Annotated in this window: 55 protein-coding genes (1 of these 55 only partly in view); 25 read left to right on the top strand and 30 right to left on the bottom strand. The window is 73.8% G+C overall.

Annotated elements, in window-relative coordinates:
• Together ACH499_RS32310 and ACH499_RS32305 are read left to right on the top strand one after the other, a co-directional pair.
• Positions 1-199, top strand: the 3' portion of a protein-coding gene (locus ACH499_RS32310; protein WP_356204644.1) for a S1 family peptidase. Its footprint begins 713 nt before the window's first position; 199 of the gene's 912 nt are visible here — the last part of the coding sequence; the start codon falls outside the window, past its left edge; its stop codon occupies positions 197-199.
• A 289-nt stretch (positions 200-488) separates the two neighbouring features.
• Complete coding sequence (locus ACH499_RS32305) at positions 489-1571, top strand: S1 family peptidase (RefSeq protein ID WP_399020362.1); 1083 nt, start codon at positions 489-491, stop codon at positions 1569-1571.
• Between the two features lie 70 nt (positions 1572-1641).
• Here the strand turns inward: ACH499_RS32305 and ACH499_RS32300 are convergent, their stop codons facing one another.
• On the bottom strand, positions 1642-2700 hold the full coding sequence (locus ACH499_RS32300; RefSeq protein ID WP_399020360.1) for a DUF3533 domain-containing protein: 1059 nt from the start codon (positions 2698-2700) through the stop codon (positions 1642-1644).
• A 152-nt stretch (positions 2701-2852) separates the two neighbouring features.
• Here ACH499_RS32300 and ACH499_RS32295 point away from each other — a divergent pair, with 152 nt between their 5' ends.
• The 3 genes from ACH499_RS32295 to ACH499_RS32285 all read left to right on the top strand — a co-directional run bounded on the left by ACH499_RS32295 (position 2853) and on the right by ACH499_RS32285 (position 7883).
• Positions 2853-6377 carry a DNA polymerase III subunit alpha gene (locus ACH499_RS32295; protein ID WP_399020358.1) on the top strand — a complete coding sequence of 1175 codons (3525 nt, stop codon included), beginning with the start codon at positions 2853-2855 and terminating at the stop codon, positions 6375-6377.
• Positions 6374-7342, top strand: a complete 969-nt coding sequence (locus tag ACH499_RS32290) for a DNA polymerase thumb domain-containing protein (RefSeq protein WP_399020356.1) — start codon at positions 6374-6376, stop codon at positions 7340-7342. The genes ACH499_RS32295 and ACH499_RS32290 overlap by 4 nt, the downstream gene beginning before the upstream one ends.
• An 82-nt stretch (positions 7343-7424) precedes the next feature.
• Positions 7425-7883: a GNAT family N-acetyltransferase gene (locus ACH499_RS32285; RefSeq protein WP_356204652.1), complete on the top strand. Its 459-nt coding sequence runs from the start codon at positions 7425-7427 to the stop codon at positions 7881-7883.
• 25 nt (positions 7884-7908) lie between these two features.
• On the opposite strand, the gene ACH499_RS32280 is transcribed toward ACH499_RS32285, so the two are convergent.
• The 3 genes from ACH499_RS32280 to ACH499_RS32270 all read right to left on the bottom strand — a co-directional run bounded on the left by ACH499_RS32280 (position 7909) and on the right by ACH499_RS32270 (position 9703).
• Positions 7909-8043, bottom strand: coding sequence for a hypothetical protein (locus ACH499_RS32280; protein WP_356204654.1), 135 nt, complete (start codon positions 8041-8043; stop codon positions 7909-7911).
• Between the two features lie 249 nt (positions 8044-8292).
• A complete protein-coding gene (locus ACH499_RS32275) occupies positions 8293-8793 on the bottom strand; it encodes a DUF402 domain-containing protein (RefSeq protein WP_365602756.1) in 501 nt (166 codons plus the stop codon).
• On the bottom strand, positions 8774-9703 hold the full coding sequence (locus ACH499_RS32270) for a GNAT family N-acetyltransferase (protein ID WP_399020353.1): 930 nt from the start codon (positions 9701-9703) through the stop codon (positions 8774-8776). Before ACH499_RS32270 ends, ACH499_RS32275 begins: the two co-directional genes overlap by 20 nt.
• Before the next feature lie 72 nt (positions 9704-9775).
• Here ACH499_RS32270 and ACH499_RS32265 point away from each other — a divergent pair, with 72 nt between their 5' ends.
• A complete protein-coding gene (locus ACH499_RS32265) occupies positions 9776-10144 on the top strand; it encodes a GntR family transcriptional regulator (RefSeq protein WP_356204659.1) in 369 nt (122 codons plus the stop codon).
• Between the two features lie 85 nt (positions 10145-10229).
• On the opposite strand, the gene ACH499_RS32260 is transcribed toward ACH499_RS32265, so the two are convergent.
• From ACH499_RS32260 to ACH499_RS32240, 5 genes are all read right to left on the bottom strand, one after another.
• Positions 10230-10982, bottom strand: coding sequence for a DUF72 domain-containing protein (locus tag ACH499_RS32260; RefSeq protein ID WP_356204661.1), 753 nt, complete (start codon positions 10980-10982; stop codon positions 10230-10232).
• A 16-nt stretch (positions 10983-10998) separates the two neighbouring features.
• Positions 10999-12093: a DUF5925 domain-containing protein gene (locus ACH499_RS32255; protein WP_399020351.1), complete on the bottom strand. Its 1095-nt coding sequence runs from the start codon at positions 12091-12093 to the stop codon at positions 10999-11001.
• A gap of 84 nt (positions 12094-12177) precedes the next feature.
• Positions 12178-12993 (bottom strand): polysaccharide deacetylase family protein, encoded by an 816-nt coding sequence (locus ACH499_RS32250; protein WP_399020349.1) that lies wholly within the window; start codon positions 12991-12993, stop codon positions 12178-12180.
• On the bottom strand, positions 12986-13987 hold the full coding sequence (locus ACH499_RS32245; protein WP_399020347.1) for a glycosyltransferase family 2 protein: 1002 nt from the start codon (positions 13985-13987) through the stop codon (positions 12986-12988). Before ACH499_RS32245 ends, ACH499_RS32250 begins: the two co-directional genes overlap by 8 nt.
• Entirely contained in the window at positions 13984-14811 is an 828-nt protein-coding gene (locus tag ACH499_RS32240; protein WP_356204668.1) for a glycosyltransferase family 2 protein, read from the bottom strand. The genes ACH499_RS32245 and ACH499_RS32240 overlap by 4 nt, the downstream gene beginning before the upstream one ends.
• A gap of 616 nt (positions 14812-15427) precedes the next feature.
• Between ACH499_RS32240 and ACH499_RS32235 the strand changes: the two genes are divergently transcribed.
• Positions 15428-16231 carry an SGNH/GDSL hydrolase family protein gene (locus ACH499_RS32235; RefSeq protein ID WP_356204670.1) on the top strand — a complete coding sequence of 268 codons (804 nt, stop codon included), beginning with the start codon at positions 15428-15430 and terminating at the stop codon, positions 16229-16231.
• Between the two features lie 693 nt (positions 16232-16924).
• The gene (locus ACH499_RS32230) at positions 16925-17194 is read left to right on the top strand and encodes a hypothetical protein (RefSeq protein ID WP_356204672.1); all 270 of its coding nucleotides are present in this window, start codon (positions 16925-16927) and stop codon (positions 17192-17194) included.
• 161 nt (positions 17195-17355) lie between these two features.
• On the opposite strand, the gene ACH499_RS32225 is transcribed toward ACH499_RS32230, so the two are convergent.
• On the bottom strand, positions 17356-18165 hold the full coding sequence (locus tag ACH499_RS32225; protein WP_399020344.1) for an ABC transporter permease: 810 nt from the start codon (positions 18163-18165) through the stop codon (positions 17356-17358).
• A complete protein-coding gene (locus tag ACH499_RS32220) occupies positions 18162-19106 on the bottom strand; it encodes an ATP-binding cassette domain-containing protein (protein ID WP_399020342.1) in 945 nt (314 codons plus the stop codon). Before ACH499_RS32220 ends, ACH499_RS32225 begins: the two co-directional genes overlap by 4 nt.
• A 63-nt stretch (positions 19107-19169) precedes the next feature.
• Between ACH499_RS32220 and ACH499_RS32215 the strand changes: the two genes are divergently transcribed.
• Positions 19170-19874 (top strand): TetR/AcrR family transcriptional regulator, encoded by a 705-nt coding sequence (locus tag ACH499_RS32215; protein WP_365602725.1) that lies wholly within the window; start codon positions 19170-19172, stop codon positions 19872-19874.
• Between the two features lie 23 nt (positions 19875-19897).
• Here the strand turns inward: ACH499_RS32215 and ACH499_RS32210 are convergent, their stop codons facing one another.
• Genes ACH499_RS32210 through hmgA form a run of 3 tightly spaced genes read right to left on the bottom strand, consistent with a single transcriptional unit; the run spans position 19898 to position 23173 of the window.
• Positions 19898-21058 carry a type ISP restriction/modification enzyme gene (locus ACH499_RS32210; RefSeq protein ID WP_399020340.1) on the bottom strand — a complete coding sequence of 387 codons (1161 nt, stop codon included), beginning with the start codon at positions 21056-21058 and terminating at the stop codon, positions 19898-19900.
• Between the two features lie 22 nt (positions 21059-21080).
• Positions 21081-21830 carry a GntR family transcriptional regulator gene (locus ACH499_RS32205; protein WP_356204678.1) on the bottom strand — a complete coding sequence of 250 codons (750 nt, stop codon included), beginning with the start codon at positions 21828-21830 and terminating at the stop codon, positions 21081-21083.
• Positions 21831-21856: 26 nt separating this feature from the next.
• Positions 21857-23173 (bottom strand): homogentisate 1,2-dioxygenase, encoded by a 1317-nt coding sequence (gene hmgA, locus ACH499_RS32200; protein ID WP_399020338.1) that lies wholly within the window; start codon positions 23171-23173, stop codon positions 21857-21859.
• Positions 23174-23333: 160 nt separating this feature from the next.
• Here hmgA and ACH499_RS32195 point away from each other — a divergent pair, with 160 nt between their 5' ends.
• From ACH499_RS32195 to ACH499_RS32175, 5 genes are all read left to right on the top strand, one after another.
• Positions 23334-23969 (top strand): hypothetical protein, encoded by a 636-nt coding sequence (locus tag ACH499_RS32195; protein ID WP_399020336.1) that lies wholly within the window; start codon positions 23334-23336, stop codon positions 23967-23969.
• Complete coding sequence (locus ACH499_RS32190; RefSeq protein ID WP_356204683.1) at positions 23966-24583, top strand: TetR/AcrR family transcriptional regulator; 618 nt, start codon at positions 23966-23968, stop codon at positions 24581-24583. Before ACH499_RS32195 ends, ACH499_RS32190 begins: the two co-directional genes overlap by 4 nt.
• Positions 24584-24767: 184 nt before the next feature.
• The gene (locus tag ACH499_RS32185) at positions 24768-26207 is read left to right on the top strand and encodes a CitMHS family transporter (RefSeq protein WP_399020334.1); all 1440 of its coding nucleotides are present in this window, start codon (positions 24768-24770) and stop codon (positions 26205-26207) included.
• A gap of 76 nt (positions 26208-26283) precedes the next feature.
• Positions 26284-27519, top strand: coding sequence for an MFS transporter (locus tag ACH499_RS32180; protein WP_399020332.1), 1236 nt, complete (start codon positions 26284-26286; stop codon positions 27517-27519).
• A gap of 129 nt (positions 27520-27648) precedes the next feature.
• The gene (locus ACH499_RS32175; RefSeq protein WP_356204689.1) at positions 27649-27846 is read left to right on the top strand and encodes a hypothetical protein; all 198 of its coding nucleotides are present in this window, start codon (positions 27649-27651) and stop codon (positions 27844-27846) included.
• A gap of 27 nt (positions 27847-27873) precedes the next feature.
• On the opposite strand, the gene ACH499_RS32170 is transcribed toward ACH499_RS32175, so the two are convergent.
• The 4 genes from ACH499_RS32170 to ACH499_RS32155 form a co-directional block, all read right to left on the bottom strand.
• Positions 27874-28290 (bottom strand): acyl-CoA thioesterase, encoded by a 417-nt coding sequence (locus ACH499_RS32170; protein ID WP_399020329.1) that lies wholly within the window; start codon positions 28288-28290, stop codon positions 27874-27876.
• A gap of 59 nt (positions 28291-28349) precedes the next feature.
• Complete coding sequence (locus ACH499_RS32165; protein WP_399020327.1) at positions 28350-28898, bottom strand: hypothetical protein; 549 nt, start codon at positions 28896-28898, stop codon at positions 28350-28352.
• Between the two features lie 69 nt (positions 28899-28967).
• Entirely contained in the window at positions 28968-29363 is a 396-nt protein-coding gene (locus tag ACH499_RS32160) for a DUF6463 family protein (protein ID WP_356204693.1), read from the bottom strand.
• The gene (locus ACH499_RS32155; RefSeq protein ID WP_399020325.1) at positions 29360-29932 is read right to left on the bottom strand and encodes a TetR/AcrR family transcriptional regulator; all 573 of its coding nucleotides are present in this window, start codon (positions 29930-29932) and stop codon (positions 29360-29362) included. The genes ACH499_RS32160 and ACH499_RS32155 overlap by 4 nt, the downstream gene beginning before the upstream one ends.
• Before the next feature lie 188 nt (positions 29933-30120).
• Between ACH499_RS32155 and ACH499_RS32150 the strand changes: the two genes are divergently transcribed.
• Positions 30121-31509, top strand: coding sequence for an aldehyde dehydrogenase family protein (locus ACH499_RS32150; protein WP_399020323.1), 1389 nt, complete (start codon positions 30121-30123; stop codon positions 31507-31509).
• A 19-nt stretch (positions 31510-31528) separates the two neighbouring features.
• Entirely contained in the window at positions 31529-32626 is a 1098-nt protein-coding gene (locus tag ACH499_RS32145; protein WP_399020321.1) for a Zn-dependent alcohol dehydrogenase, read from the top strand.
• A 494-nt stretch (positions 32627-33120) separates the two neighbouring features.
• Here the strand turns inward: ACH499_RS32145 and ACH499_RS32140 are convergent, their stop codons facing one another.
• The 3 genes from ACH499_RS32140 to ACH499_RS32130 all read right to left on the bottom strand — a co-directional run bounded on the left by ACH499_RS32140 (position 33121) and on the right by ACH499_RS32130 (position 35555).
• The gene (locus tag ACH499_RS32140; protein ID WP_399020424.1) at positions 33121-34086 is read right to left on the bottom strand and encodes a DMT family transporter; all 966 of its coding nucleotides are present in this window, start codon (positions 34084-34086) and stop codon (positions 33121-33123) included.
• A 67-nt stretch (positions 34087-34153) separates the two neighbouring features.
• Positions 34154-34867, bottom strand: coding sequence for an ArsR/SmtB family transcription factor (locus tag ACH499_RS32135; protein ID WP_399020319.1), 714 nt, complete (start codon positions 34865-34867; stop codon positions 34154-34156).
• 46 nt (positions 34868-34913) lie between these two features.
• On the bottom strand, positions 34914-35555 hold the full coding sequence (locus ACH499_RS32130) for a TetR/AcrR family transcriptional regulator (protein ID WP_356204700.1): 642 nt from the start codon (positions 35553-35555) through the stop codon (positions 34914-34916).
• Positions 35556-35616: 61 nt separating this feature from the next.
• Here ACH499_RS32130 and ACH499_RS32125 point away from each other — a divergent pair, with 61 nt between their 5' ends.
• The 3 genes from ACH499_RS32125 (at position 35617) to ACH499_RS32115 (ending at position 37872) form a co-directional block, all read left to right on the top strand.
• Positions 35617-36768, top strand: a complete 1152-nt coding sequence (locus ACH499_RS32125) for an acyl-CoA dehydrogenase family protein (protein ID WP_399020317.1) — start codon at positions 35617-35619, stop codon at positions 36766-36768.
• Between the two features lie 87 nt (positions 36769-36855).
• Positions 36856-37146, top strand: a complete 291-nt coding sequence (locus ACH499_RS32120) for a YiaA/YiaB family inner membrane protein (protein WP_356204703.1) — start codon at positions 36856-36858, stop codon at positions 37144-37146.
• Between the two features lie 81 nt (positions 37147-37227).
• Complete coding sequence (locus tag ACH499_RS32115; RefSeq protein WP_356204705.1) at positions 37228-37872, top strand: TetR/AcrR family transcriptional regulator; 645 nt, start codon at positions 37228-37230, stop codon at positions 37870-37872.
• A gap of 21 nt (positions 37873-37893) precedes the next feature.
• On the opposite strand, the gene ACH499_RS32110 is transcribed toward ACH499_RS32115, so the two are convergent.
• Positions 37894-38355, bottom strand: coding sequence for a MaoC family dehydratase (locus tag ACH499_RS32110; protein WP_356204706.1), 462 nt, complete (start codon positions 38353-38355; stop codon positions 37894-37896).
• Between the two features lie 119 nt (positions 38356-38474).
• On the opposite strand from ACH499_RS32110, the gene soxR reads away from it, so the two are divergent.
• Complete coding sequence (gene soxR / locus ACH499_RS32105) at positions 38475-38987, top strand: redox-sensitive transcriptional activator SoxR (protein ID WP_356204708.1); 513 nt, start codon at positions 38475-38477, stop codon at positions 38985-38987.
• Positions 38988-39279: 292 nt separating this feature from the next.
• On the opposite strand, the gene ACH499_RS32100 is transcribed toward soxR, so the two are convergent.
• Entirely contained in the window at positions 39280-40074 is a 795-nt protein-coding gene (locus ACH499_RS32100) for a 3-keto-5-aminohexanoate cleavage protein (protein WP_399020314.1), read from the bottom strand.
• A 164-nt stretch (positions 40075-40238) separates the two neighbouring features.
• Positions 40239-40841, bottom strand: coding sequence for a hypothetical protein (locus ACH499_RS32095; RefSeq protein WP_356204712.1), 603 nt, complete (start codon positions 40839-40841; stop codon positions 40239-40241).
• Between the two features lie 235 nt (positions 40842-41076).
• Here ACH499_RS32095 and ACH499_RS32090 point away from each other — a divergent pair, with 235 nt between their 5' ends.
• Positions 41077-43914 (top strand): penicillin acylase family protein, encoded by a 2838-nt coding sequence (locus tag ACH499_RS32090; RefSeq protein ID WP_399020312.1) that lies wholly within the window; start codon positions 41077-41079, stop codon positions 43912-43914.
• A 15-nt stretch (positions 43915-43929) separates the two neighbouring features.
• On the opposite strand, the gene ACH499_RS32085 is transcribed toward ACH499_RS32090, so the two are convergent.
• Positions 43930-45180, bottom strand: a complete 1251-nt coding sequence (locus ACH499_RS32085; protein ID WP_399020310.1) for an exo-beta-N-acetylmuramidase NamZ domain-containing protein — start codon at positions 45178-45180, stop codon at positions 43930-43932.
• Positions 45181-45340: 160 nt separating this feature from the next.
• Here ACH499_RS32085 and ACH499_RS32080 point away from each other — a divergent pair, with 160 nt between their 5' ends.
• Genes ACH499_RS32080 through ACH499_RS32070 form a run of 3 tightly spaced genes read left to right on the top strand, consistent with a single transcriptional unit; the run spans position 45341 to position 48391 of the window.
• Complete coding sequence (locus ACH499_RS32080; protein WP_399020308.1) at positions 45341-46108, top strand: SDR family oxidoreductase; 768 nt, start codon at positions 45341-45343, stop codon at positions 46106-46108.
• Positions 46105-47775, top strand: a complete 1671-nt coding sequence (locus ACH499_RS32075) for a class I adenylate-forming enzyme family protein (protein WP_399020306.1) — start codon at positions 46105-46107, stop codon at positions 47773-47775. The genes ACH499_RS32080 and ACH499_RS32075 overlap by 4 nt, the downstream gene beginning before the upstream one ends.
• A gap of 22 nt (positions 47776-47797) precedes the next feature.
• A complete protein-coding gene (locus ACH499_RS32070) occupies positions 47798-48391 on the top strand; it encodes a TetR/AcrR family transcriptional regulator (protein ID WP_399020304.1) in 594 nt (197 codons plus the stop codon).
• On the opposite strand, the gene ACH499_RS32065 is transcribed toward ACH499_RS32070, so the two are convergent.
• The 3 genes from ACH499_RS32065 to ACH499_RS32055 all read right to left on the bottom strand — a co-directional run bounded on the left by ACH499_RS32065 (position 48330) and on the right by ACH499_RS32055 (position 51693).
• Entirely contained in the window at positions 48330-49250 is a 921-nt protein-coding gene (locus ACH499_RS32065; RefSeq protein WP_356204723.1) for a LysR family transcriptional regulator, read from the bottom strand. The two genes, ACH499_RS32070 and ACH499_RS32065, sit on opposite strands and share 62 nt — an antisense overlap.
• A gap of 188 nt (positions 49251-49438) precedes the next feature.
• Positions 49439-50662 carry an acyl-CoA dehydrogenase family protein gene (locus tag ACH499_RS32060; RefSeq protein WP_356204725.1) on the bottom strand — a complete coding sequence of 408 codons (1224 nt, stop codon included), beginning with the start codon at positions 50660-50662 and terminating at the stop codon, positions 49439-49441.
• A gap of 5 nt (positions 50663-50667) precedes the next feature.
• Positions 50668-51693 (bottom strand): phosphotransferase family protein, encoded by a 1026-nt coding sequence (locus ACH499_RS32055; RefSeq protein ID WP_399020302.1) that lies wholly within the window; start codon positions 51691-51693, stop codon positions 50668-50670.
• Positions 51694-51859: 166 nt separating this feature from the next.
• Between ACH499_RS32055 and ACH499_RS32050 the strand changes: the two genes are divergently transcribed.
• Positions 51860-52798, top strand: coding sequence for an NADP-dependent oxidoreductase (locus ACH499_RS32050; RefSeq protein WP_399020300.1), 939 nt, complete (start codon positions 51860-51862; stop codon positions 52796-52798).
• A 3-nt stretch (positions 52799-52801) separates the two neighbouring features.
• Here the strand turns inward: ACH499_RS32050 and ACH499_RS32045 are convergent, their stop codons facing one another.
• Both ACH499_RS32045 and ACH499_RS32040 read right to left on the bottom strand, forming a co-directional pair.
• On the bottom strand, positions 52802-53158 hold the full coding sequence (locus tag ACH499_RS32045; RefSeq protein ID WP_399020298.1) for a DUF202 domain-containing protein: 357 nt from the start codon (positions 53156-53158) through the stop codon (positions 52802-52804).
• Positions 53155-53547 (bottom strand): DUF202 domain-containing protein, encoded by a 393-nt coding sequence (locus ACH499_RS32040; RefSeq protein ID WP_356204731.1) that lies wholly within the window; start codon positions 53545-53547, stop codon positions 53155-53157. Before ACH499_RS32040 ends, ACH499_RS32045 begins: the two co-directional genes overlap by 4 nt.
• Between the last annotated feature and the right edge of the window lie 309 nt (positions 53548-53856).

Genomic DNA, 53856 nt, shown 5'->3' with positions numbered 1-53856 from the left:
TGGCGGCGACATCGTCTACGGCATGATCCAGACCACGGTCTGCGCCGAGCCCGGCGACTCCGGCGGCCCGCTCTACGGCAGCAACGGCACCGCGTACGGTCTGACCTCCGGCGGCAGCGGCAACTGCTCCTCCGGCGGTACGACGTTCTTCCAGCCGGTCACGGAGGCCCTGAGCGCCTACGGCGTCAGCGTCTACTGATCCCCCCACGGCGCATCCGGCAGCGCGTCGGGCCCCCGCACGCAACCAGCGTGCGGGGGCCCGCTCATGAGGCGGTCCCGCGACGCGGTCGCAGGGGCTGCGCGAATCCTCCTGGAAGGGACATGAATGGTGAAGGACGTGTGACCGCGCTGAAGTTGTCGTGCGCACGTCCTCAACTCGGTCTTGTGTGCGTCCTGTCGGGTTCGGAAGAGTGACGCCCGTCAACCAGCCTTCCGGTTCGTGGGATCCCCACAATCCCCCGGACCGACCCCCCACAGGAGGACATGAGTTGAAGCACCGACGCATACCCAAGCGGCGGGCAGCCGTGGCAGGTGCGGGCATCACCGCACTGGTGGCCGCGGGAGTCACGTTCCAGAGCGCGAACGCCAGCGAGGCGCCGAAGGCCCCCGCACCCGGGACCCTGTCGGTCACGGCGGCCGGAAACCTCGCTTCCACGCTGCTCGGCGACCTCGGCGCCGACGCGGCCGGCACGTATTACGACGCCCAGGCCCGGACCCTGGTCGTCAACGTGCTCGACGAGGACGCCGCCCGGACCGTCGAGAAGGCGGGCGCCGAGGCGAGAATCGTCGAGAACTCGCTCGCCGAACTGAAGAGCGCGCGCGCCACCCTCGCCGAGGACGCGGCCGTCCCGGGCACCTCCTGGGTGACCGACCCGACCGCCAACAAGGTCGTCGTCACCGCCGACCGCACGGTCTCGAAGGCCGAGTGGGCCAAGCTGTCCAAGGTCGTCGAAGGACTCGGCGCCAAGGCCGAACTGAAGCGGACCAAGGGCGAGTACAAGGCGTTCGTCGCGGGCGGCGACGCCATCACCGGAGGCGGCGGGCGCTGCTCGCTCGGCTTCAACGTGACCAAGGGCGGGGAGCCGTACTTCCTCACCGCCGGGCACTGCACCGAGTCCATCTCGAGCTGGTCGGACTCCTCCGGCACCGTGATCGGCCAGAACGAGGCCTCCAGCTTCCCGGACAACGACTACGGCCTGGTCAAGTACACCGCCGACGTGGACCACCCGAGCGAGGTGAACCTCTACAACGGCTCCGCCCAGGCCATCTCGGGCGCCGCCGAGGCCACCGTCGGCATGGAGGTGACCCGCAGCGGCTCCACGACCCAGGTGCACGACGGCACGGTCACCGGCCTGGACGCCACCGTGAACTACGGCAACGGCGACATCGTCAACGGCCTGATCCAGACCGACGTGTGCGCCGAGCCCGGCGACAGCGGCGGCTCGCTGTTCTCGGGGGACAAGGCCGTCGGCCTCACCTCCGGCGGCAGCGGCGACTGCACCTCCGGCGGGGAGACCTTCTTCCAGCCGGTGACGGAGGCCCTGTCGGCCACCGGAACGCAGATCGGCTGAGCCGCACACCGCTCCGAAGAGGTCCCGTCCCGCGCGCGAGGGGCGGGACCTCCGCGCGTCCCGGGGCGCGTCAGCCGGCCCGCGCGGGCGGTTCCGGCTCGCGCCGCCGGTGGCGCAGCGCCGCCGCCAGCATCGTGACGACGATCCCGGCGAGCGCCCACCCGGCCAGCGTCAGCAGCGCGTCGGTCATGGCGTTGCCCTCGAAGTAGGCGAGGGAGCGTGCCGCCCAGGTGCCCGCGCCCGGTGGCAGCGCGGGGCCGATCGCCTTCCAGAACGGCGGCAGCATCGACAGCGGGAACGCACCGCCGGCACTCGGATTGCCCGCGATCACCACGAGCAGGATCGCCAGCCCGATGCCGACGATCCCGAAGAGGCCCTGGAGGGCGAGCGTGGCCGCGCCGACCGCGAAGGTGATCAGTGCCCCGAGCCCCCACAGCCCCGCAACGCTGCCGGGCAGGGCGCCCAGGACCGGCCCGACGATCACCGCGCCGCCGAGTCCGCCGACGGCCGACACCAGCGCCATCACGAGCAGCCGGATGGCCGCGCGGCGGGTGTTGGCCGGACGGGCGCCGGTGCTGATCGCCAGGATCGAGGCGCACAGATAGCCGCCGACGCACCAGCCCACGACCACGTAGAAGGACGACAGCCCGTCGAAGTCCTGGGCGGAGGCCGGGGCCACGTCGACGGTCCGCACGGTGCGGCCCTCGGCCCGCTCGATCCCGGCGACGAGGCTCTCCAGGGTCCCGGCGAGGACGGTGCCGCCGCCGGAGGCGACCAGCAGGGTGTCCGGGCCGCCGGCGGGGTCCACGATCAGGGCGCCGTCGATCTCCCGGTCCCCGATCAGGTCCCGGGCGCTTCGCGCGTCGGCCACCGTGCGCGGGTCCAGCGGCGATCCGGGCAGTCCCTCCAGCCGGTCCGCCGTCTGTGCGGCGGCGGCGCCGGGGGCTACCACGCCGAAGGGCACGTCCTTCGGCTTCGGGTCGTGCAGCGCTCCCACGTAGGAGGCGATGAACAGGAGCTGGAGCGCGATCACGCCGAGGACGAGCAGGGTGGCGCGCGGGGTGACGGCGTCCTTCACCTCCCCGAGGAAGGAGCCGCTCCGCGTGCCGGTGCCCGGTGTGTGCGACATGTCCCCACGGTCCGGGGCGCCGGGTGTTTGCGCAGGTGGGAAGGGGCCGAACGGATGTCGCACACGCATTCGAGAATTGGTCTATGGTGGGGGTGAGTGGCTGGGAACAGACGTTCGATAAGAGGGTCCGTTCATGAGATCGGGAGGTGCGTGTGCCGGGTTTCACGCATCTGCACACCGTCTCCGGGTTCTCCCTGCGGTACGGCGCCTCCCACCCGGAGCGGCTGGCCGAGCGCGCCGTCGAGCGGGGCATGGACGCCCTCGCCCTCACCGACCGCGACACCCTCGCGGGCACGGTCCGCTTCGCCAAGGCCTGCGCGAGGGCGGGTGTCCGCCCGCTGTTCGGCGCGGACCTGGCGGTGGCCGCCCCCGGACCCGATGCCGGACGCGCGGACACCTCCGTACGCCGGGACCGGCGCCGCACCCCCGTGCGCGGCGGCGCCTTCGTCGACGAGTCGGCCCCGCGGGTGACCTTCCTCGCCCGCGACGGTGCCCGTGGCTGGGCCGACCTGTGCCGCCTCGTCTCCGCCGCCCACACGGCGGAGGACACCCCCCTGCTGCCCTGGACCGAGAACCACGCCGACGGCCTGACCGTCCTGCTCGGCCCCGGCTCCGACGTCGGCCGCGCCCTCGCCGCCGGCCGCCCCGACCGCGCGGCGCGGCTCCTCGCCCCCTGGCGGGAGGTCTACGGCGACGCCCTGCGCCTGGAGGCCGTCTGGCACGGCCGCGAGGGGACCGGCCCCGGCTCCCTGCGCCTGGCCGCCCGCACCGTGGGCTTCGCCGCCGAACAGGACGTCCGCCCGGTGCTCACCAACGCCGTCCGGTACGCCGACCCCGGCCAGGGCCCCGTCGCCGACGTCCTGGACGCCGCCCGCCGCCTCGTCCCGATCGGCGCCGCCGGGGAACCGGACTCCGGCGAGGCCTGGCTCAAGGGCGCGGAGGCCATGCGGCACGCCGCCGAGCGGATCGTCGAGGCCGCGGGCTTCCGGCGCGAGGCCGCCCACCGCCTGCTGGAGCAGACCCGGGCCACGGCCGCCGAGTGCCTGGTCGACCCCGAGGACGACCTCGGCATGGGCGCCGTCCACTTCCCCGAGCCGCACCTCGTCGGCGCCGGCCGCCGCACCGCCCAGCGGGCGCTCGCCTCCCGGGCGGCGGCGGGCATGGTGCTGCGGGGTTACACCGGCCGCCGGGAGTACTGGGAGCGGATGCACCACGAGCTGGACATCATCGCCCACCACGGCTTCGCCTCCTACTTCCTCACGGTCGCCCAGGTCGTGGACGACGTACGGCACATGGGGATCCGGGTCGCGGCGCGCGGCTCCGGCGCGGGCTCCCTCGTCAACCACCTGCTCGGCATCGCCCACGCCGACCCCGTCGAACACGGGCTGCTGATGGAGCGGTTCCTGTCCAAGGAGCGGGTGGTGCTGCCCGATATCGACATCGACGTGGAGTCCGCGCGCCGGCTGGAGGTCTACCGCGCGATCATCGGCCGCTTCGGCACCGAGCGGGTCGCCACGGTCGCCATGCCGGAGACGTACCGGGTGCGCCACGCCATCCGCGACGTGGGCGCCGCCCTGTCCATGGACCCGGCCGAGATCGACCGCGTCGCCAAGTCCTTCCCGCACATCCGCGCCCGCGACGCCCGCGCGGCGCTGGAGGAGCTGCCCGAACTGAGGGAACTGGCGGGGGAGAAGGAGCGGTACGGCAGGCTCTGGGAGCTGGTCGAGGCCCTCGACGCCCTCCCGCGCGGCGTCGCCATGCACCCCTGCGGCGTCCTGCTGTCCGACGCCTCGCTGCTCTCCCGCACGCCGGTCATGCCGACCAGCGGCGAGGGGTTCCCGATGGCGCAGTTCGACAAGGACGACGTCGAGGACCTCGGGCTGCTCAAGCTGGACGTACTCGGCGTGCGGATGCAGTCGGCGATGGCGCACGCGGTCGCCGAGGTGAAGCGGGCCACGGGCGCCGAGGTCGACCTGGACGCCGTACCGGAGGGGGACCCGGAGACGTACCGGCTGATCCGCTCCACCGAGACGCTGGGCTGCTTCCAGATCGAGTCGCCGGGCCAGCGGGACCTGGTGGGACGGCTCCAGCCGGCCGGCTTCCACGACCTGGTGGTCGACATCTCGCTCTTCCGCCCCGGCCCGGTCGCCGCCGACATGGTGCGGCCGTTCATCGAGGCCCGGCACGGACGGGCGCCGGTGCGCTTCCCGCACGAGGACCTGGCGGAGCCGCTGAAGGGGACCTACGGGGTCGTCGTCTTCCACGAGCAGGTCATCGACATCGTGGCGATCATGACCGGCTGCGGGCGCGGCGAGGCGGACCGGGTGCGGCGCGGGCTGTCCGACCCGGAGTCGCAGGGGCGGATCAAGGTGTGGTTCGCCCAGCACGCGGCGGCGAACGGGTACGACGCGGAGACGATCCGGCGGACCTGGGAGATCGTCGAGGCGTTCGGCTCGTACGGCTTCTGCAAGGCGCACGCCGTCGCCTTCGCGGTGCCCACCTACCAGTCCGCGTGGCTGAAGGCCCACCACCCGGCCGCCTTCTACGCCGGACTGCTCACGCACGACCCCGGCATGTACCCCAAGCGGCTGCTGCTGGCGGACGCGCGGCGGCGCGGGGTGCCGATCCTGCCGCTGGACGTGAACAAGTCGGGGGTCGCACACAGGATCGAACTGGTGTCCGAGTCATCGCGCCGGGCGAAGACCTGGGGCCTGCGCCTCGCCCTCTCGGACGTGCACGGCATCAGCGAGGCCGAGGCGAAGCGGATCGCCGAGGGACAGCCCTACGCCTCCCTGCTCGACTTCTGGGAACGCGCCCGCCCCAGCAGGCCGCTGGCCGGGCGGCTCGCCCAGGTCGGCGCGCTGGACGCGTTCGGCGCCAACCGCCGCGACCTGCAACTGCACCTGACCGAACTGCACCGCGGCGCCCGGGGCGGACGCGGTGACCAGCTCCCGCTGCCCGGCGGCCGCCGGACCGCCTCCGCCGGACTGCCCGACCTCACCTCGGCGGAGAAGCTCAGCGCCGAACTGGGCGTGCTCTCCATGGACGCCTCGCGCCACCTGATGGACGACCACCGCACCTTCCTGCGCGAGCTGGGCGTGGTGTCCGCCAAGCGGCTGCGCGAGGCACGGCACGGGGAGACGGTGCTGGTCGCGGGCGCCAAGGCGGCCACCCAGACACCGCCGGTCCGCTCCGGGCGGCGGGTCATCTTCTCCACCCTGGACGACGGCACCGGCCTGGTCGACCTCGCCTTCTTCGACGACTCCCACGACACCTGCGCCCACACCGTCTTCCACTCCTGGCTGCTGCTGGTGCGCGGCGTGGTGCAACGGCGCGGCCCGCGCAGCCTCAGCGTGGTCGGCTCCGCCGCCTGGAACCTCGCCGACCTGCTGGAAGTGCGCCGGGAGGAGGGGCTGGAGGGCGTCGCGGCCCGACTCGCCGGGACGGGCGGAAGCCGGGGCGACGCCCCCGAGGACGGCCCGGCGCGCCGGCGCCTCGCCGGCGCGGACGGACAGCCCGCGCCGGCCGGCTCCGCGGCCCGGGACGCGGGGGAGCGGCGGAAGATCCGCATGTCCACCGGGTACGAGATGCACCCCTGGGCCGATCTGCGTCCCGCGGGCGAAGGGCCCGCGGTGGGAAGGAAGTTGTGGCACCAGAGCCCGGGGAGCGCGGGATGACCGTCCTCTGCGTACGTTTCCGGCTACCGCCGATGTACGAGGCGGCCCTGCCCGAACTGCTCGGCCTCCTGGAGGAGTTCACGCCGGTCGTCGAGGCGCTGCCGCCCGACGGGGCGCTGGCCGACCTGCGGGGCGCCGAACGGTACTTCGGACGCGACGCCGTGGAACTGGCCTCGGTGATCCGCGTCCGCGCCCTCGCGCGGTACGGCGTCGACTGCGTGATCGGCGCCGGCCCGGGACCGATGCTGGCCCGCATGGCCCTGCGCGACGCCCGGCCGGGACTGACCCGCGCGGTGCCCGGGGACGCGGTGCGCGACTTCCTCGCCCCCAGGCCCGTCGCCGCGCTCCCCGGCGTCGGCACCGCGACCGCCCGCACCCTGTGCGAGTACGGCCTCGACACCCTCGGCCGGGTCGCCGCCGCGCCCCTGTCCACGCTCCAGCGCCTGGTCGGCGCGAAGGCCGGCCGCGAGCTGCGCGAGAAGGCGGCCGGCATCGACCGGGGCCGGGTCGTCCCCGACGGGATCTCCCGCTCGCTGTCCGCGGACCGCCCCTTCGACCGCGACGAACTCGACCCCGCCCGGCACCGCCGCGCCCTGCTGTCGGCCGCCGGGGAACTGGGCGCCCGGCTGCGCGCCGTGGACACGGTGTGCCGCACCCTCACCCTCACCGTCCGCTACGCCGACCGCTCGGCCACCACCCGCAGCCGCACCCTGCCGGAGCCCACCGCGCACTCGCCGGCCCTGACCCGGACCGCGTACGCCCTCCACGAGGCGCTCGGTCTCCAGCGCGCCCGGGTCCGCTCGGTCACCCTGCGCGCCGAGGGCCTCACCCCCGCCGAGCAGGCCTCCCACCAGCTCACCTTCGACCCCGTGGACGAGAGGGTCCGCCGTATCGAGGAGGTCGCGGACCGCGCGCGGGCGAAGTTCGGGCCCCGGGCGGTGATGCCGGGGACCCTGGCGGCGTGAGGTCCCCGCCGGCCGGCCCGGACCGCGCCGAGGCGCCCGGTGCGGCCACTCGCGCGGCGCCGGGACAACTACTGTTCGCGGTATGGCGAACGAGGAGACCAGGGCGGCGACCGCCGCCGACGTGCCCGCGGTCGGGGCCGTCACCGACGCGGCGTACCGCCCCTACATCGCGCGCATCGGCGTGGTGCCGCAGCCCATGGAGGCGGACCACGCGGCGGACGTGGCCGCGGGAAAGGTGTTCGTCACGGGCACCCCGGACCGTCCCGTCGCGGGACTGGTGGTGCTGGAGGCGTTCGAGGACCATCTCTTCCTCGACAGCATCGCCGTCCACCCCGACGTGCACGGCACGGGAGTGGGGCGGCGGCTGCTGCGGTTCGTGGACGCGCACGCGCGTGCGCTCGGCCTGCCCGAGGTCAGGCTCTACACGAACGCGTTGATGTGGGAGAACCAGGAGATCTACCCGAAGTACGGGTACGAGGTCGTGGAGCGCCGGGTGGACGGCCCCTACGACCGGATCCACTACCGCAAGCGGCTGCTCTGACGCGTCTCATGGCCGCGCGTCCCGGTCAGTTGTCCGGCCACCAGGTGCGTGCGATGTCCTTGCGGACCTCCGGGCGCCCCGCGGGGCGCTCCTCGGCCTCCTCGCGGACTCGGCGGGCATCGGTCTTCTTCAGGGGCTTCTGCACGGTCAGACGGCGCATGGCTGCCTCCTTACGGATCCACCGGGTTCCGCGTTCTCACGGAGGTAGACCCTTTCCCCGAGACTTCCTCATCGATGCGCGTCTGTCAGTGGCGATTGTCACCATCCTGTGCTGGGGACCCGTCGCCCCAGGTCACGGCCGTTCGCGGGCCCGCGGGGCGCACGGAGGCACGGCCGCACACACCGCGGGACGAACGGCGGTGACGGGACGACCACACCGAGTCGTGACGGCGCGCCGCACGCCCCCCGCCTACGCCAGCAGGTCCGTGAAACCCTCCCCGCGGGCCAGCCGCTCCAGCTCGTCCAGCGCGGCCACGGCGGCCTCCGCGGCCCCCGGATCCCGCTCCGCGAGTCCGCTCTCGGCGAACTCGTCCTCGTCCAGCCGCCGCACGTCCGTGCCGTCCGCGGAGCGCCAGAGGTCCAGGTCGAGGTCCTCCACGACCAGTTCCGTGCCCGTGCGCACGGCGGGGCGCGTGATGTCGCAGTACCAGCCCTTCACCGCGCCCGTGGCGGACCGGACCTCCTTGACGGAGAACCACCGGTCGCGCCAGTAGTACTCGGTGAAGACGTCACCCGCCTCGAAGCGCACGAAGCCGAAGTCGCGCACGCCGGCACCGGCCCAGGGCGCGCGGACCGCGATCCGGGTGCCGTCGTCGTGCAGCAGCTCACCCGGGTAACGGATCTTCGTACGGCCCGCCTTGACGAGGACGACCTCCACCGTGGCCGGTGTCTCAGCCGAGTTCGCGGACATACCGCACCTCCGTCGCGCAGACCTCGTAACCGAGGCCCTTGTTGATGGCGAGCATCGGCCCGTTGCCGGTGTCGTTGCCCGTGAACGCCTCCGTGCACCCGGCGGCGCGGGCGCGGTGCAGGGAGGCCGTCTTGGCGAGCTTGGCCAGTCCCCGGCCGCGGTACGCCCGGGCGGTGCCGGTCATCGCCGTGGAGTACCGCCCGGCCCCGTCGGTGTACGCCACACTGAACGCGACGGGCCGGCCGTCCGCGACCGCGACCGTGGTCAGTTCGCGGTTCAGCAGCGGATGCCGCCAGGACTCCGCGAGCCACGCCTCGTAGTCGGCCAACTCGTAGCCGACGTCGCTCGGTTCGTCCTCCACCGTCTCGGCGTCCAGCTCGAACAGCGGTCGCGGATCGTCCGCGAAGTCGGCGGCCGTGCGCAGTTCCACACCCGGGGGAGGGGACCACGGCGGCGGCAGCGTGCCGCCGGTCAGGTCCAGCCGGAGGAAGTGCGCGCAGCGGCGTCTCTCGTAGCCGTGCCGCTCCGCGAACGCCAGGTTGCCCGGCTCGTCCAGCACCCAGGAGAACAGCTTCTTCGCCCCCACCGCGGCCAGGTACTCCTCGGCCGTGCGCACCAGGAGCCCCCCGGCGCCGTGCCGGACCCGGTCCGGGCGGACGTAGACGTTGAGGAACGCCACCCCCGGCTCCTGGCTGTCGTGGACCAGCCCGACCTGGGCCGTCCCCGTGATCTCCCCGTCCTCCTCCGCGACCAGCGACCGGAAGCGGGCCTCGGCGGGGGTGCGGGTGAGGAGGTGGAGGATCGCCTCGGGGGTCAGGAGGATGTACGGCAGGGCCGCGTGCCGGACCCGGGCGAAGCCCTCCAGGTCGGCCCGGTTTCCGGGGTTCAGATCGCGCACGATGACGGTCATGGGGCCGCACGCTACGCGGCGGGCACGACGGGATGCCTCCGATTTTCCGGCGGGGTGCGGGACAATCACCGGGTGACCCTGAAGATCCACATCGACGACGGCGCCCCGCCCTACGAGCAGGTGCGCGCGCAGATCTCCGAACAGGCCCGGTCGGGCGCGCTGCCGGTGGGCCACCGCCTGCCGACGGTACGGGGACTGGCCGAGTCCCTGGGCCTCGCCGCCAACACGGTCGCCAAGGCGTACCGGGCACTGGAGGCGGACGGGGTGATCGAGACGCGGGGCCGCAACGGCACGTTCGTCGCCGCCGCGGGCTCCGCGGCGGAGCGGGAGCTGGCCTCCGCCGCGCAGGTCTACGCGTCGCGGGCGCGCAGGCTCGGGATCGCCAAGGGGGAAGCGGAGGCCGCCGTGCGGGATGCGCTGCGGGCCGCCTACGGGGCGTGAGCGCCGCTGCGGCGGGCCCCGCGGGTGTCCGCGGGTGCGCCGCGGCTGCCCGCCCGGCCGTGGAACGTCCCGCTCCTCCGCGGCGCTAGCCGGGGGTCCGGGTGGCCGGGAGGCCCGCCCTGCGGGCCAGGTGGGCGAAGGCCGTCGCGTCACGGACGGCCGCCGCGTTCGGGTCGTTGTTGAAGTACGCGTAGACGTCCTCCCGGGGCCAAGCGGCCTCGATGCGGCGGACCCAGGTGGCCAGGGAGCGGCGGCCGTAGTGCGGCCAGGCGGCGGCCCTGCCCTGGTGGAAGCGGACGTAGCCCCAGTCGGCGGTGCGCCACAGCGGGGTGACCGGGCGGGCCAGGACGTCCGCCCAGCACAGCGCCGCGCCCCGCGCCTCCAGCACGGCGCGCACCTCGGGTGTCCACCAGGACTCGTGCCGGGGCTCCACCGCGATCCGGGTGCCGGGCGGGAAGCAGGCCAGACAGGCGTCCAGCAGGGCCGCGTCGGCCCGCAGGGTCGGGGGGAGCTGCAGCAGCACCGGCCCCAGGCGGTCACCCAGGCCGGCCGCGTGGCTCATCAGGCGCTCGACCGGCTCCCGCGGCTCCCGCAGCCGCTTGATGTGGGTGAGGTAGCGGCTCGCCTTGACCGCGACGACGAAGTCCGACGGCACCCGCTCCCGCCATCCCTCGAACGTCTCGCGCGAGGGCAGCCGGTAGAACGCGTTGTTGATCTCGACCGTGGCGAAACCGGCCGCGTACCGCTCCAGCCACAGACGGACCGGCAGGCCGGGCGGGTACAGGACCTCCCGCCAGTCCCGGTACTGCCAGCCCGACGTGCCGACGAACAGGGTCATACCCCCATGGAAGCAGCTACAGGTACAGCCCCGCCTCCGCGCCGTCCCGCGGTTCCGGCAGCGCGGTGGGCGAGGTCCCCCGGCGCAGCGCGAACAGCTCCGCCAGCGTCGCGCCCTCGCGGCCCACGCCCTCCTCGGTGCCGAGCCAGTCCACCGCCTCCCGGCGGGTCAGCGGGCCGACCTCGACGCGGGCCAGGCAGCGGCCCGGGCGGACGACGGCGGGGTGCAGCCGCTCCAGGTCCTCGTTGGTCGTCACCCCGACCAGGACGTTGCGGCCCTGGCCGAGCAGGCCGTCCGTGAGGTTCAGCAGCCGCGACAGGGCCTGTCCGGCCGTGTGCTTCGCCTCGCCGCGGATCAGCTCGTCGCAGTCCTCCAGGAGCAGCAGCCGCCAGCGGCCCTTGCCCGCCGCGTCCTCCTCGCCGATGGCGATGTCCATCAGATAGCCCACGTCGGAGAAGAGCCGCTCGGGATCCAGTACGCAGTCCACCTGGCACCAGTCCCGCCAGGACCGGGCGAGCGTGCGCAGCGCCGACGTCTTGCCGGTGCCGGGCGGCCCGTGCAGGAGCAGCAGCCGGCCCGCGATGTCCTCGGGGGTGGTCCTCATCAGGCGGTCCATCGCCCGGGCGACCGGCGCCGTGTAGTTGGCCCGGACCTCCTCCCACGTGCCGGCGGAGATCTGCCGGGTGGTGCGGTGCGGGCCGCGCCGAGGGGAGACGTACCAGAAGCCCATGGTGACGTTCTCCGGCTGCGGCTCGGGCTCGTCCGCCGCGCCGTCCGTCGTGTCGCCGAGCACCTTCTCGGCCAGGTCGGCGCTGGTCGCCGTCACCGTGACGTCGGCGCCCCGGCTCCAGCGGGAGACCAGCAGCGTCCAGCCGTCGCCCTCGGCCAGGGTCGCGCTGCGGTCGTCGTCGCGGGCGACGCGCAGCACGCGCGCGCCGGGCGGCAGCAGGCCGGCCCCGGGCCGTACGCGGTCGATGTTCACCGCGTGCGAGAAGGGTTGCTCGCCGGTGGCGAAACGGCCGAGGAACAGCGCGTCGACCACGTCGGAGGGGGAGTCGCTGTCGTCGACGTTGAGCCGGATCGGCAGGGCGTCGTGCGGGTTCACGGACATGCCGCCATGATCGGGCCCGCGCCCGCCGTGCGCACCCGGTTTCCCGGACGCGCACGGCGTGCGCGGCACGCGGCGGCCGGCGGTTCAGGCACCGGCCGCCGCCGTTCCCCGCCGCACCTGGCGCGCCCTGCGGAGCACGGCGTACCCCTTGGTGAGAGCGCGGTCCCCGGCGAACGCGCGGCCGATCGCGCGCCCCTCGACGAGCCGGGCGAACTCCTCGGGGCCCGTGCTGCGGCGCACGGTCACCCGCCGCAGGGCGTACGGCCCCTGCCGCCGGTGCGCCAGGCCGTTGCCGACGGCGAGCGCCTGGGCGTACCCCGTCTCGCGCACCGCCCGCCGCACCCGGCGGTCCGAGTAGCCGTACGGGTAGGCGAACGAGGCCGGGGCCGCGCCCAGTCGGTCGGCGATGATCTCCTTGCAGTGGATCAGCTCGAACCGCAGCCGCTCCTCGCCGAGCTGGTCGAGCTGCGGATGCGTATGGCTGTGCCCGCCGATCTCCACGCCGGCCGCGGCCAGTTCGCGGGTCTGCTCCCAGTCGAGCATGGTGTCCGGGGCGCCCCCGGTGTCGTACGGGCCGCGCAGCCAGCCGGTCGTGACGAAGACGGTGGCCGGGAAGCCGTGCTCGGCGAGCACCGGCAGCGCGTACCGGTGCACGCCCTCGTAGCCGTCGTCGAAGGTGATCAGGACGGGCCGGTCCGGCAGCGGGCGGCCGAAGCGCCAGGCGGCGGCCAGGTGCGCGGTGCTCACCGGGGTGAGGCCCCGCTCGGCGATCGCCGCCATCTGCCCGGCGAAGGCCCGCGGCGTCACGGACAGCGCGCGGGTCGCCCTGCCCGGATCGGCCGCGACCGCGTGGTACATGAGCACCGGCACCCGCGCGTCGGCCACGGACACGTCAGCCATGCCCGCCCCCCTCGACGGGCGCCACCGCGAACGCGGCCCCGCCCCGCCGGGCCCGTACGCTGCCCACCACGTAGCCGCCCGCCGCCGTCAGCACCCCGGCGACGATCGCGCCCGCCCGGCCCGCGCCGCCCGGCCGGGCCAGCACGGCGTCGCGCAGCCCGCGCACCACACCGGCCGGCAGGACACGGGTGGCGTACCGGCGTTCGGACTCCAGGCCCTTGCCGGCGCCCACGCTGCGCGCCACGAGGGCCTTGGACAGGCCCTCGGCGTAGGCGCGGGTGCGGAAGTAGCCGAAGTGCTCGCGCGGTTCGGGCACCCGGTGGTGGATCACCGCCCGGTCGTCGATCAGCAGCACCGCGTCGGGCCGGGCGCGGGCCAGCCGGATGCACAGCTCCGTCTCCTCGCAGCCCAGCGGGCGCTTGTCGCCGTCGCGTCCGATGCCGGTGGCGAAGCCGCCCGCCGCGTCGAACGCCTCCCGCCGGAAGGAGGCGTTGCCGCCGAGCACGTTGCGCACCCGCACCCGGCCGGGCGGCAGGCCGCGGTAGGTGCAGCCCACCACCCAGTCGAACTCCTCGGGGAACCAGGCGGGCCGCCGCCCCGACGCCCACACCGGCTCGGTGCGCCCGCCGACGGCCATGACCGCCGGGTCGGCGTAGCCCGCGGCGAAGTGCGCCAGCCAGTCGCGTTCGGCCACGGCGTCGTCGTCGAGGAAGGCGACGACCTCACCGCGCGAGGCGGCGATGCCGGTGTTGCGGCCGGCGGACAGCCCGCGGGGGCCCGGGTTCGCGGACACCCGCACGTCCGGGAGTTCCTCGTACTCCTTCAGCAGCCGGTCCAGGAGCGCCTCGTTGTGGTCGACGACCAGCAGGGTCTCCAGGGCCGGGCGGGACTGTGCCCGCACCGAGGCGACCGCCGCGAGGATGTCCTCCCAGCGGTCCTCGGTGTAGACGCAGATCACCACGGAGATCGTGGGGGAGGGGACGGCAGTGCTCAAGACGCCTTCCTTTGGGCCGGGCCGGCCGACACGAGCGTCGGGGAGTGCGTACGGCTGCGCAGCGCACGCCGGTTGGAGCGCTCCTCGAGGATCACTCTGAGCACCCGCAGCCCGTCCCGCACGGCGCGCAGATTGCTCACGCCGTGGATGCGCAGGTACTCGTGGCTCGGTATCTCCTGCACCTTCAGCCCGGCCTTGACGACCCGGATGTTCATGAGGGTCTCCACCTCGAATCCGGTGCAGTCGAGGTCGATCTTGTCCAGGCAGTGCCGCCAGAACGCGTTGTAGCCGTAGCACAGGTCGGTGTAGCGGGCGCCGAACTTGCGGTTGACGACGGCGCACAGGGCGCGGTTGCCGAGCTTGCGGACGAAGGTCATGTCGTCGGTGCCGCCGCCGTTGGCGAAGCGGGAGCCCTTGGCGAAGTCGGCGCCGGAGACGAGCGCGGAGACGTACGACACGATCTCCTGGCCGTCGGCCGAGCCGTCGGCGTCGACCATGACGATGATGTCACCGGTGCACGCCTGGAAGCCGCTGATCAGCGCGTCTCCCTTGCCCTTGCCGCGCTGTTCGACGACCTTGACGTCCGGCCACAGCTCCCGGGCGACCGCGACGGTGTCGTCGGTGGAGTTGCCGTCCACGAGGACGACCTCGTGGATCCAGTCGGGCAGCGTCTTGAAGACGTAGGGAAGGTTCTCGGCCTCGTTCATCGCGGGGATGACCACGCTCACCGGTGGCGCGATGGCCAGGTGCGAGGAGACGGGCCGGTACGTGCCGGCGGGTGACGGGTCGTTCTCCGTCGCCGCCGGCTGCAGAACTGAGCTCATGAGTCAGGTCCCTCTCGTCCGGCGGACCGCCCGCCCCAGTGGGCGGTCCGGCTCTGTATCCGGTTCGAAAGGGGGGTTCTCACCCGTGGCACGACGGCACGGACCCCCGTGCGTGCCAGGTGAGCTGGCAAAGCCTGTCGACGCCGGGAAGAAAGAAACGGCAGCCGACCGCGCGGCACGGCCCGGCAACCGACGTGGTCACCGAGCACGGCACCCCCCTACCGCGCCCCGCGTGGTCCGCCGCGGCCTCGAGCCCTCCCCTGGGCCGTGTGCCGGCGTACCGGTGCGGGAGATGTCTGACGGTATTGACGTTTGAACCCGTATGGCAAGACCTGGACAGGTTTCGCGTTTGTGTTGTTTTGCCCTCATCTGGACTTCGTGCGGGCGCTCTCGCGCGGTGATGGGTCCCCAGACCGTTCCGCTTTGCCCCCCGAAGCCCAAGATGCCGGGCCTCAATCTGACGCAGTCCGTCGGGGAGCGCAAGACCGCACTGACGTTCCCCCGGTTTTCGTCCGGTTCTGAATGACCGTCAGCCAATTCTTGGCATGGACACTTCCTGTCAACGCGCGTAGCTGATACCACGGTTGGTGCAGAGATCCTGCTAAACGGAGGTGCCATGAGACGTCCTCGTGTTATCGGCTTCCTGACTTCGGTACTCCTCGCCGCCGGCGCCGCCCTCACCGGGGCCGCGACCGCCGAGGCCTCCCAGACCGCCGCCGGCGGCTATGTGGCGCTCGGCGACTCCTACTCCTCCGGGGTCGGAGCCGGCAGCTACATCAGCTCCAGCGGCGACTGCAAGCGCAGCACGAAGGCCCACCCGTACCTGTGGGCGGCCTCGCACTCACCCTCGTCCTTCGACTTCACCGCCTGCTCCGGTGCCCGTACGGGTGATGTTCTCGGCGGACAGCTCGGCCCGCTCAGCTCCTCCACCGGTCTCGTCTCGATCAGCATCGGCGGCAACGACGCCGGGTTCGCCGACGTCATGACGACCTGTGTGCTCCAGTCCGACAGCTCGTGCCTCTCGCGGGTCGACACCGCTCGGGCGTACGTGCAGTCGACCCTCCCCGGCAACCTCGACAGCGTTTACAACGCGATTCGGAGCAAGGCGCCCAACGCCCGCGTCGTCGTGATCGGTTACCCGCGCTTCTACAAGCTCGGCACCTCCTGCGTCGGCCTCTCGGAGACCAAGCGGAAGGCGATCAACGACGCCTCCGACCTGCTCAACGCCACCATCGCCAAGCGGGCCGCCGACCACGGCTTCACCTTCGGCGACGTCCGCTCCACCTTCACCGGGCACGAGATCTGCTCCGGCAGTTCCTGGCTGCACAGCGTGAACTGGCTCAACATCGGCGAGTCGTACCACCCGACGGCCACCGGCCAGTCGAGCGGCTACCTGCCGGTGCTCAACAACGTGGCCTGACCGGAAGCGGAAGGATTTCCGGAAGAGCCGGAGGGGGAGGCTCCGCCCCTTGGGGTCTTCGTCTCCGGCTCACGGGTCACGGAGAACGCCATCAGGTTCGAGGCGGCCGCGGCCGGCTCCCGCACCTCCCCGCGGGCCGTGCACCTCGGCCGCCTCCGCGTGAACGTCGCCGCGACGGCGGTAGGTGCCCCCCGCCCCGCGCGGCGGGGGGCAGCCGTACTTCGTCGGCGGCCGCCTCACGGCGCAGCACGGGGGTGTCCCCTCCGAACGTCCCCGCGGCTCCTCCCGGCGTCCGGTCCCGGTGATTCCTCCCGGAAGCAGCTCAGCCCCGCGCGGATGCCGCCCCCTGGACGTGAAGGGTCCCCCGGAACGTGGGCGCGTGAACCCGCCCGCGCCCCACCGCCCGGGACTCCCGCGTCCCGGCGGCGACACGCCCCGACCGCGCCGGAACCCGGCCGGTCCGAGCGGTCACCGACCGTGACCGCGGCCCCCGCGAGGCCCTCCGCCGGGCCGGAGAACAACCCGGTTGTCCAACTCGCCCTGAAATCGGCCGGATTCGAAGAGTGATCGAAGAGTGATCGTCAACACCCTTACGGGGAAGGTGAATCCTGCGACCGCGATACACGGCTGCCCCACCGGGGAGATAGGGTTACCCTGCCCGGGCCGGGTGGATTCGTACGGGTGGGGAGTGACATGGAACAGATAACAGTACGCACCAGGGCGAGGGTGCCCGCGATCACCTGCGGGAGCAGCGCGACGAGTTCGCGCCTCGACCGCCATCTCGCGGTGCTCGGAGGGCCGGCCCTCCCGCAGCGGGAGACGGTGGAGGCGACGTCGCTGATGCGTGAGCTGACCGCGCGTGCGCCCGCGCACCAGCACAGCAGCAGGGGTGCCCGGGTCCGCCGGGTCTCGCTCTTCGCACCGCTGCGCCGACTGCGCCGCTCGCTCTTCGGCAGCAACTGAGGCCCGCGCCAAGGCGGTTCACACCGCGTCGGCGCGGCGCCGCACACCCGGCCGTCATCCCCACGGCACGCGGCAGCGCCCCGGTGTGACCGCTCGCCGCGGGCAGGATCCCGTCCCGCCGTCTCCCCGCCCGAGGCGTCACGGGCCCACCCCCGGCCCGCTCAGCCCTCCCCGCGTGCGTACCGGCGCACGGCGAGCGGCACGAACACCGCGAGCAGTACCGCACACCAGGCCAGCGACCCCGCGACCGGATGCGCCACCGGCCACGCCGCATCCTCCGGCGCGGGAGCGTTGCCGAACAGATCCCGCAACGCCGTGGTCACCGCACTGATCGGGTTCCACTCGGCGACCGTGCGCAGCCACCCCGGCAGCCCCTCGGTCGGGATGTAGGCGTTGGACAGCAGCGGCAGCACGAACGTCGCCCCGCCGAGCTGACCGGCGGCCTCCTCGCTGCGGGAGAGCAGTCCGAGGTGGATCCCGATCCACGTCGTGGCGAACCGGAACAGCAGCAACAGCCCCACGGCCCCCGCCGCCCGCGCCGCGCCGCCCTCCACCCGCCAGCCCACCGCGAGCCCGACCAGCAGGAACGGCACCGTCCCGACGGCCGTGACCAGCACGTCCGCGACCGACTGCCCGAGCGGCACCGCCGCCCTGCTCACCGGGAGCGTGCGCAGCCGGTCCGTCACCCCCCGGTGCGTGTCCTGGGCGGCCTGGAACATGCCCGTCATGATCCCGTTCGCGGCCGTCGCCACCAGCAGGCCCGGCACCAGGAACGACCGGTACTCCGCGCCCGGCATCGCCAGCGCGCTGCCGAAGACGTAGCCGAAGAACAGCAGCATCGTCACCGGCATCGACTGGGTGAGGATCAGCAGCCCAGGGTTGTTCCGGATCCGCCGGAGCTGGCGGCCCAGCATGGCGGCGCCGTCGTAGGCGGCGCCGTACACCGCGGCCGTTCCCGTCGTCGTGCTCATGCTGCGCGCTCCTTGCTGCCGGTCAGGCGGAGGAAGACGTCGTCGAGGGTCGGCGGGCGCAGGCTCGCGTCCACCAGGGGCACGCCCGCCGCGTCGAGCGCGCGCACCAGACCCGGGAGCGTCAGCGCCGGATCCCTGCTCACCGCGCCGACCGCCCGGCGCTCCCGGTCGAGCACCGGTTCCGCCCCGGTGAGCCGGTCCAGGACCGCCGCGGCCGACGCCATGGCGTCGGCGTCCGCGACCACGGCCTCCGCGTAGGTCCCGACCAGCACCTTGAGCCGGTCCGGTGAGCCCGTGTGCCGCACCCGGCCCCGGTCCACCAGGGCGATGTCGTCGGCGAGCCGGTCGGCCTCCTCCAGGTACTGCGTGGTCAGCAGCACGGTCGTGCCGTCCCGGCGCAGGGCGCGCACCGCGTCCCAGATCTGGTTCCGGCCCGCCGGGTCCAGCCCGGTCGTCGGCTCGTCCAGGAACAGCACCTCGGGACGGCGCACCAGGCTCGCCGCCAGGTCGAGGCGCCGCCGCATACCGCCCGAGAGCGTGGACGCGGGCCGGTCGGCGGCCCCGGTCAGACCGAACCGTTCGAGCAGTTCGTCGACCCGCGCCGAGGCGTTCCGCACCCGGTGCAGCCGGGCGAACAACCGCAGGTTCTGGCGGCCCGTGAGGTCCCCGTCGACCGACGCGTACTGCCCGGTGACACCGATCCGGCGCCGCACGGCCGCCGGCTCCCGCACGAGGTCGTGCCCGGCGATCCGCGCCGAGCCGGCGTCCGGGCGCAGCAGCGTCGTCAGCAGCCGGACCGCCGTCGTCTTGCCCGCCCCGTTCGGCCCCAGCAGTCCACACACCGAGCCCTCGGCCACCGCGAGATCCAGTCCCCGCAGCGCGCGCACGTCGCCGAAGCGCTTCTCCAGACCTTCACTAAGTACAGCGTACGTAGTAGTCATGGGTCGACCATAGCGCACTACGTACGCTGTACGTAACTAGGATGGTGGCCGAGGTGATGAACGATGGCGGGCCGAGCGGCCGTACCCGAAGTGATCTGGGCGCGCCCCGAGCGCACCGGCCGGGGGCCGAAACCGGCGTACACCCGCGCCGACATCGCCGCCGCCGCGGTGCGGATCGCGGACGCCGAGGGCCTCGACGCGGTCTCGATGCGCCGCGTCGCCGCCGAACTGGGCTGCGGCACCATGTCGCTCTACAACTACGTCCCCCGCAAGGAGGACCTGCACGAGCTGATGATGGACGCCGCCGGCGGCGAGCACGAACTGTGGGAGCCGAGCGGCGACTGGCGCGCCGACATGCTCCGGGTCGCCCACCAGACCCGCGCGCTGATGCACCGGCACCCCTGGCTGCCGCGGCTGATGTCCCCGGTCTACGGCTTCAGCCCCAACGCCCTGCGCTACCTGGAGCACTGTCTGGCCTGCCTCGACACCTTCCCGGCGCCCTACGGCACGAAGATGGAACTGGTGGCGATGGTCAACGGCGTCGTGACGACCTACGTCACCAACGAACTCGCCACCGCCGAACGCACCCGCTCCCTGCCCTGGTCCGAGGAGCAGGAGAACGCGGTGCGGATCGCCTACCTGGGCCGGCAGCTCGCGAGCGGCGCCTATCCGCGGCTCGCCGCCTCCTTCGCGGAGGACGCCGGACCGATCGACCTCGAGGCGGTCTTCGTACGGGCCCTGGAACGGGTGCTGGACGGCTTCGCCTAGGCGCGCCCGGCCCGCGGGGCCGGCTACAGCAGTGCCAACTGCCCCTCCGGGCCCTCCTCCCGGGCGTCCAGGACCGAGGCGGGCCGACGGGCCGCGGCGGGGACCGGCAGCACGCCCGCGGCGCGCAGTTCCGAGGCCGTGATCCGCTCCGTCACCGTCAACCCGGCGGCGCGCGGGCGTACTTCGGCCAGCAGGGCGAGGACCGTGATCAGCTCCAGCAGCTCGGAGGTCCAGGTCTGCGGCCAGCCGGACGGGCGGATCGCCGCCAGCGTGCCGGGCGCGCCCTCGGCGGTACGGGCCGCGAACCACCGCTCCAGCACCCGCACCCCGCCCACCTCGAAGTCCCAGGCATCCGGCGGCACGGGGGAGACGCGGCCCTCGTCGAGGTACAGGGCCTCCTCGTCCCGGTCGTAGCGCAGGGCCAGGGGGCGCGGCGGCAGCGGGGCGCGGACGTACGGGCGGCGGCCGCCGGGCAGCCTGGGGCGCTCCCCGTCGCGCCGCATCAGCCACAGCGCGCGCCGGCCCAGGGCCACGCCGTGCTCCCACAGCGCCCGGTCGGCGGTGAGCGGGACCACGGAGCCGGGGCGGAGGGCCGTCACGGCCCACGCCAGCACGTCAAGCGGCTCGGGACGCACGCCGAGCCGGCCGGCCAGGTGGTCCAGCAGCCCGGGGGCGAGATTCGGCTCGCCTCCGCCGGGGCGCCGGTGCAGGGGGCGGACACGGGACGGGCCGAGCAGGGGCAGGTGCGAGGTCGCCAGCAGCAGCGGGCCGGCGGCGTCGGACGCCTCCACCACGAAGACCTGCCGCGCGTCGGCCACCCGCCACAGCTCGGGACGGGCCGCGTCGATCAGCCGGTGGTCGGGGATCAGCCACTGCTCGTCGAAGGGCGCGCGCAGCACCCGTACCGGCTCCGGGCAGGGGCCCGGGGCGCGTGACAGCCGCTCGGTGGTGCCGGACGTGCCCGGCAGCCGTCCGACCGCCGTGTGCGGGGTGCGTGCGCGGGAGGGCTCGAACAGCGCTTCCCGGTCGGGGCCCTCGGCCCGCACCAGGGTGTCCCAGCGGGCCTTCAGGGACGCCGTGTCGGGGGCCGCCGGCCACCCCCGGCCGAGCCGCGGCGGTGCGACGGACCACGGCATGAGGTCCGCCAGCGGCGGGGCGTCCTCGTGCTGCGTCACGCCCGGCATCGTACGACGGGGCGCCGCGCCCTCAGGTGGCATCCAGGGTGACCGTGAAGGAGAAGCGGTCCCCCCGGTAGTGGATGACGGCCACGTCCAGCACCCGGCCCTCGGTGTCGTACGTGATGCCCGTGTAGTGCAGGATCGGGCTGAGCAGCGGGACTTCGAGCAGCCGTGCCGTCTCCGGGTCCGCGAGCCGGGCCTCCACCGTGTCCGTGATCCGGCTGATGTCCATGCCCACCACGTCCCGCAGCACCTTGGTCATCGGCCAGCGGGCCAGGTCGTCCGGGTCGATGCGGGCGGCCAGTTCGGGACGGATCCAGTTGCGGGCGTGGTTGGTGGGCTCACCGGTCTTCTCGTCGCAGCGCAGCCGGTGGTACGTCGCCGCCTCGGCCAGCTCCGGGAAGTACTCGGCGAGTTCGGGCGGGACGGGGGCGGTGCCGTGGTCCAGCAGCTCGGCCTTCATGCCGGACTGCTGGGCCACGATGGCGTCCACCGAGCCCAGCAGCCGCACCGGGGCGCCCCGCCTCGCGTGCGGCTCGATGAACGTCCCCCGCCGGCGGTGGCGCGTGATCAGCCCCTCGTCCTCCAGCTCCTTGAGGGCCTGCCGCATCGTCAGCACGCTCACCCCGTAGTGCCCGGCGAGCTGCTCCTCGGTGGGCAGGCGCAGCGGGTCCCGGGGCGAGCGGCCGAGTATCGAGGCGCGCAGCGACTGCGACACCTGGTACCAGAGCGGCAGCTTGCGGTTCAGGACGATGGAGTCCGGGGCGAAGGAGGTCACGGGCCATCCGTACCGGTAGGGAAACGTCAGTGCAAGGGGCGGAAGTGACGCTCGAGGCCGCGCCAGACGGCGTCGTAGCCCTGCTGGAGGTGTTCGGCGCGGGCCGCCTGGGGCGTGAGGCTCACCGGCCACCGGGTCTCGAACATGAACGCCAGCCCGTCGTCGATCTTCTGCGGCTTCAGCTCGGCCGCGCTCGCCCGGTCGAACGTCTCCCGGTCCGGGCCGTGCGCCGACATCATGTTGTGCAGCGAGCCGCCGCCCGGCACGAAACCCTCGGCCTTCGCGTCGTAGGCGCCCTCGATCAGGCCCATGTACTCGCTCATCACGTTCCGGTGGAAGTACGGCGGCCGGAAGGTGTCCTCGCCCACCAGCCAGCGCGGCGCGAAGACCACGAAGTCGACGCCCGCGAGACCCGGCGTGTCCGACGGGGAGGTGAGCACCGTGAAGATCGACGGGTCCGGGTGGTCGTACGAGATGGTGCCGATGACGTTGAAGCGGCGCAGGTCGTAGACGTACGGCACGTGGTTGCCGTGCCAGGCGACCACGTCGAGGGGGGAGTGGCCGTAGGTCGCGGACCACAGGTTGCCGCAGAACTTGTTGACCACCTCCACCGGGCCCTCCACGTCCTCGTACGCGGCGACCGGGGCCTGGAAGTCCCGCGCGTTGGCGAGGCCGTTGGCGCCGATCGGGCCCAGGTCGGGCAGGGTGAAGGGGGCGCCGTAGTTCTCGCAGACGTAGCCGCGGGCGTCCGCGTCCAGCAGCTCCACCCGGAAGCGCACCCCGCGCGGGATCAGCGCCACATGGCCGGGCTCGGCGTGCAGCAGCCCGAACTCGGTGCGCAGCAGCAGCCCCCCGCGCTCGGGGACGACGAGCAGCTCGCCGTCGGCGTCGCTGAAGACGCGCTCCATGGAGGCGTTGGCGTGGTACAGGTGCACGGCCATGCCGGTGCGCTGGGTGACGTCGCCGTTGCCGCCGAGGGTCCACAGGCCCGCCAGGAAGTCCGTCCCGGCGGCGGGGCCGGGCAGCGGGTTCCAGCGCAGCCGGTTCGGGTCCGGTACGCACTGGGTGAACGGGGCCGTGCGGAGCGCGCCGTTGCCCGTCCGGGTGAACGCGGGGTGCGCGGCCGAGGGGCGGATGCGGTACAGCCACGAGCGCCGGTTGTGCGCCCGCGGCTCGGTGAACGCCGTGCCGCTGAGCTGCTCCGCGTACAGCCCGAGGGGCGCCCGCTGCGGCGAGTTCCGGCCCTCGGGAAGTGCGCCGGGCACGGCCTCGGAACTGTGTTCGTTGCCGAAGCCGGACAGGTAGGTCAGGCCCTCCGCGGTCTTCCGCGCGTCCCCGCTCATCGATCGCTCCCTCGCCAGTGATTCCTATGGCACACCGTAGGATTGCGGTTTCCCGGGCGCAAGAGGGCGTGCGGACCTTCGTCCTCCTCCCCGCGGACGATGACCGGAACCCGTCCCCGGGGGGATACGCGGTGTCGGACCCGTGTTCTACTCTCCCGGCATGTCGTGGACGCGGGGTGCATCCGCCGCGCTCGCGGTCTGTGTCCTGCTGCTGACCGGATCCGCGGGCTGCGGCTCCAGGGGGAGGGAAGAGCCGGTCACCGGGACGACGCCCACGTCGGCGGGCAGGCTCCTCGACCGCACCGACGAGGACGGCCGGCGCTACCGGGAGGCGCACGCCGGGCGCCCGCCCGAGGTCGGCATCGAGGTGGAACCCGCCGCCGGCGACGGCTGGGACGTCCGGCTGACCGTCCGCGCCTTCCGCTTCTCCCCTCGGGGAACACCGGCGCGTGCCGTGCCCGGCCGAGGGGTGGCACACCTCTTCGTCGACGGCGACCTCGTCACCCGCCTGCGCGGACCGCGCCACCGCCTCGCCGCCGGGCTCGTGCCGCGCGGCACCCACCGGGTCACCGCGCGCCTGTACGCGGACGACGGCACCGTCTGGGCCGTCGGCGGGGAGCCGGTGGAGAGCACGGCGGACGTCACCGCCTCGCATGCGCGGCCCGCCGGCGCCACCGAGCCCGCCCCCGGCGGCGCAGAGGGGGAGAAGGCAGACGCGACCCGGCCGAACTCCGCCTGCGCCTCGATCGGTACCGGAAGTAACCGTTCACCCGAGCGTGCCGGAGGGGCATCATGAGGCACGTGCCCCACGCGACCCAGCTCCGCCGCGCCCCCGTGCAGCGGCGCAGCGCCGAACGGCTGACCCGGATCCTCGACGCGTGCGCCGCCCTCCTCGACGAGGCCGGCTACGACGCCCTGAGCACCCGGGCCGTGGCCCAGCGCGCCGGCGTCCCCATCGGCTCCGTGTACCGCTTCTTCGGCAACAAGCGGCAGATGGCCGACGCGCTGGCCCAGCGCAACCTCGAGCGCTACGCCGAACGCGTCACCGAGCGGCTGGCGCGGACGGGCGACCGAGGCTGGCGCGGCGCCCTCGACGCCGTGCTCGACGAGTACCTGGCGATGAAGCGGACCGCGCCCGGTTTCTCCCTCGTCGACTTCGGCAACCAGATCCCCGTCGGCGACCGCCAGGCCGAGCCCAACCACCGCGTCGCCGACCAGCTCACCGAACTGCTCGCCGGCCACCTCGGCCGCACCCCCGACGAGGACCTGCGCCGCGCCTTCCTGGTCGCCGTGGAGACCGCCGACACCCTCGTCCAGCTCGCCTTCCGGATGGCCCCGGACGGGGACGAGGCGATCATCGCGGAGGCGCGGGAGTTGCTGACGGCGTACCTGGAGCGGGTGCTGGGCTGAGGCACGGGAGCCCACCCCCGTGACCGGATCTTGACCACGCCTGACCTGAGCAGAGCCGTGACCTGGAGTTTTGCGCTTATTGCTCGCATGTCAACGTCTTGTTAACGCTGCTCGACGGCCCCTAACGTCGCTCGCACCGCCTGCCCCGGTGGGATGTTCAAGGGCGAACGTTAGGTACTCATTCATGCTGACCATCCTCGGCTTCGCCATGATCGCGACCTTCCTGGTCCTGATCATGATGAAGAAGATGTCGCCGATCGCGGCGCTCGTACTGATCCCCTCGCTGTTCTGCGTGTTCGTCGGCAAGGGCGCCCAGCTCGGCGACTACGTCATCGACGGCGTGTCCAGCCTCGCCCCCACCGCGGCGATGCTCATGTTCGCGATCGTCTACTTCGGTGTGATGATCGATGTCGGGCTGTTCGACCCGGTCGTCCGCGCGATCCTGAAATTCTGCAAGGCCGACCCGATGCGGATCGTCGTCGGCACCGCGCTGCTCGCCGCGATCGTCTCCCTCGACGGCGACGGCTCCACCACCTTCATGATCACCGTCTCGGCGATGTACCCGCTCTACAAGCGCCTCAAGATGAGCCTGGTCGTGATGACGGGCGTCGCCGCCATGGCGAACGGCGTGATGAACACCCTGCCGTGGGGCGGCCCCACCGCCCGCGCCGCCACCGCGCTGAAGGTCGACGCCTCCGACATCTTCGTGCCCATGATCCCGGCCCTGGCCGTCGGCCTGGCCGCCGTCGTCGCCCTGGCCTACGTCCTCGGTCTGCGCGAGCGCCGGCGGCTCGGCACCCTGACGCTGGACGAGGCGCTGGTGCGCGAGGACGAGACCGAGACGGTGCTGGTCGGCGCCGGCGCGGGCACGGCGGTCGCCGAGGGCCCCGGCACGGCTTCCCGGGGCGGGTCCGGTGCGGGCGCCGGAGCCGGTGCCGGCAAGGCGTCCGGCCACGGCGGCGAGGGAACGACGGGCGACGACTTCCAGGGCCTCGACCCCCACCGGGCCACGCTGCGGCCCAAGCTGTACTGGTTCAACGCGCTGCTCACGGTCGTCCTGCTGACCGCCATGATCATGGAGTGGCTGCCGATCCCGGTGCTGTTCCTGATCGGCGCCGCGCTCGCGCTCACCGTCAACTTCCCGCACATCCCCGACCAGAAGGCCCGCATCGCGGCCCACGCCGACAACGTCCTCAACGTCTCCGGCATGGTCTTCGCCGCCGCCGTCTTCACCGGCGTCCTCACCGGCACCGGCATGGTCGACCACATGGCCAGGTGGCTGGTCGACACCATCCCCGACGGCATGGGCCCGCACATGGGCCTGGTCACCGGCCTGCTGAGCCTGCCGCTCACCTACTTCATGTCCAACGACGGCTTCTACTTCGGTGTCCTGCCGGTGCTCGCCGAGGCCGGGCAGGCGCACGGGGTCTCCGCCCTGGAGATCGCCCGCGCCTCCATCGTCGGCCAGCCGCTGCACATGTCCAGCCCGCTCGTCCCCGCCGTGTACGTCCTGGTCGGCATGGCCAAGGTCGAGTTCGGCGACCACACCCGGTTCGTGGTGAAGTGGGCGGTCCTCACCAGCCTGGTGATCCTCGCGGCGGGCATCCTGTTCGGCATCATCTGACGATCGCCCCCGGCATCACCCGACGATCGGCCCGGCGCCGCTCAGGTGCCGGGCCCGTACCCGGAAGGACACGACCATGGGGCCCGGTGGGAACCGGGGCTGGCTGCTCCGCCTCGTCATCGCCTTCGGCTTCGCGCAGGGGGCGGTGTCGATGGCCCGGCCCGCCGTCTCCTACCGGGCCCTCGCCCTGGGCGCGGACGAGACGGCGGTCGGCGTCATCGCCGGCGTCTACGCGCTGCTGCCGCTGTTCGCCGCCGTACCGCTCGGCCGCCGCACCGACCACGGCCGCTGCGCCCCGCTGCTGCCCGCCGGCGTCGTCCTGATCGCCGGCGGCTGCGCGCTGAGCGGCCTCGCCGGGTCGCTGTGGGCGATGGCGCTGTGGAGCGGCGTCATGGGCCTCGGGCACCTCTGCTTCGTCATCGGCGCCCAGTCGCTGGTCGCCCGCCAGTCCGCGCCGCACGAACAGGACCGCAACTTCGGCCACTTCACCATCGGGGCCTCGCTCGGCCAGCTCATCGGCCCCGTCGCGGCGGGCGCCCTGATCGGCGGCCGGGACATGGCGGGCAGCAGCGCCCTCGCCCTGGTCGTCGCCGGAGCGGGCGCGGCGGTCGCCCTCACGTCCCTGTGGCGGATCGAGCACCCGGCGGCGCCCGGGGCCCGCACCGGGCGGGGCGAGCGCGTCCCCGTGCTCGGCATCCTGCGCGCCCGGGGGGTGCCCGCGGGCATCCTGATCAGCCTCTCCGTGCTGTCCGCGACCGACATCCTCACCGCCTACCTGCCGGTGGTCGGCGAGCACCGCGGCATCGCCCCCGCCGTGATCGGCGTCCTCCTCAGCCTGCGGGCCGCCGCCACGATCGCCTGCCGGCTCGTGCTGACGCCCCTGCTGCGGTGGCTCGGCCGCACCGCCCTGCTCACGGTCACCTGCCTGCTGGCGGCGGTGCTGTGCGCCGGGGTCGCGCTGCCGGTGCCGGTGTGGGTGCTGGGGCTGATGCTCGTCGCCCTCGGCTTCTGCCTGGGCGTCGGCCAGCCGCTGTCCATGACGACCGTCGTCCAGGCGGCCCCCGCCGAGGCCCGCTCCACCGCCCTCGCCCTGCGCCTGACCGGCAACCGCCTCGGCCAGGTCGCCGCGCCCGCGGCGGCCGGTCTGATCGCCGGTGCCGCGGGCGTGGCCGCGCCGTTCGTGATGCTCGGGGCGCTGCTCCTGCTCTCCTCGGGCACGGCCCTGCGTTCCCGGTCCGCCCGCCCGCACGGTGACGCCGCCCCCGCCGAGGGCACCCGGCGCACCCGCCCGCCGCGCCGTTCGCCGCGTTGACCGCCGCGCCGCTGTCGCCGGGGAGCGGGTGAACGGGGCGCGGCGGGGGCTGGCAGGATGTCGCCCGTGGGTTCGGCGTTCTGCGCGAACTCCGCCCGTGGGCAACGGCGTCGGCAAGCAAGGGGTGGCATGGGCCTGATCGTTCTGTCGGGGATTCTCGTCCTGGCCGTGGGCGGCTGCGTCTGCGTGGTGTGGGCGGCCCGGGGCGGCCCGCCCTGGACGCGGGCGGTGGCGAAGACCACCGTGCTGGCCGGGGAACTGGTGCGCGCCGCCGGCCGTTCCGGCGGGAAGCCGAACAGGGGTGGCGCCGGCAGCACGGACGAATGAGACGCCGTCGAACGGCGCCCGCCGTCCTCAGAGGTTCAGGACCTCCGGGTGGGCGGCCAGCGCCCGCCAGCGCTCCCCGGGGTCGGACACCAGCCGGCGCTCCGCGAGGTCCAGCAGCCCGCCGGTCCCGGTGACCTCGGCGACGAGCGTGCCGTCGGGGCGGAGGAAGCGCTGCACCACCCGGGAGGTCTTGCCGTCCCCCCAGACGAAGTCGCAGGTGACGTCGACCGTGTCACCGGCGCGCAGTTCGTGGTGGTAGCGGACGGTGTTCTCCAGGGTCACCGGCCCGACCCCGGTGGCCAGCAGGTCGCGGAGCGAGACGCCGGCGGCACGCAGGCACTCGGCGCGCGCGTGATCCGCGTACTGGTGGTAGACGGCGCCGTTCACATGGCCCTGGGTGTCGATCTCGTAGGACCGCACGGTGAGCCGGACGCTGAAGGGCATGACTGTCTCCTCGGGCGTGAGCGTGGGTGTGAACAGGTGCTTGCGTGAAGGGGCTCGTCTCAGGCCGGCTGCGAGGCGGTCGCCCCGCCGGCCGGCCGGCCCGACGTCCGGCGGGCGTAGTCCCGGGCCACGGCGAGCACGAGGAACCCCCAGGCGGCGGCGGGCAGGTACAGGTAGCCGACCCAGGCCTCGGGCTTGTCGTACTCCTTCGCCTGGCCGATGAGCCTCGGTGCTTCGTCGACGAAGCCGAAGAGGCTGTTGAGGACGCCGTACAGGGTGATGAGGACGAGGACGGCGCCGCCGGTGCGCGCGACGCGGACGACGGTGCGGGCCGGTACCGGGCGCCCGGCGAGCCCGGGGACCCAGCGGGGGAAGACCTCGCCCCAGCTCCGCACCAGGCCGACGGTGAGGAACGCCAGCCCCACCGTGAGGACGCTCAGCACCGTCATGTAGGCGATCTCCCCGGGCCGGTGCCCGTCGGTGAAGGCGACCGCGGTGCGCCAGACGGCGGACGGCAGGACGCCCAGCGGAGCGGCCCAGGCCGCCCATGCCGCCCAGCGGGCCGGCGGCGGCACGGCGGAGGGCGGGCAGGTGGTCGACGTCGTCATGCGTGCCCTGCTTTCTTCGCGTGAGTCGTGCGGGGAGGGCGTACGTGAACGATCGGGTGACCCGGTGGGTCAGTCCGGGCCGGCGGACGGGGTCTCGCGGGCGGCGGCCAGGGCGAGCAGGCCGATGACGGGCAGCGCCCAGCTCCCGGTGCCGGGGAAGTAGATGACGCACAGCGGCACGCCGAGCGCCAGCAGGTACCAGCCGACCTGTGCGGGCAGGCGGCCGGTCGTGCGCAGGACGTGCCGGGAGAGCGTCCCCAGCGCGAGGAGCGCGATGCCGGAGGCCATGAACCAGACGGTGGCCTCGCGTTCGAAGTACTCGGGTGCGCCGGAGTCCGCGGCGGTGCGCCACAGACCGTCCCCGGCCATGTCCGCCCAGGCGTTGGGCTGGGCGAAGGCCCAGCAGAAGTGCAGCACCGCGGTCGCGATGACGAGCCGCGGTATCCAGCGTGCCAGTGCGCTCACGAGCTCCGTCCTCTCCGCCGGGATCCCTCGTCCCGCTCGACCGACCGCAGTGCGAGCAGGTAGATCTCCCGCAGTTCCTCGGCGGGCATCGGCGGGACGAGCTGCTGGGCGCCGACCCACAGCAGGTACAGCAGGCGGGCCGCCGGCCCCGGATCGCGCTCCGCGGGGGCGAGGCCCCGCACCAGCGACTCCAGGTAGTCGACGCGTACCCGGTCCACGCGCTCCTGGAGGGCTCGGGCCTCGGCGTCCTGCAACGCCCAGGCGCGCATGGCGATCTCCAGGCCGTCGCTCGCGGCCTTGTCCTCCAGGACCAGCTCCAGCAGGCGGCCCACCTTGGCCCCCGCCGCCTCCCCGGCGCGCTCCGCGTCCGCGATGTAGCGGTTGGTGTGCTCGTCCTCGTAGTGCGCGAGCAGGTCGGTCCGGAACCCGGCCATGCCCTTGAAGTGGTGGTAGAAGGACCCCTTGGTCAGGCCGAGACGGGTGCTCAGCCGCTCGATGGTCAGCGCGGGTGCGCCGTCCTCGCTCAGGATCCTGAGCCCTTCCTCCAGCCAGTCGCGCTTGCTCGCCATGTCTCCGCCCGTGTTCGTCGGTCGCCCTGACCGTACCATACGGAATGGTATGGAGGCTGGTCCGGGTGAAGCGGTGGCCTGCCGGCCGTGCGGGAGGGTGAGCCGCGCCACCATGGTGGCCGCCCCTGGTGCCGTAAAACTATCGGCGCTAGTTTGGGGCCGAGGACGAGCCGCCCGGAGGGAACGCGATGAAGGCACACGACGGCATGTACATCGACGGCGCCTGGCGGCCCGCCGACGGCCCCGACACGATCGACGTCGTGAACCCCGCCGACGAGCAGGTGATCGGCGCGGTCCCCGCCGGTACGGCCGTGGACGTCGACACGGCCGTACGGGCCGCCCGCGCCGCCCTGCCGGGCTGGGCCGCCACCCCGCCCGCCGAACGCGCCGCGCGCCTGGCCACCCTGCGGGACGTGCTCGCGGCCCGCAAGGACGAGATCGCCGCGACCGTCACCGCCGAGCTGGGCTCACCGCTGCCGTTCTCGCAGGCCGTGCACGCCGCCGTCCCCATCGCGGTCGCCGGCTCCTACGCCGAACTGGCCGCGACGTACGCCTTCGAGGAGAAGGTGGGCAACTCCGTCGTCCACCACGAGCCCGTCGGCGTGGTGGGCGCCATCACCCCCTGGAACTACCCCCTCCACCAGATCGTCGCCAAGGCCGCCCCGGCCCTCGCCGCAGGCTGCACGGTCGTGCTCAAGCCCGCCGAGGACACCCCGCTCACCGCACGGCTCTTCGCCGGGGCGGTGCACGAGGCGGGCGTCCCGGCGGGCGTCTTCAACCTCGTCACCGGACTCGGCCCGGTCGCCGGCCAGGCCCTCGCCGAGCACGCGGACGTCGACATGGTCTCCTTCACCGGCTCCACGGCGGTGGGCCGCCGGATCGGCGCCCTCGCCGGCGCGGCCGTCAAACGCGTCGCCCTCGAACTCGGCGGCAAGTCCGCCAACGTCATCCTCCCGAGCGCCGACCTGGCCAGGGCCGTGAACGTCGGCGTCGCCAACGTCATGTCCAACTCCGGCCAGACGTGCAGCGCCTGGACCCGGATGCTGGTCCACCGCGACCGGTACGACGAAGCCGTGGCGCTCGCGGCCGAGGCCGCCGCGAAGTACGGGGACCGGATCGGCCCGGTCGTGAACGCCAGGCAGCGGGACCGGGTGCGGGGCTACATCGAGCAGGGCGTCGCCGAGGGCGCGCGCCTCGTCGCCGGAGGCCCCGAAGCCCCGCGCGAGCGGGGATACTTCGTGAGCCCGACCGTCCTCGCCGACGTGACCGAGGACATGACCGTCGCCCAGGAGGAGATCTTCGGCCCCGTCCTGTCCGTCCTGCGCTACGACGACGAGGAGGACGCCCTGCGGATCGCCAACGGCACGGTCTACGGGCTCGCCGGCGCCGTCTGGGCCGGGGACGAGGCGGAGGCGGTCGCCTTCGCCCGCCGCATGGACACCGGACAGGTCGACATCAACGGCGGCCGGTTCAACCCGCTGGCGCCGTTCGGCGGCTACAAGCAGTCCGGCGTCGGCCGCGAACTCGGCCGGCACGGACTCGCCGAGTACCTCCAGACCAAGTCCTTCCAGTTCTAGCCCGGGAGTTGCCCACGCCATGGCCGTACGTGATGTCGTCCGCGCCGCCGTCGTCCCCGCCGTCGGCGCACCGCTGGAGATCACCGGGATAGAGCTGCCGGAACCGGGCCCCGGCCAGGTCCGGGTGCGGCTCGCCGCCGCCGGGGTCTGCCACTCCGACCTGTCCCTGTCCAACGGCACCATGCGCGTGCCGCTGCCCGCCGTCCTCGGTCACGAGGGCGCCGGCACGGTCCTCGCCGTCGGAGAGGGCGTCACCCATGTCGCTCCCGGCGACGGGGTCGTCCTCAACTGGGCCCCGTCCTGCGGCTCCTGCCACCCCTGCTCGCTGGGCGAGGTGTGGCTGTGCGCCGACGCCCTGACCGGCGCCGCGAACACGCACGCCCGCCGCGCCGACGACGGCACCGGTCTGCACCCCGGCCTGAACGTCGCCGCGTTCGCCGAGGAGACGGTGGTGCCCGCGTCCTGCGTCCTGCCCTGCCCCGACGGCATCCCGCTCACCGACGCCGCCCTGCTCGGCTGCGCCGTCCTCACCGGCTACGGCGCCGTCCACCACGCGGCCCAGGTCCGCGAGGGCGAGACGGTCGCCGTGTTCGGCGCCGGAGGAGTGGGCCTGGCCACCCTCCAGGCGGCCCGCATCGCGGGCGCCTCGAAGATCGTCGCGGTCGACGTCTCGCCGGAGAAGGAGGAACTGGCGCGCGCCGCCGGCGCCACCGACTACCTCGTCGCCTCCGACACCACCGCCCGCGAGATCCGGGCCCTCACCGGCAAGCAGGGCGTCGACGTGGCCGTCGAGTGCGTCGGCCGCGCGGTCACCATCCGCACGGCCTGGGACTCCACCCGGCGCGGCGGACGCACCACGGTCGTCGGCATCGGCGGCAAGGACCAGCAGGTCACCTTCAACGCCCTGGAGATCTTCCACTGGGGCCGCACCCTGACCGGCTGCGTCTACGGGAACGCCGACCCCGCCCGAGACCTGCCCGTACTGGCCGAACACGTCCGCACCGGCCGGCTGGACCTGGCCGCCCTGGTGACGGAACGCATCCCCCTCGACGGCATCCCGGCGGCCTTCGGGAACATGCTGGCGGGCAAGGGGGGCCGGTCGCTGGTGGTCTTCTGACGCGAGGCGCGCCGGCTCGGGCCGCCGTTCGACGGACCGTAGGGGTTGGGCGGCGACGCCGGCGGGCGGGGCTGCGGCGCGGTTCCGCGTCTCCCGGTGCGGGGCCGCGCCGGGTTCCGGCGGTTCCCGTCGGTGGCCTGGCAGGGGCCACCGTCCCCCGGCGGACGACGGTGGCGTCGGTGTCCGGGGAGGGTGGCCCGCTCCCGCCCGGGGACGCCTCGGCACCGTCGGTGAGGGGGGCCGCGCGCCGCGACAGGCCGACCGGGGTTCTCGCGGTTCCCGTCGGTGCCCCGGGAAGGTGGCCTGCGACGGCGGTCCGTGGCCGGGGCGCCGGGCGGGCGCCCCCCCGGCGCCGGTCGGACGCCGTCAGCAGGGGCCTCGCGGCGGGGCTCCCGGCCCGCCCGCTCGCGGGCCCGGCCCGGTACCGCGCCCCCCGCGAGCGGGTGGGCGACGGAACCCGTACCGCGCCGGTCCCCGGGCCCCCGCCCCCGAGTTCATGCCTGCTCGCGGGCGTCCTCACGCCCCCGCGCCCCATTCGTCGCCGGAGCCCCGTCCCGCTCCGGTGCCGGTCCCGTCGCCCGCCTTCGCGACCGGGACACCGCCACGCCCGCCAGGCACAGCGCTCCGCCCGCCAGGGTGAGGGGGCCCGGCACCTCGCCGAGGGTGAGCCAGGACAGCAGCACGACGAGGGCCGGCACCGCGTACGTCGTCGCGCCCATCCGGCCCGCCGTCGTCCGGGCGAGGGCGTACGCCCAGGTCGTGAACGCCAGCGCGGTCGGGAACACGCCCAGGTACACCATGTTGAGCGTCGCGGAGGCGGGCGCGTCGGCCGCCTCGCGCACCAGCTCCCCGGCGAACGGCAGGCACACCACCGCCCCCACCACGCACCCCCACGTCGTCGCCTGCAGCGCGCTCGCCCGCCCCAGCACCGGCTTCTGGGCGACCACCCCGCCCGCGTACGCCACGGCGGCCAGCAGACACAGCACCACCCCGAACAGCGAGGACCCGCCCTCCCCGGACATCGACAGTCCCACCGTCACCGCACCGGCGAACGACACCGCCATCCCCGCCACCAGCCGCGGCGGCAGCGCGTCCCCGAGCAGCCGTGCGCCGAGCAGGGCGATGAGGATCGGGCCGATGTTCACCACCAGCGCGGCCGTACCGGCGTCCACCTGCTGCTCGCCCCAGTTCAGGACCACCATGTAGAAGCCGAACCACAGCAGCCCGGACAGCGCGATCCCCCGCCACGCCGACCGGGGCGGCAGCCCCTCGCGGCGCAGCAGGCAGATCACCCCCAGGGTCAGCGCGCCCGAGAGCAGCCGGCCGAGGGCCAGCGCGCCGGGGGAGTAGGCCTCGCCCGCGCTGCGGATCGAGACGAAGGCGGAGGCCCACAGCACGACGGTGACCGTGGCGGCACCGGCCGCGAGCAGCCGCGGACGACGGGACGGGGCGTTGCTCATCATGCTCCTGAGGCTAGGAAGGGGAGAGGCCGGGCGACCGGCGGGTTCCGGACGGCGTCCGGCGCGTTCAGCGCAGCGACACCGGATCGATGCCGAGCAGTTCGGACAGCGCGTCCTCGCCCGCGGCCGTCACCTTCACCGCCCGCTCCGAGCCGATGCGCACGCACCAGCCGACGTCCAGCGCGTGCCGGCACAGGGCCGCGCCCGCGACCCCCGCGAGGTGCGGGCGGCGCTCGGTCCAGTCCAGACACGCCCGGGCCAGCGGGCGGCGCCCCGTGCGTTCGAGACGGATCCCGGCGGCGTCGAACCAGCCGATGCCCGCGTCCGTGAGTGCGAACCCGGTGTCCTGGCGCAGCAGCCCGCGCCCGGTCAGCGCGTCGGTGACCGTGATCCCGAGCCGCCCGGCGAGATGGTCGTAGCAGGTGCGCCCGCGGGCCATCGCCGATCCGGTGCTCGACGCCCGCAGGGTGCGCGGACGCCGGGCCGCGGCCTCGGGCGCGACCTGCGCGGCCAGGTCCTCCACCAGGTGTGCGATCCGCTCGTCGGCCAGCCGCACGTAGCGGTGCCGTCCCTGCCGTTCCTCGGTGAGCAGCCCGCCGGCGACGAGCTTGCCCAGGTGCTCGCTCAGCGTGGACGCGGCGACGCCCGCGTGCCGGGCCAGCTCGCCCGCGGTCCAGGCCCGTCCGTCGAGCAGCGCCAGCAGGCAGGCCGCCCTGGTCTCGTCGGCGATCAGCGCGGCCAGCCGTGCGAGCCCCGGCGCCGTCCCGTCCTTGTCGGTCATGGGTCCAGGATGGTGCACGGATGTTTCGGTGGCCGCCGAAGCGTGCTCACGCCCGCCGCGCCACCTGCGCGTACTGCAGCGCGAGCCCGTCCAGCAGTGCGGCCAGCCCGGTCTCGAAGGCCCGCTGGTCGATCTTGTCCTGCTGCTCGGCCAGCAGATGGGCCTGCCCGAGGTGCGGGTAGTCGGCGGGGTCGTAGGCACCGGCGTCGTCCGGGAACCCCCGCGCGAAGGAGCCGAGCGCGGAGCCCATGACGAAGTACCGCATCAGCGCGCCGATGGACGTGGCCTGAGCCGGCGGCCAGCCCGCGTCGACCATCGCGCCGTAGACGGCGTCCGCGAGGCGCAGCGCGGCCGGACGGCGGCCCGGGCCGTGGGCCAGTACCGGGACGATGTTGGGGTGTTCGCGCAGCGCCGCCCGGTAGGAGACGGCCCAGTCGTGCAGCGCGGTCCGCCACTCCCGGCCGTCCTCGAACATCGACAGGTCCACCTGGGCGCTCACCGAGTCGGCGACGGCCTCCAGGATCTCGTCCTTGGTGCGGAAGTGGTTGTAGAGCGAGGGCCCGCTGACCCCCAGTTCCGCCGCGAGCCGGCGGGTGGAGACGGCCGCGAGGCCCTCCGCGTCCACCAGCGCGCGAGCCGTCTCGACGATCCGGTCGGTGCTCAGCAGGGGCTTGCGCGGTCGGGCCATGGCGCACATAGTAAGGCTGCGACAGTAAACTAGCAGTGCTAATTTCAGTGGGTGAATCGGCATGAACCTGGAGCTCAGCGAGGAGCAGGCCGCCGTGCAGCGGCTCGCCCGGGACTTCGTGGAGCGCGAGGTCGCCCCCCGTGCCGCCGCCTGGGACCGTGCCGAGGAGGTGGACCGCTCCCTCGTGAAGAAGCTCGGCGAGGTCGGTTTCCTCGGGCTCACCGTCGACGAGGAGTACGGGGGCAGCGGCGGCGACCACCTCGCGTACTGCCTGGTGACGGAGGAGCTGGGCCGGGGTGACAGCTCCGTGCGCGGCATCGTCTCCGTCTCCCTCGGTCTGGTTGCCAAGACGATCGCCGCCTGGGGCGGCGAGGAGCAGAAGCGGCGCTGGCTGCCCGGCCTCACCTCCGGCGAGGACGTCGGCTGCTTCGGCCTGACCGAGCCCGGCACCGGGTCGGACGCCGGGAACCTGTCCACCCGCGCGGTCCGCGACGGCGACCACTACGTCCTCAACGGCACCAAGACGTTCATCACCAACGGCACCTGGGCCGACGTGGTGCTGCTCTTCGCCCGCTCCACGGACGCCCCCGGCCACAGGGGCGTCACCGCCTTCCTCGTGCCCGCCGACACTCCGGGCCTGACTCGCCGCGCCATCCACGGAAAGCTCGGGCTGCGCGGCCAGGCCACCGCCGAACTGGTCCTGGAGGACGTCCGCGTGCCCGCCTCCGCGATGCTGGCCCCCGAGGGCAAGGGCTTCTCCGTCGCCATGTCCGCCCTGGCCAAGGGGCGGATGTCCGTCGCGGCGGGCTGCGTCGGCATAGCCCAGGCGGCCCTGGACGCGGCCGTGCGGTACGCGGGCGAGCGCGAGCAGTTCGGGAAGACCATCGCCCACCACCAGCTTGTACAGGAGCTGATCAGCGACATCGCCCTCGACGTGGACGCCGCCCGGCTGCTGACCTGGCGCGTCGCCGACCTGATCGACCGCGGGCGGCCCTTCGCCGTGGAGTCCTCCAAGGCCAAGCTGTTCGCCTCGGAGGCCGCCGTCCGCGCCGCCAACAACGCCCTTCAGGTCTTCGGGGGTTACGGCTACATCGACGAGTACCCGGTCGGCAAGCTGCTGCGCGACGCCCGCGTGATGACCCTCTACGAGGGCACCAGCCAGATCCAGAAGCTGGTCATCGGGCGCGCGCTGACGGGGGTCTCGGCCTTCTGAGGGCCCGTCTCCCGACGGCGGTCTGAGTACGCGAACTGAGTACGGCGGCGGATGTGGCGGGGCCCACATCCGCCGACCCTTGTCCCCATGAGTGACACACCGGTCAAGCAGCAGAGCACCGCCGCCTTCTACGGGCAGGCCGTCGCCTCGTTCGCGGTCGCCATGGTCGCCACCGCCGTCGGCATCTACCAGCTCCAGGCCGACGCCTGGGTGCGGGCCTTCCTCGCCATCGCCGTCCTGTACCTCGTCACGTCCGCCTTCACGCTGGCCAAGATCATCCGGGACCGGCAGGAGGCCGGGCAGCTCGTCAGCCGCGTCGACCAGGCCCGGCTGGAGAAGCTCCTCGCCGAGCACGACCCCTTCGAGAAGCTGGGGTGACGGGCCACCGGCCGTCCCTAAGCGCCCGCTCAGCTTCGGCGGTATGGTGGAGTTCCTGTCACCGAGAGGGGCGAACAAGCGATGAGTACGGCGGCCGAGACGGCGGGCGGCGACATCGAGCCGTGGGACGAGGTCACGCCTGACGCGGCCCGGCGACTGCTGGTCGCCGCCGTGGAGGCGTTCGCCGAGCGCGGGTACCACGCGACCACGACCCGCGACATCGCCGGGCGGGCCGGCATGAGCCCGGCCGCGCTCTACATCCACTACAAGACCAAGGAAGAGCTGCTCCACCGCATCAGCCGGATAGGGCACGACCGCGCGCTCGGCATCCTGCGGACCGCGGCCGAGGGCGAGGGCAGTGCCGCGGAGCGGCTCGCCGACGCCGTCAGCTCCTTCGTGCGCTGGCACGCCGGGCGGCGCACCACCGCGCGGGTGGTCCAGTACGAACTGGACGCCCTCGGCCCCGAGGCCCGCGCCGAGATCGTCGCGCTGCGCCGCCAGGTCGACGCCGAGGTGCGCGGCATCATCGAGGACGGCGTGGCCTCGGGCGAGTTCGACGTGGAGGACGTGCAGGGCACGACGCTCGCCGTCCTCTCGCTGTGCATCGACGTCGCCCGCTGGTTCAACGTGAACGGCCCCCGGACACCGGACGAGGTCGGCGCGCTCTACGCCGACCTCGTGCTGCGGATGGTGCGGGCCAAGGAGCCGGGCGCCGCCGGGAAGTAGCGGCTGCGAGGCGGTGGCGGCTCAGAGGTAGTAGCGCGAGACGGACTCGGCGACGCACACCGGCTTGTCGCCGCCCTCGCGCTCCACGGTGAAGGCGACCGAGACCTGGATCCCGCCCTTGACGTCCTCGACACCCGTGATCGTGGCCGTCGCGCGCAGCCGGGAGCCGACCGGGACGGGGGCGGGGAAGCGGACCTTGTTGGTGCCGTAGTTGACGCCCATCCTCACGCCCTCGACCCGGATGAGCTGCGGCCCGAAGAGCGGGAGCAGCGACAGGGTCAGATACCCGTGCGCGATGGTGGTGCCGAACGGGCCCGCGGCGGCCTTCTCCGGATCCACGTGGATCCACTGGTGGTCGCCGGTCGCCTCCGCGAAGAGGTCGATCCGCTTCTGGTCGATCTCCAGCCAGTCCGTGTGGCCCAGCGGCTCGCCGACCGCCGCCTTCAGGTCGTCGGCGGATGTGAAGATCCTCGGCTCTGCCATGTCCCGGCCTCCCGCGTCACAGGTCCCGTTGGTCGTTGCTAAGCAACTGCTTAGCATGGTCGTCTGTGGGGCCCATGTCAACGGACCGGCGCGGTGGCGGGGTCGGTAGGGTTCGGGGAGTGCCTCAGATTCCTCAGAAGATCCACGAGCTCACGGTCGGTCAGCTCGCCGCGCGCAGCGGCGCGGCCGTCTCCGCCCTGCACTTCTACGAGTCCAAGGGCCTGATCAGCAGCCGCCGCACCTCCGGCAACCAACGCCGCTTCAGCCGCGACGCCCTGCGCAGGGTCGCCTTCGTCCGGGCCGCGCAGCGCGTCGGCATCCCGCTGGCCACGATCCGCGAGGCGCTGGCCGAGCTGCCGGAGGGCCGCACGCCCACGCGCGACGACTGGGCCCGGCTGTCGGAGGCGTGGCGCTCCGAGCTGGACGAGCGCATCAAGCAGCTCAACCGGCTCCGCGACCACCTCACCGACTGCATCGGCTGCGGCTGCCTGTCCCTGGACACCTGCGTCCTGTCCAACCCCGACGACATCTTCGGCGAGTCCCGGGCGGGCTCCCGCCTGCTGGTCGAAGGCCGGAGGAAACCCGCGCCGCCCGCCTCCGACACCACGTGCGACACCGCGTGCGGCAACTGAACACCGCGTGGCCGGGCGCCCGGTGAGCCGGCGCGGGGGCGTGGGGGCGGCGTGGGGGGCGTTTGGCGGTGTGGAGCCACAGGCATCGGCGGCGTGCACGCCCCGTCCAGCCGTGCCGAGGCCATCGGCGCCGAGCACCGTGGGGGCTGCCCTGCGGTGCCGCCGCCCGGCCCGCTGCCGCCGACGCCGATGCTCGGGGCGAACCGCAGCGGCCCCGGGCGCCGCACCTCCCCCCGCGGTGCGGCGTGGGAGCCTCGCCTGCGGCGCGCCCGCGTCGACCCGCCTCACCCTGCTACCGGCCTGTGTGCCGACTCGCCCCGCAGGGACCGCGCCGCGCCCGGTTCCACTCCTCCAGGCCCCTCGTGACCAGCTCCGCGTTCGTGCGGGCGGGGTGGCCGTCCGGGAGGAGGAGGGTGTCCTCCAGGCCGATGCGGGACGGCAGGTCCAGGCGGCCGGCGAGGCGCAGCACCGGCCAGGCGCCGCCGTCCTCGCCGTGGAGCAATACCGGGCGGCCGTGTGCGGTGCCCAGGTCGGCCAGGAGAGAGCGCGCGGACGCCTCCGCCGTCTCCGCGCCGGTGTCCGTGACCTCCGCCAGCACCCTCAGGACCCGCGGCGCGAGCGGCGAGCGCGCGAAACGGGCGGCGGCGTCCGTGCCGGACCAGATCCCCGCCTCGACCCCCACCCCGCGCCCGATCAGCGCGGCGGCGATCGCCTCGGCGCCCGGCTCGTGCCAGTTGACCGAGGCGTGATCGGGCAGGACGGTCCAGCTCCGGACGCGGTCGAGCCGTGCGCCGGGGTCGGGCTCGGCCCACGCGCCCGTCGTCACACCGACCGGAACCGGCCGCGGCACCCGCGCGCGGATCGCCGCCAGCGTCTCCGCGAGCACCCGCGGCGACAACGTGTCCCGGCCGCACGGCGTCTTGGGATGGACATGGACGTCCGTGGCGCCGGCGGCCACCGCTTCGGCCACGGCGTCCGCCATCGCCTCCGGCGTCAGCGGCACCACCGCACCGTCGGTGGCGCCCCGCGCCCCGTTGACACAGACCTGCACCGTCCTCCCCTCGTCCGTCACACGCCGTTCTGCCACGGCCCGTCAGGGTCTGCCGTCCGGACCGTCCCGCCGTCGCGGGGCCCGGCACGCGCGTCCGCCGCGCCGTCGCCTCTCGCCGACGCCCGCGACCGCACGCCGCGGACCCGCTGGGACCGGCCACGAGGCACCGCGCCCCGCGGCCGGTCCGACCCGGACAGGCCCTAGGCCGTCATCAGCAACCGCTCCCGCCGGGCACCCTCCAGGGCCTCCGGGGTCAGCACCGGCCGCGGCACCAGGATGCCGCAGTCCGAGCAGACCGGCCCCGCCGACGGCTCGTGGTCCAGCCCGTACTTCCAGACCAGGCGGTCCCCGTCGCACACCGGGCACACCGCGCCCGGCTCGCGCTCCAGCGCCGAGATCAGCCGGCGCAGCACCTCCGCCAGCGGCTCGTCCGGATGCACCGTCGGGTCGTCGCACCAGGCGACACCGAAACCGCCCCAGGTCAGCCGGTGCCAGTCGTCCACGCTGCCCGGCCTGCGCAGCCCGTCGTGCTTCTCCTTCCTGCGCCGCTCGGCGAACTGCGCCTCGTAGGCCAGCCACACCGAACGCGCCTCCTCCAGCTCCGCCAGTGCGGCCACGAGCCGCACCGGGTCGGGAGAGCGGTCCTCGGGGCCGAACCCGGCCCGCGAGCAGAGATGGTCCCAGGTCGCCCTGTGCCCGTAAGGGGCGAACCGCTCAAGGCACTTGCGCAGCGAATAGCGCCGCAGCGCCAGGTCGCACCGTGGATCGCGGACCTGTCTCGCCAGACTCCGGAAACCCGCCATCGCCCTGCACCTCCGTCACACCTGCACCTGTACTTCGGTCACTTCGGCGTCGTCGTACGGAGTCGTCGTACCGACGTCGCCGAATGGACGTATCGACACGCGAATCGGCTCCCTCCGATGTGCGGCGCCTCCCCGAGGCCGATCGCTCTCGCTTCGAAAGTGACGCATGTTCATCTTCCAACTCGGGGATAACCGGCGGTAACGTCCCGCCCCACCCCCGTCGGGAGGAGCTGCCATGCCACGGCGCACCCCACGCACAGTCCTCGACAGACTGAGAACTCCCCGCGGCTTCCACGGGTTCCTGAAGAGCGCGTCCGTATGCGCCCTCATCGCCGGTCTTTTGTCACCGTTTACCCCGGCGACGGCCGCCGCACCGGACGCGACGCCCGGATCCGCCACCGCCACCGCCACCGCCGCCGGCGCGGCCGCCCCGGCGGCGGCCGAGGACCACTGCGGCGGCCAGTGCTCGGACATCCTGCCGCCCGGTCAGAACGGCAACGCCACCCTCGCCCAGATCCTCCTCAACCAGGCCTTCGGCACCCAGCCCGCACACGCCGAGGACCAGCTCGGCCCGTACGCGAACCTCGCCACCGGCTACCAGGGCCTCACCAACGACAAGGTCAACACCTTCTTCAACGACGCCTCGTTCGGCGTCCCCGCCGACCAGGTCGCCTCCACCGTCCGCCCCGCCGGCCGCGACGACGTCACCATCGTCCGCGACAAGAAGACCGGCGTCCCGCACATCACCGGCACCACCCGCTACGGCACCGAGTTCGGCGCCGGGTACGCCGCCGCCCAGGACCGGCTCTGGCTGATGGACCTCTTCCGGCACGTAGGGCGCGGCCAGTTGACCTCCTTCGCCGGCGGCGCCCCCGCCAACCAGGGCCTGGAGCAGCAGTTCTGGCGCAACGCCCCCTACACCGAGGCCGACCTCGAGGCGCAGATCCTGAGCGCCGCCGCGAAGTCGGGCGAGCGCGGGAAACAGGCCCTCGCGGACGTTGACGCCTACGTCGCCGGCGTCAACGCCTACATCGACGCCTCCGGCAAGGGCCGCTACTTCCCCGGCGAGTACGTCCTGACCGGCCACAAGGACGCCATCACCAACGCCGGCACCATCGAGCGCTTCAAGCGCACCGACCTCATAGCCCTGGCCTCCGTCATCGGCTCCCTCTTCGGCTCCGGAGGCGGCGGCGAGGTCACCAACGCCCTCTCCCTGCTCGCCGCCCAGGAGAAGTACGGCGTCGCCGAGGGCACCGAGGTCTGGGAGTCCTTCCGCCAGCGCAACGACCCCGAGGCGGTCCTCACCCAGCACGACGGCAGCTTCCCGTACCTGCCCCGCCCCGAGGACCCGCGGGGCCGCGCCCTGCCCGACGCCGGCTCCGTCCGACCGGAGCCGCTGGTGTACGACCGCACCGGCAGCGCCGCCACCGCGAGCGCGGCCGACGCCTCCGCCACCGCCGCGGACAGCGCCGTCACCTCGGCCCGGCGCGGCATGTCCAACGCCCTCGTCGTCAGCGGCGAGCACACCGCGAGCGGCCACCCGGTCGCCGTCTTCGGTCCGCAGACCGGCTACTTCGCCCCGCAGCTCCTCATGCTCCAGGAACTCCAGGGACCGGGCCTGAGCGCCCGCGGCGCCTCCTTCGCGGGCCTGAGCATGTACGTCGAACTGGGCCGCGGCCAGGACTACGCCTGGAGCGCGACCACCTCCGGCCAGGACATCATCGACACCTACGCGGTCGAGCTGTGCCAGGACGACTTCCACTACCTGTACCGCGGCACCTGCACGCCGATGGAGAAGATCGAGCGCGTGAACGCCTGGAAGCCGACCGTCGCCGACTCCACCGAGGCCGGCTCCTACACGATGCGGGTCTGGCGCACCAAGTACGGGCCCGTCGAGTACCGCGCCACCGTCGGCGGCAAGAAGGTCGCCTACACCACCCTGCGTTCGTCCTTCCTGCACGAGGCGGACTCGATCATCGGCTTCCAGATGCTCAACGACCCCGGATACCTCACCGGGCCCGAGCGCTTCCAGAGCGCCGTGCAGAACATCAACTACACGTTCAACTGGTTCTACGCCGACTCCGCGACCACCGCGTACTACAACAGCGGCGACAACCCGGTACGGGCGGGCGGCGTCGACGCCGAGTTCCCGGTCTGGGCCCACGACGCCTTCGAGTGGCGGGACTGGGACCCGGTGGCCAACACCGCCCGCTACACCCCCGCCTCCGCCCACCCGCGGTCGGTCGGCCAGGACTACTACATCTCCTGGAACAACAAGCCCGCCAAGGACTACGCGGCCGCCTCCTGGGGCAACGGCTCCGTCCACCGCGGCAACCTGCTCGACGACCGCGTGCGGAAACTGGTCGCCGGGAAGGGGGTCACCCGGGCCGCGCTGGTGCGGGCCATGGCCGAGGCGGGCCTCGCCGACCTGCGGGCCGAGGACGTCCTGCCGAAGCTCCTCGAGGTGATCGACACGGCGCCGGTGACCGACCCCGCGGCCAGGGAGGCCGTGGACCGGCTCAGGGCGTGGCACGCGGCGGGCGGGCTGCGCACCGAGACCGCGCCCGGCTCGAGGACGTACGCCCACGCCGACGCGATCCGCACCCTGGACGCCTGGTGGCCGCTGCTGGTGAAGGCCGAGTTCGAACCCGGCCTCGGCGGCGACCTCTACACCGCCCTCACCCGCAACCTGCCCGTCGACGAGTCACCGTCCGCCGCGCACGGCCCGACCGGCGCCCACGCCGGCAGCGCCTTCCAGTACGGCTGGTGGAGCCATGTCGACAAGGACATCCGCGCGGTGCTCGGCGAGCCGGTCCAGGGACCGCTGGCCCGCGCGTACTGCGGCGGCGGCGACCTCGCCGCCTGCCGGGACACCCTGGTCACCACCCTGACGCAGGCGGCGGGCCGCACGGCCGGCCAGGTCTACCCCGGCGACGACAACTGCGGGGCGGGCGACCAGTGGTGCGCCGACTCGGTGATCCACCGCACCCTGGGCGGCATCAAGCACGGCGGGATCGGCTGGCAGAACCGGCCGACCTACCAGCAGGTCGTCGAGTTCACGTCCCACCGGTGACCGGCCGGCCCGGGCTCACCGGTAGAGGAGGTACTGGCGGCGGACCGCGCGGAACGCCGCCAGTTCCCGCTGCCAGGCGCCCACCACCTCGTCGGTGCCCGCGCCCGCGTCGATCATGGTGCGCACCTGCGTGGAGCCGGTGAGCTTGTCGATCCAGTTGTCCGACCGCCAGGCGAAGCCGTCCCAGCTCCGCCTGGCGGTCACCAGCAGAGCGATCCCGGTGCGCACCGGGTCGAAGGCGGCCCGGTCGTGCACGTGGAGCTGCACCCCGCCCACCGTCTTCCCCTGGAACTTGGAGAAGGTGGGGGCGAAGTAGGCCTCCCTGAACCGCACGCCGGGCAGGCCGAGTTCGTTGGCGGCGGCGGCCCAGCGCCCGTCGACGCCCTCCGCGCCGAGCAGCTCGAACGGGCGCGTGGTGCCGCGCCCCTCCGACAGGTTCGTGCCCTCGAACAGACAGGTGCCCGAGTAGACCAGCGCCGTCTCCGGCGTCGGCATGTTCGGGCTCGGCGGCACCCAGGGCAGGCCGGAGGTGTCGTAGAACTCGGACCGCTTCCAGCCCGTCATCGTCACCGTCTCCAGCGGCACCGGCGACGCCAGGAACTCGCCGTTGAACAGCAGCGCCAGCTCGGCGACGGTCATGCCGTGCGCCTGGGAGACCGGCTGCCGTCCGACGAACGTGGCGAACTCCTTGTGGAGCACGGGCCCGAGGGCCGCCCGCCCGGTCACCGGGTTCGGCCGGTCCAGGACCACGAACCGCTTGCCCGCGAGCCGCGCCGCCTCCATGCAGTCGAACAGCGTCCAGATGTACGTGTAGAAGCGGGCGCCCACGTCCTGGATGTCGAAGACGACGGTGTCCACGCCGGAGGCGGTGAAGACGTCCGCGAGCGGCTGCCCGCTCTTCAGGTACGTGTCGTAGACCGGCAGTCCGGTCGCCGGGTCGTCGTAGCGCCCCTCGGAGCCGCCGGCCTGCGCGGTGCCGCGGAAGCCGTGCTCCGGCCCGAAGACGGCCGTCAGGTTCACCCGGTCGTCCGCGTGCATCACGTCGACGATGTGGCGTACGTCCCGGGTGATGCCGGTGGGGTTGGTGACGACGCCGACCCGCTCGCCGTCGAGCAGGGCGTAGCCGTCGTCGGCCAGCCGCTCGAAGCCGGTGCGCAGCGGGCGTCCGCCGCCCGCGGGGGCCGCCTGAGCCGGGCCGGCGGCGGCCGTGGTGGTGGCCGCCACGGCGGCCGTGGTGGCGAGCAGGGTCCGTCTGGACAGCGTCATGCGGTGACCTCCGTGATCGCGGCGGGTGTCATGCGCACGCACGCTAACCCGCGCCCCGCCCCGGGCGGAACGACTCGAACCGCGTTCACCTCTTCCGTCCCACATACCGACTGGTTAGTCTGGCGCCGGAGCCGCGCCCGAGCCGTGTCGGAGGAGACCGATGGTGGAAGCCGTGCAGGATGCCGGAGTCGTCGTCACCGGAGCGGGAGGCGGCATCGGAGCCGCGCTGGCCCGCCGCTTCGCCGCCGAGGGCGCCCGAGTGGTCGTCAACGACCTGGACGCCGGCCGGGCGAAGGACGTCGCCGACGAGATCGGCGGCATCGCCGTCCCCGGCGACGCCTCCGTGATCGTCCCCGAGGCCCGGGAGGCCCTCGGCGGCGCGGTCGACGTCTACTGCGCCAACGCCGGGGTCGCCTCGGGCGGTTCCGAGGCCGCCGACGAGGACGTCTGGGCGCAGGCCTGGGACGTCAACGTGATGGCCCACGTCCGCGCGGCCCGCGAACTGATCCCCGGCTGGCTGGAGCGCGGAGGCGGCCGCTTCGTCTCCACCGTCTCCGCGGCCGGACTGCTCACCATGATCGGCGCGGCCCCCTACAGCGTCACCAAGCACGGCGCCCTCGCCTTCGCCGAGTGGCTCTCGCTCACCTACCGCCACCGCGGGATCAAGGTGCACGCCGTCTGCCCGCAGGGCGTGCGCACCGACATGCTCACCGCGAGCGGCACCGCCGGCGAACTGGTCCTCGCCCCCACCGCCATCGCGCCCGAGGACGTGGCCGACGCCCTCTTCAGGGGCATCGCGGAGGACCGCTTCCTGATCCTGCCGCACCCCCGGGTCGCCGCGTACCACCAGGCCCGCGCCGCCGACCCCGACCGCTGGCTGCGCGGCATGAACCACCTCCAGCGCCAGTGGGAGGAGACGACCCGGTGACCGGCTCCCGTTACGCGGCCAAGCCCTGGCTGGACCTGCTCACCGACGCCCAGAAGGCACCGGCCGATCCGGACCCCTCCCTGGTCCACGCCCTGCGCAGGGCCGCCGCCGAGGCCCCCGACCGCACCTGCCTCGCCTACTTCGACGGCCGCCTCACCTACCGCGAGGCGGACGAGCTGAGCGACTCCGTCGCCGGACACCTCGCCGCCCGCGGACTGGAGCCCGGTGAGCGGGTCGCGGTCGTGCTCCAGAACTCCCCGCACTTCGTCCTCGCCGTCCTCGGCGCCTGGAAGGCGGGCGCGGTCGTCGTGCCCGTCAACCCCATGTACAAGTCGGCGGAGGTGGGCCACGTCCTGCGCGACGGCGAGGTCGCCGCCCTGATCTGCTCCGACCGGGCCTGGGAGGCGTATCTGCGCGAGACGGCCGCGCCCTCGCCGGTGCGGATCGTGCTCACCGCCTGCGAGCTGGACTTCCAGACGCGCGGCGACACACGCGTCCTCGCCTTCGAGCGGCTGCCGCGCGCGACCGACGCCGACGACCTCACCGAGGCGGCCCGCGCCGGCCACGAGTCCCCCGCGGGCCGCGCCCCGGGCCCGGACGACATCGCGCTCATCAGCTACACCTCCGGCACCAGCGGCACGCCCAAGGGCGCCACCAACACCCACCGCAACGTCATGTACAACGCCGAGCGCCAGCGCACCGGGCTCGGCCTGCCCCGGGCACCGGTCTACTTCGCGCTGGCGCCGCTGTTCCACATCACCGGCATGGTCTGCCAGCTGGGTGCCTGCCTGAACAGCGCGGGCACCCTCGTCCTCGCCCACCGCTTTGAGGCCGGTGCCGTCCTGGACGCGTTCGCCGAGCACCGGCCGCACTACACGGTCGGCCCCTCCACCGCGTTCATGGCGCTGGCCGCCCACCCGTCCGCCACCCGCGAGCACTTCGCGTCCTTCGCGGTCGTCTCCTCCGGCGGCGCCCCGCTGCCGCCCGCCCTCGTGGAGAAGTTCCGCGCGGGCTTCGGCCCCTACATCCGCAACGGCTACGGCCTCACCGAGTGCACCGCTCCCTGCGCCTCCGTACCGCCGCACCTGGAGGCGCCCGTCGACCCGGTCTCCGGGACCCTCGCCGTGGGCGTGCCCGGCCCCGAGACCGTCGTCCGGATCGTGGACGAGACGGGCGGGGAGGTGCGCTTCGGCGAGCAGGGCGAGATCGTCGTCAGCGGCCCCCAGGTCGTCCCCGGCTACTGGCGCCGTCCCGACGCCACCGCCGAGACCTTCCCCGGCGGCGAACTGCGCACCGGTGACATCGGCTTCATGGACGCCCGGGGCTGGCTCTACGTCGTCGACCGCAAGAAGGACATGATCAACGCCTCCGGCTTCAAGGTCTGGCCGCGCGAGGTCGAGGACGTCCTCTACACCCACCCGGCCGTGCGCGAGGCCGCCGTGGTCGGTGTCCCCGACGGCTACCGCGGGGAGACCGTCAAGGCCTGGATCAGCCTCCGCCCGGGCGCCGCGGCCAGCCCGGACGAGCTGGCCGCGTACTGCGAGGAGAGACTGGCCGCATACAAATACCCGCGTCAGGTGGAGATCCTGCCCGACCTGCCGAAGACGGCGAGTGGGAAGATCCTCCGTCGGGAACTGCGTTCCCGTACGCACGACGACGGACAGTGAAACGGAAAGGCAGGTGACGGCAGTGCCCAGGACCACGGACGGGGACGGCACTCCGGTGCCGCAGCGGCTCCTGGCCGCCGCCACCCGGCTCTTCGCGGAGCAGGGCTACGACCGCACCTCGGTACAGGAGATCGTGGAGGCGGCGGGCGTCACCAAGGGAGCGCTCTACCACTACTTCGGCTCCAAGGACGACCTGCTGCACGAGGTGTACGCGCGCGTCCTGCGCCTCCAGCAGGAACGCCTGGACGCCTTCGCGGACTCCGACGAGCCGGTCGAGAGGCGGGTGCGCGACGCGGCGGCCGACGTCGTCGTCACCACCATCGAGAACCTCGACGACGCGTCCATCTTCTTCCGCTCCATGCACCAGCTCAGCCCGGAGAAGAACAAGCAGGTGCGCGCCGAGCGCCGGCGCTACCACGAACGCTTCCGCGCGCTCATCGAGGAGGGCCAGCGGGCCGGCGTCTTCACCGACGAGGTCCCCGCCGACCTCGTCGTCGACTACCACTTCGGCTCCGTGCACCACCTGTCGACCTGGTACCGCCCCGACGGTCCGCTCACCCCGCAGGAAGTGGCCGACCATCTGGCCGGCCTGCTGCTGCGGGCGCTGCGCCCGTGAGGTGATCGGCCAGGGCCGCCGCCGCGGGATTGCGCGGCCGCGGCCCGCGCCCGGCCAGCACGACCGTACGGCCCGGCTCCGGCTGCCGGACCGCCACACACGGCAGCCCGGCCCGCTCGCCGATCCGCCGGGGCACGAACGCCACCCCGATGCCGGCCCGCACCAGGTCCACCAGCAGCCCGATCTGGGTGACGTCGCAGGTGATACGGCGCTCCAGACCGCAGTGGGCCGCCAGGCGCCGCACCGCCGTCTCCAGCCCGGTGCCCGCGCGGAAGTCGACGAAAGGCTCGTCCGCGAGGTCCCGGACCAGGGTCCGCCCGGCCGCGGCCAGCGGATGCCCCGGCGCCGTGATCAGCACCAGTTCCTCCCGCCACGTCGCGTACGCCGTCACGCCCTCGGGCAGCTCGCCCGCGTCCGGCACCAGATAGGCGAGATCCAGCTCCCCCGCGCGCAGGGCGTCGGTCAGCTCCCCGACCGGCGCGTCCCGCACCGACACCTGGACGCCGGGGAACCGGCGGTGGAACGTGGCCAGTTCCGCGGGCAGGTCCACGCAGGTCAACGTCTGGATCGTGCCGATGGAGACCCGGCCCGAGGCCAGCCCCGTCACCGCGGCGACCGCGTGCCGCGCCTCCTCGGCCGCGGCCAGCAGCGCACGGGCCCGCGGCAGCAGGGCACGCCCCGCCTCCGTCAGTACCACCCGGCGTCCCGTGCGGTCGAACAGCTCGGCGCCCAGGGTGCGTTCGAGGTTGCGTACCGAGGTGCTGAGCGCCGACTGCACGATCAGCTCGCTGCGCGCGGCGGCGGTGAAGCTGCCCGTGGTGACGACCGCCATGAAGTGGCGGAGCTGGCGGATCTCCATGCGGCCATCCTAGGGACCCATCTGTTCCGTAGATGGGTCCCAGCGAATCGATCTGTTGGACCGTCGGCGGGTCCGCGCTCCAGCCTGGAGGCATGGCTCGCAGACCCTCGCTCCGGATCCGGCTCGTGCTCTTCCTCCGCGCCCTCGCACGCGCGGACCACCACTGCTCCGGCGGCTACTAGCCCGGGTCAGAGGTACTTCTTGATCTCCCGTCGGGCCAGGGAGCGCTGGTGGACCTCGTCGGGGCCGTCGGCGATCATCAGCGTCCGGGCGCCGGCGTACAGCTCGGCCAGCGGGAAGTCCTGGCTCACCCCGCCCGCGCCGTGGAGCTGGATCGCCCGGTCGATGATGTCGACCACCGCCCGCGGCGTGGCGATCTTGATGGCCTGGATCTCGGTGTGCGCGCCCCGGTTGCCGACCGTGTCCATCAGCCAGGCCGTCTTCAGCACCAGCAGCCGCAGTTGCTCGACGGTGACCCGGGCGTCCGCGATCCAGTTCTGGACGACCCCCTGCCGGGCGAGCGGCTTGCCGAAGGCGGTGCGGTCGGCCGCCCGGCGGCACATCAGCTCGATCGCCCGCTCGGCCATGCCGATCAGCCGCATGCAGTGGTGGATGCGGCCGGGGCCGAGGCGGGCCTGCGCGATGCCGAAGCCGCCGCCCTCCTCGCCGATCAGGTTCGACACCGGCACGCGCACGTGGTCGAAGGTCACCTCGGCGTGACCCCCGTGGTAGTGGTCCTCGTACCCGAAGACCTGCATGGCCCGGTCCACGGTCACGCCGGGGGTGTCGCGGGGGACCAGCACCATGGACTGCTGGCGGCGGATGTCCTCGCCGTCCGGGTCCGTCTTGCCCATCACGATGAAGATCTTGCAGTCCGGGTGCATCGCCCCGGAGATGTACCACTTGCGGCCCGTGATGACGTACTCGTCCGTGCCGTCAAGGGCCCGCTCGATGCGCGTGGTGATGTTCGTGGCGTCCGAGGAGGCCACGTCCGGCTCGGTCATGGCGAACGCCGAGCGGATCTCACCGGCGAGCAGCGGCTGCAGCCACTGCTTCTTCTGCGCCTCGTCGGCGAACTGGGCCAGCACCTCCATGTTCCCGGTGTCCGGCGCCGCGCAGTTCGTCGCCGTCGGCGCGAGCTGCGGGCTGCGGCCGGTGATCTCGGCGAGCGGGGCGTACTGGAGGTTGGTGAGGCCCGCGCCGTACTCGGCGTCGGGCAGGAACAGGTTCCACAGGCCCTGCCGGCGGGCCTCGGCCTTCAGATCCTCCACGACCTGCGGGGTCTCCCAGGGGGAGTGGAGGCGGGCCCGCTGCTCGTGGGCGACCCGCTCGGCCGGGTAGACGTACTCGTCCATGAAGGCGAGCAGCCTGGCGCGGAGTTCCTCGGTGCGTGCGTCGAACGCGAAGTCCATGGCGGTCAGCCCTCCTGAAGGGTGGTCAGGCCGTGCTCGATGAAGACGGGGACGAGGTCGCCGATGCGGTCGAAGCCGCGGCCCACCGTCCGGCCCAGCGTGTAGCGGTAGTGGATGCCCTCCAGGATCACGGCGAGCTTGAACCAGGCGAACGCCGTGTACCAGGCGACGGCGGACACGTCGCGCCCCGAGCGCGCGGCGTACCGTTCGACCAGCTCGGCGGGGGCGGGGTGGCCGGGCGCCGTGGCCGTGGTGGAGACGGGGGAGTCCGGCACGGCGAGGGGGCTGCTGTACATCACCAGCAGGCCGAGGTCGGTGAGCGGGTCGCCGAGCGTGGACATCTCCCAGTCGAGGATCGCCCGGATCTCGTCCTCGGGGCCGCCGATCAGGACGTTGTCGAGGCGGTAGTCGCCGTGCACGACGGCCGGGGCGGGGGAACGCGGCAGCTCCCGGCCGAGGGTGGCGTGCAGTTCGTCGATGCCGGCGAGGTCGCGATTGCGGGAGGCGTCGAGCTGCTTGGCCCAGCGGCCCAGTTGCCGGTCGAGGAAGCCCTCGGGCCGGCCGAAGTCGCCGAGACCGACCTCGGCGGGGTCCACCGCGTGCAGCTCCACGAGCGTGTCGACCAGGTTCAGCACGGCGGCGCGAGTGCGCTCGGGGCCGAGCGCGGCGAGCTGGTCCGCGGTGCGGTACGGGGTGCCCTCGACGAACTCCATGACGTAGAAGGGCGCGCCGAGCACCTCCTCGTCCTCGCACAGCAGGACCGGTCGGGGCACCGGCACGTCCGTCGGGTGCAGGGCGCTGATCACCCGGTGCTCGCGCCTCATGTCGTGCGCGGTGGCCAGCACATGGCCGAGCGGGGGGCGCCGCACCACCCACGTGGAGGCGCTGTCGGAGACGGCGTAGGTGAGGTTCGAGCGGCCGCCCTCGATCAGCCGGCCGGACAACGGCCCGTTCACCAGACCGGGCCGCTCGCGGTCGAGCAGGGTGCGCAACCGGTCGAGATCGAGTCCGGGCGGGTGGTCGGGGCTCATCGCGGCTCCTACGGCAGGTGGACGATACCCGACTCATGATGCCGACCGGTCGGTATGACGTCCAGTGGGGGAGCGCAACGTGACCGGGGCCACGATAGGCCGCTCAGAGGTGCCTGTCCGGAGCTTCGGCTTGCGCGGCGTCCGCGCACGCCCGAGGGTCGGAGCCATGAAGGCGATCAGCTACACGCGGTACGGCGGTCCCGAGGTCCTGGAGTACGGCGAGGTCCGCGACCCGCGGGTGGGCCCCGACTCCGTGCTGGTGAAGGTGCGGGCCGCCGCCGTCAACCCCGTCGACTGGAAGTGCCGCGAGGGGTACCTCGACGCGCTCATCGAGCCCGTGTTCCCCGTGGTCACGGGCTGGGACGTCTCCGGGGTCGTCGTGCGGCCCGGCGCCGCCGTCACCGAGTTCGCCGTCGGGGACGAGGTGATCGGCTACGTCCGCGCGGACGTCCTCTCCCACGGGACCTTCGCCCAGTACGTGGCGGCGCCCGTGCGCACCCTCGCGCGCAAGCCGCGCAATCTCTCCTACGAGGAGGCGGCCGGGCTGCCGCTGACGGGACTGACCGCCTACCAGGTCCTGGTGAAGGCCCTGGGCGTCAAACGCGGCGAGACCGTCCTCGTGCACGCCGCCGCGGGCGGGGTCGGCTCGATCGCCGTGCAGCTCGGGCGGCACCTGGGAGCGCGGGTCATCGGTACGGCGAGCGAGCGCAACCACGACTACGTACGGGGGCTCGGCGGGGAGCCGGTGACGTACGGGGAGGGGCTGGGCGAGCGGGTGCGGGGGCTGGCGCCCGAGGGGGTGGACGCGGTGTTCGACACGGTCGGCGGGGAGACGCTGAGGGTCTCGGCGAACCTGCTGGCCCCCGAGGGCCGTCTCGCGTCCATCGCCGACCCGGACGTCGTCGACCACGGCGGGCGGTACTGCTTCGTGCGGCCCGACGCCCAGGACCTGCTGCGGCTGACCGAGCTGGCGGAGCAGGGGGTGGTGGGGGTGCACGTGTCGGAGACGTTCCCGCTGGAGCGGGCGGCGGACGCCTACCGGAGCAACGAGGAGGGGCGGACGCGGGGGAAGATCGTGGTGACCGTGGACTGGGCGGAGGGCTGAGCGCTAGAGGACGAGGAGCGTTCCGCACAGCGCGAGGCCCACCGTGCACAGGGCGGCGGCGGTGGCCGTCCGGGGAGCGATGACCGGGGGCCTGCTCGTCGAGGCGAGGGCGCGGATGCGGTGGTGGGCGAGGTGCAGGAAGGCCAGCCAGAGGGCGCAGCAGAGGGCCGTGGCGACCACGGAGGCGGGGGTGACGCCGCCGTGCAGGGCGGTCTTCGCGGCGAGTACGGCGACGACGGTGCCGGAGAGGGTGGTGCGGCGCCAGGCGAGGCGGGTGCGCTCGGGCTGGAGGCCGGGGTCGCGGTCCGGGGGCTGTGCCGGGGACGGAGGGGTCGGGGACGCGTTGTCGCCGGGGGTCATGTCTCCCACCCGACGAGGACCACGACGACCATGGCCAGGGCGACGACGGCCACGACGAGGCTGAGCAGGACGGGGAAGCGGGAGGCGGGGAGGTCCTCGCCCCGGCGCATCGCCCGTTCGCAGCGGACCCAGTGGTTGACCGCGCGCAGGGAGCACAGGACGCCGGCCCCGAGCAGCGCGAGGGCGAGACCGACCCGCCAGGCCCAGCGGAGGTCGGGCAGGAACTGGTCCACCGCGAACCCGCCGCCGATCAGCGCGAGGGCGGTGCGCAGCCAGGCCAGGAAGGTCCGCTCGTTGGCCAGCGAGAACCGGTAGTCGGGCGTCCGCCCTTCCTGCCGCACCTCCCCGGGCGCGAACCAGAGCCGAACGTTCCGTGCGAATTCGCTCACGCGGGGGACCTTATCGGGTGCCCCCACGCGCCTCCGGGTTCGGCGGGGGGTGGGGGGTGCCTGCGGGTGCCTGCGGCGCCTGTGCGGCTCCGGTGGGGTGGGGGGTGCCTGCGGCGGCCTGTGCGGGGCGGTGGGGGGGCGGGTGCCTGCGGCGGCCTGTGCGGCTTCGGTGGGGGTGCGCGGTGCGCGTTCGGTTGTGTTGTGGGTCGGGGCCGGGGGGGGGGGGGGGGGGGGGGGGGGGGGGGGGGGGGGGGGGGGGGGGGGTGGCGGGGGGGGGGGGGGGGGGGCCCGCCCGGCGCGGGCCGCCAC

It is taken from the genome of Streptomyces sp. NPDC018947, from assembly GCF_044390505.1.
Taxonomy (GTDB): domain Bacteria; phylum Actinomycetota; class Actinomycetes; order Streptomycetales; family Streptomycetaceae; genus Streptomyces.
The sequence above is the reverse complement of the archived record's forward strand: the minus strand, read 5'-3'. Positions and strand labels throughout refer to the sequence as shown.

What these genes read in the sequence shown, in the direction of transcription:
- ACH499_RS32300 (WP_399020360.1), bottom strand. Translation starts at nt 2,700, where the DNA reads ATGTCGCACACACCGGGCACCGGCACGCGGAGCGGCTCCTTCCTCGGG.
- ACH499_RS32290 (WP_399020356.1), top strand. Translation starts at nt 6,374, where the DNA reads ATGACCGTCCTCTGCGTACGTTTCCGGCTACCGCCGATGTACGAGGCG.
- ACH499_RS32285 (WP_356204652.1), top strand. Translation starts at nt 7,425, where the DNA reads ATGGCGAACGAGGAGACCAGGGCGGCGACCGCCGCCGACGTGCCCGCG.
- ACH499_RS32280 (WP_356204654.1), bottom strand. Translation starts at nt 8,043, where the DNA reads ATGCGCCGTCTGACCGTGCAGAAGCCCCTGAAGAAGACCGATGCCCGC.
- ACH499_RS32275 (WP_365602756.1), bottom strand. Translation starts at nt 8,793, where the DNA reads ATGTCCGCGAACTCGGCTGAGACACCGGCCACGGTGGAGGTCGTCCTC.
- ACH499_RS32270 (WP_399020353.1), bottom strand. Translation starts at nt 9,703, where the DNA reads ATGACCGTCATCGTGCGCGATCTGAACCCCGGAAACCGGGCCGACCTG.
- ACH499_RS32260 (WP_356204661.1), bottom strand. Translation starts at nt 10,982, where the DNA reads ATGACCCTGTTCGTCGGCACGTCGGGCTGGCAGTACCGGGACTGGCGG.
- ACH499_RS32255 (WP_399020351.1), bottom strand. Translation starts at nt 12,093, where the DNA reads ATGTCCGTGAACCCGCACGACGCCCTGCCGATCCGGCTCAACGTCGAC.
- ACH499_RS32250 (WP_399020349.1), bottom strand. Translation starts at nt 12,993, where the DNA reads ATGGCTGACGTGTCCGTGGCCGACGCGCGGGTGCCGGTGCTCATGTAC.
- ACH499_RS32240 (WP_356204668.1), bottom strand. Translation starts at nt 14,811, where the DNA reads ATGAGCTCAGTTCTGCAGCCGGCGGCGACGGAGAACGACCCGTCACCC.
- ACH499_RS32235 (WP_356204670.1), top strand. Translation starts at nt 15,428, where the DNA reads ATGAGACGTCCTCGTGTTATCGGCTTCCTGACTTCGGTACTCCTCGCC.
- ACH499_RS32230 (WP_356204672.1), top strand. Translation starts at nt 16,925, where the DNA reads ATGGAACAGATAACAGTACGCACCAGGGCGAGGGTGCCCGCGATCACC.
- ACH499_RS32225 (WP_399020344.1), bottom strand. Translation starts at nt 18,165, where the DNA reads ATGAGCACGACGACGGGAACGGCCGCGGTGTACGGCGCCGCCTACGAC.
- ACH499_RS32220 (WP_399020342.1), bottom strand. Translation starts at nt 19,106, where the DNA reads ATGACTACTACGTACGCTGTACTTAGTGAAGGTCTGGAGAAGCGCTTC.
- ACH499_RS32215 (WP_365602725.1), top strand. Translation starts at nt 19,170, where the DNA reads ATGGCGGGCCGAGCGGCCGTACCCGAAGTGATCTGGGCGCGCCCCGAG.
- ACH499_RS32210 (WP_399020340.1), bottom strand. Translation starts at nt 21,058, where the DNA reads ATGCCGGGCGTGACGCAGCACGAGGACGCCCCGCCGCTGGCGGACCTC.
- hmgA (WP_399020338.1), bottom strand. Translation starts at nt 23,173, where the DNA reads ATGAGCGGGGACGCGCGGAAGACCGCGGAGGGCCTGACCTACCTGTCC.
- ACH499_RS32195 (WP_399020336.1), top strand. Translation starts at nt 23,334, where the DNA reads ATGTCGTGGACGCGGGGTGCATCCGCCGCGCTCGCGGTCTGTGTCCTG.
- ACH499_RS32190 (WP_356204683.1), top strand. Translation starts at nt 23,966, where the DNA reads ATGAGGCACGTGCCCCACGCGACCCAGCTCCGCCGCGCCCCCGTGCAG.
- ACH499_RS32185 (WP_399020334.1), top strand. Translation starts at nt 24,768, where the DNA reads ATGCTGACCATCCTCGGCTTCGCCATGATCGCGACCTTCCTGGTCCTG.
- ACH499_RS32180 (WP_399020332.1), top strand. Translation starts at nt 26,284, where the DNA reads ATGGGGCCCGGTGGGAACCGGGGCTGGCTGCTCCGCCTCGTCATCGCC.
- ACH499_RS32175 (WP_356204689.1), top strand. Translation starts at nt 27,649, where the DNA reads ATGGGCCTGATCGTTCTGTCGGGGATTCTCGTCCTGGCCGTGGGCGGC.
- ACH499_RS32170 (WP_399020329.1), bottom strand. Translation starts at nt 28,290, where the DNA reads ATGCCCTTCAGCGTCCGGCTCACCGTGCGGTCCTACGAGATCGACACC.
- ACH499_RS32165 (WP_399020327.1), bottom strand. Translation starts at nt 28,898, where the DNA reads ATGACGACGTCGACCACCTGCCCGCCCTCCGCCGTGCCGCCGCCGGCC.
- ACH499_RS32155 (WP_399020325.1), bottom strand. Translation starts at nt 29,932, where the DNA reads ATGGCGAGCAAGCGCGACTGGCTGGAGGAAGGGCTCAGGATCCTGAGC.
- ACH499_RS32150 (WP_399020323.1), top strand. Translation starts at nt 30,121, where the DNA reads ATGAAGGCACACGACGGCATGTACATCGACGGCGCCTGGCGGCCCGCC.
- ACH499_RS32145 (WP_399020321.1), top strand. Translation starts at nt 31,529, where the DNA reads ATGGCCGTACGTGATGTCGTCCGCGCCGCCGTCGTCCCCGCCGTCGGC.
- ACH499_RS32140 (WP_399020424.1), bottom strand. Translation starts at nt 34,086, where the DNA reads ATGAGCAACGCCCCGTCCCGTCGTCCGCGGCTGCTCGCGGCCGGTGCC.
- ACH499_RS32135 (WP_399020319.1), bottom strand. Translation starts at nt 34,867, where the DNA reads ATGACCGACAAGGACGGGACGGCGCCGGGGCTCGCACGGCTGGCCGCG.
- ACH499_RS32130 (WP_356204700.1), bottom strand. Translation starts at nt 35,555, where the DNA reads ATGGCCCGACCGCGCAAGCCCCTGCTGAGCACCGACCGGATCGTCGAG.
- ACH499_RS32125 (WP_399020317.1), top strand. Translation starts at nt 35,617, where the DNA reads ATGAACCTGGAGCTCAGCGAGGAGCAGGCCGCCGTGCAGCGGCTCGCC.
- ACH499_RS32120 (WP_356204703.1), top strand. Translation starts at nt 36,856, where the DNA reads ATGAGTGACACACCGGTCAAGCAGCAGAGCACCGCCGCCTTCTACGGG.
- ACH499_RS32115 (WP_356204705.1), top strand. Translation starts at nt 37,228, where the DNA reads ATGAGTACGGCGGCCGAGACGGCGGGCGGCGACATCGAGCCGTGGGAC.
- ACH499_RS32110 (WP_356204706.1), bottom strand. Translation starts at nt 38,355, where the DNA reads ATGGCAGAGCCGAGGATCTTCACATCCGCCGACGACCTGAAGGCGGCG.
- ACH499_RS32095 (WP_356204712.1), bottom strand. Translation starts at nt 40,841, where the DNA reads ATGGCGGGTTTCCGGAGTCTGGCGAGACAGGTCCGCGATCCACGGTGC.
- ACH499_RS32090 (WP_399020312.1), top strand. Translation starts at nt 41,077, where the DNA reads ATGCCACGGCGCACCCCACGCACAGTCCTCGACAGACTGAGAACTCCC.
- ACH499_RS32085 (WP_399020310.1), bottom strand. Translation starts at nt 45,180, where the DNA reads ATGACGCTGTCCAGACGGACCCTGCTCGCCACCACGGCCGCCGTGGCG.
- ACH499_RS32080 (WP_399020308.1), top strand. Translation starts at nt 45,341, where the DNA reads ATGGTGGAAGCCGTGCAGGATGCCGGAGTCGTCGTCACCGGAGCGGGA.
- ACH499_RS32065 (WP_356204723.1), bottom strand. Translation starts at nt 49,250, where the DNA reads ATGGAGATCCGCCAGCTCCGCCACTTCATGGCGGTCGTCACCACGGGC.
- ACH499_RS32060 (WP_356204725.1), bottom strand. Translation starts at nt 50,662, where the DNA reads ATGGACTTCGCGTTCGACGCACGCACCGAGGAACTCCGCGCCAGGCTG.
- ACH499_RS32055 (WP_399020302.1), bottom strand. Translation starts at nt 51,693, where the DNA reads ATGAGCCCCGACCACCCGCCCGGACTCGATCTCGACCGGTTGCGCACC.
- ACH499_RS32050 (WP_399020300.1), top strand. Translation starts at nt 51,860, where the DNA reads ATGAAGGCGATCAGCTACACGCGGTACGGCGGTCCCGAGGTCCTGGAG.
- ACH499_RS32045 (WP_399020298.1), bottom strand. Translation starts at nt 53,158, where the DNA reads ATGACCCCCGGCGACAACGCGTCCCCGACCCCTCCGTCCCCGGCACAG.